At 71.6% G+C, this 45,449-nt stretch carries 39 protein-coding genes and 1 pseudogene (1 of these 40 cut by a window edge); 19 read left to right on the top strand and 21 right to left on the bottom strand.

Annotated elements, in window-relative coordinates; translation table 11 throughout:
- Nucleotides 1-327: 327 nt before the first annotated feature.
- Entirely contained in the window at nt 328-1,335 is a 1,008-nt protein-coding gene (locus AB0I68_RS28550; RefSeq protein ID WP_363180220.1) for a stage II sporulation protein M, read from the bottom strand.
- A gap of 110 nt (nt 1,336-1,445) precedes the next feature.
- Between AB0I68_RS28550 and AB0I68_RS28545 the strand changes: the two genes are divergently transcribed.
- Nucleotides 1,446-2,351, top strand: coding sequence for an RDD family protein (locus AB0I68_RS28545; RefSeq protein ID WP_363180219.1), 906 nt, complete (start codon nt 1,446-1,448; stop codon nt 2,349-2,351).
- Between the two features lie 41 nt (nt 2,352-2,392).
- Here the strand turns inward: AB0I68_RS28545 and AB0I68_RS28540 are convergent, their stop codons facing one another.
- From AB0I68_RS28540 to ahcY, 3 genes are all read right to left on the bottom strand, one after another.
- Nucleotides 2,393-2,983, bottom strand: a complete 591-nt coding sequence (locus AB0I68_RS28540; RefSeq protein WP_363180218.1) for a hypothetical protein — start codon at nt 2,981-2,983, stop codon at nt 2,393-2,395.
- 118 nt (nt 2,984-3,101) lie between these two features.
- Nucleotides 3,102-3,719: a hypothetical protein gene (locus AB0I68_RS28535; protein ID WP_363180217.1), complete on the bottom strand. Its 618-nt coding sequence runs from the start codon at nt 3,717-3,719 to the stop codon at nt 3,102-3,104.
- Nucleotides 3,720-3,814: 95 nt separating this feature from the next.
- The gene (gene ahcY / locus AB0I68_RS28530) at nt 3,815-5,251 is read right to left on the bottom strand and encodes an adenosylhomocysteinase (RefSeq protein ID WP_363180216.1); all 1,437 of its coding nucleotides are present in this window, start codon (nt 5,249-5,251) and stop codon (nt 3,815-3,817) included.
- Between the two features lie 341 nt (nt 5,252-5,592).
- Here ahcY and lepB point away from each other — a divergent pair, with 341 nt between their 5' ends.
- Nucleotides 5,593-6,264, top strand: coding sequence for a signal peptidase I (gene lepB / locus AB0I68_RS28525; RefSeq protein WP_363180215.1), 672 nt, complete (start codon nt 5,593-5,595; stop codon nt 6,262-6,264).
- Nucleotides 6,265-6,361: 97 nt separating this feature from the next.
- Here lepB and AB0I68_RS28520 read toward each other — a convergent pair whose 3' ends face one another.
- The 6 genes from AB0I68_RS28520 to AB0I68_RS28495 form a co-directional block, all read right to left on the bottom strand.
- Nucleotides 6,362-7,291, bottom strand: coding sequence for a cation diffusion facilitator family transporter (locus AB0I68_RS28520; protein ID WP_363180214.1), 930 nt, complete (start codon nt 7,289-7,291; stop codon nt 6,362-6,364).
- 93 nt (nt 7,292-7,384) lie between these two features.
- The gene (gene manA / locus AB0I68_RS28515) at nt 7,385-8,542 is read right to left on the bottom strand and encodes a mannose-6-phosphate isomerase, class I (RefSeq protein ID WP_363180213.1); all 1,158 of its coding nucleotides are present in this window, start codon (nt 8,540-8,542) and stop codon (nt 7,385-7,387) included.
- Nucleotides 8,543-8,585: 43 nt separating this feature from the next.
- Nucleotides 8,586-9,719 carry an SIS domain-containing protein gene (locus tag AB0I68_RS28510; RefSeq protein WP_363180212.1) on the bottom strand — a complete coding sequence of 378 codons (1,134 nt, stop codon included), beginning with the start codon at nt 9,717-9,719 and terminating at the stop codon, nt 8,586-8,588.
- Between the two features lie 186 nt (nt 9,720-9,905).
- Nucleotides 9,906-10,091, bottom strand: coding sequence for a Trm112 family protein (locus tag AB0I68_RS28505; protein WP_030296876.1), 186 nt, complete (start codon nt 10,089-10,091; stop codon nt 9,906-9,908).
- Between the two features lie 86 nt (nt 10,092-10,177).
- Nucleotides 10,178-11,548: a phosphomannomutase/phosphoglucomutase gene (locus AB0I68_RS28500; protein ID WP_363180211.1), complete on the bottom strand. Its 1,371-nt coding sequence runs from the start codon at nt 11,546-11,548 to the stop codon at nt 10,178-10,180.
- 77 nt (nt 11,549-11,625) lie between these two features.
- Nucleotides 11,626-12,057, bottom strand: coding sequence for a DUF3499 domain-containing protein (locus tag AB0I68_RS28495; RefSeq protein WP_363180230.1), 432 nt, complete (start codon nt 12,055-12,057; stop codon nt 11,626-11,628).
- Nucleotides 12,058-12,159: 102 nt separating this feature from the next.
- On the opposite strand from AB0I68_RS28495, the gene AB0I68_RS28490 reads away from it, so the two are divergent.
- Nucleotides 12,160-12,624 (top strand): metallopeptidase family protein, encoded by a 465-nt coding sequence (locus tag AB0I68_RS28490; RefSeq protein WP_363180229.1) that lies wholly within the window; start codon nt 12,160-12,162, stop codon nt 12,622-12,624.
- Nucleotides 12,625-12,850: 226 nt separating this feature from the next.
- Here the strand turns inward: AB0I68_RS28490 and AB0I68_RS28485 are convergent, their stop codons facing one another.
- From AB0I68_RS28485 to AB0I68_RS28475, 3 genes are all read right to left on the bottom strand, one after another.
- Complete coding sequence (locus tag AB0I68_RS28485) at nt 12,851-14,332, bottom strand: DUF5719 family protein (protein WP_363180210.1); 1,482 nt, start codon at nt 14,330-14,332, stop codon at nt 12,851-12,853.
- Nucleotides 14,329-17,967 (bottom strand): glycosyltransferase family 2 protein, encoded by a 3,639-nt coding sequence (locus AB0I68_RS28480; RefSeq protein WP_363180209.1) that lies wholly within the window; start codon nt 17,965-17,967, stop codon nt 14,329-14,331. Before AB0I68_RS28480 ends, AB0I68_RS28485 begins: the two co-directional genes overlap by 4 nt.
- Nucleotides 17,968-18,225: 258 nt before the next feature.
- Nucleotides 18,226-18,489, bottom strand: coding sequence for a WhiB family transcriptional regulator (locus AB0I68_RS28475; RefSeq protein ID WP_003983763.1), 264 nt, complete (start codon nt 18,487-18,489; stop codon nt 18,226-18,228).
- Nucleotides 18,490-19,129: 640 nt separating this feature from the next.
- Between AB0I68_RS28475 and AB0I68_RS28470 the strand changes: the two genes are divergently transcribed.
- Genes AB0I68_RS28470 through AB0I68_RS28460 form a run of 3 tightly spaced genes read left to right on the top strand, consistent with a single transcriptional unit; the run spans nt 19,130 to nt 21,939 of the window.
- Nucleotides 19,130-19,639: a cysteine dioxygenase family protein gene (locus AB0I68_RS28470; protein ID WP_363180208.1), complete on the top strand. Its 510-nt coding sequence runs from the start codon at nt 19,130-19,132 to the stop codon at nt 19,637-19,639.
- 48 nt (nt 19,640-19,687) lie between these two features.
- Nucleotides 19,688-20,647: a 2-phospho-L-lactate transferase gene (cofD, locus tag AB0I68_RS28465; RefSeq protein WP_363180207.1), complete on the top strand. Its 960-nt coding sequence runs from the start codon at nt 19,688-19,690 to the stop codon at nt 20,645-20,647.
- The gene (locus AB0I68_RS28460; protein ID WP_363180206.1) at nt 20,644-21,939 is read left to right on the top strand and encodes a coenzyme F420-0:L-glutamate ligase; all 1,296 of its coding nucleotides are present in this window, start codon (nt 20,644-20,646) and stop codon (nt 21,937-21,939) included. The genes cofD and AB0I68_RS28460 overlap by 4 nt, the downstream gene beginning before the upstream one ends.
- 74 nt (nt 21,940-22,013) lie before the next feature.
- Here AB0I68_RS28460 and AB0I68_RS28455 read toward each other — a convergent pair whose 3' ends face one another.
- On the bottom strand, nt 22,014-23,216 hold the full coding sequence (locus AB0I68_RS28455) for a DNA-3-methyladenine glycosylase 2 family protein (RefSeq protein WP_363180205.1): 1,203 nt from the start codon (nt 23,214-23,216) through the stop codon (nt 22,014-22,016).
- 553 nt (nt 23,217-23,769) lie between these two features.
- Nucleotides 23,770-25,212 (bottom strand): peptidoglycan recognition protein, encoded by a 1,443-nt coding sequence (locus AB0I68_RS28450; protein ID WP_363180204.1) that lies wholly within the window; start codon nt 25,210-25,212, stop codon nt 23,770-23,772.
- 140 nt (nt 25,213-25,352) lie between these two features.
- On the opposite strand from AB0I68_RS28450, the gene AB0I68_RS28445 reads away from it, so the two are divergent.
- The 4 genes from AB0I68_RS28445 (at nt 25,353) to AB0I68_RS28430 (ending at nt 31,311) form a co-directional block, all read left to right on the top strand.
- Nucleotides 25,353-26,105 carry a TIGR03089 family protein gene (locus tag AB0I68_RS28445; protein WP_363180203.1) on the top strand — a complete coding sequence of 251 codons (753 nt, stop codon included), beginning with the start codon at nt 25,353-25,355 and terminating at the stop codon, nt 26,103-26,105.
- Nucleotides 26,106-26,298: 193 nt separating this feature from the next.
- Nucleotides 26,299-27,507 (top strand): LCP family protein, encoded by a 1,209-nt coding sequence (locus AB0I68_RS28440; RefSeq protein WP_363180202.1) that lies wholly within the window; start codon nt 26,299-26,301, stop codon nt 27,505-27,507.
- A 227-nt stretch (nt 27,508-27,734) separates the two neighbouring features.
- Nucleotides 27,735-29,474 (top strand): LCP family protein, encoded by a 1,740-nt coding sequence (locus AB0I68_RS28435; protein WP_363180201.1) that lies wholly within the window; start codon nt 27,735-27,737, stop codon nt 29,472-29,474.
- A gap of 319 nt (nt 29,475-29,793) precedes the next feature.
- Nucleotides 29,794-31,311, top strand: coding sequence for an LCP family protein (locus AB0I68_RS28430; RefSeq protein ID WP_363180200.1), 1,518 nt, complete (start codon nt 29,794-29,796; stop codon nt 31,309-31,311).
- 87 nt (nt 31,312-31,398) lie between these two features.
- Here the strand turns inward: AB0I68_RS28430 and AB0I68_RS28425 are convergent, their stop codons facing one another.
- On the bottom strand, nt 31,399-32,427 hold the full coding sequence (locus AB0I68_RS28425; protein WP_363180199.1) for a glycosyltransferase family 2 protein: 1,029 nt from the start codon (nt 32,425-32,427) through the stop codon (nt 31,399-31,401).
- Nucleotides 32,428-32,710: 283 nt separating this feature from the next.
- Here AB0I68_RS28425 and AB0I68_RS28420 point away from each other — a divergent pair, with 283 nt between their 5' ends.
- On the top strand, nt 32,711-34,099 hold the full coding sequence (locus AB0I68_RS28420; protein ID WP_363180228.1) for an LCP family protein: 1,389 nt from the start codon (nt 32,711-32,713) through the stop codon (nt 34,097-34,099).
- A gap of 54 nt (nt 34,100-34,153) precedes the next feature.
- Here AB0I68_RS28420 and AB0I68_RS28415 read toward each other — a convergent pair whose 3' ends face one another.
- Nucleotides 34,154-34,702: an acyl-CoA thioesterase gene (locus tag AB0I68_RS28415; protein WP_363180198.1), complete on the bottom strand. Its 549-nt coding sequence runs from the start codon at nt 34,700-34,702 to the stop codon at nt 34,154-34,156.
- 151 nt (nt 34,703-34,853) lie between these two features.
- On the opposite strand from AB0I68_RS28415, the gene AB0I68_RS28410 reads away from it, so the two are divergent.
- The gene (locus AB0I68_RS28410) at nt 34,854-36,233 is read left to right on the top strand and encodes an LCP family protein (protein ID WP_363180197.1); all 1,380 of its coding nucleotides are present in this window, start codon (nt 34,854-34,856) and stop codon (nt 36,231-36,233) included.
- Nucleotides 36,234-36,294: 61 nt separating this feature from the next.
- On the opposite strand, the gene AB0I68_RS28405 is transcribed toward AB0I68_RS28410, so the two are convergent.
- Nucleotides 36,295-37,377, bottom strand: a complete 1,083-nt coding sequence (locus tag AB0I68_RS28405; RefSeq protein WP_363180227.1) for an NDP-sugar synthase — start codon at nt 37,375-37,377, stop codon at nt 36,295-36,297.
- A 391-nt stretch (nt 37,378-37,768) separates the two neighbouring features.
- Between AB0I68_RS28405 and AB0I68_RS28400 the strand changes: the two genes are divergently transcribed.
- The 5 genes from AB0I68_RS28400 (at nt 37,769) to AB0I68_RS28380 (ending at nt 41,027) form a co-directional block, all read left to right on the top strand.
- A complete protein-coding gene (locus AB0I68_RS28400; RefSeq protein ID WP_045324259.1) occupies nt 37,769-38,026 on the top strand; it encodes a hypothetical protein in 258 nt (85 codons plus the stop codon).
- The gene (locus tag AB0I68_RS28395; protein WP_363180196.1) at nt 38,001-38,531 is read left to right on the top strand and encodes a DUF6879 family protein; all 531 of its coding nucleotides are present in this window, start codon (nt 38,001-38,003) and stop codon (nt 38,529-38,531) included. Before AB0I68_RS28400 ends, AB0I68_RS28395 begins: the two co-directional genes overlap by 26 nt.
- Before the next feature lie 26 nt (nt 38,532-38,557).
- Entirely contained in the window at nt 38,558-39,406 is an 849-nt protein-coding gene (locus AB0I68_RS28390; RefSeq protein ID WP_363180195.1) for a helix-turn-helix transcriptional regulator, read from the top strand.
- 675 nt (nt 39,407-40,081) lie between these two features.
- Complete coding sequence (locus tag AB0I68_RS28385; RefSeq protein ID WP_363180194.1) at nt 40,082-40,522, top strand: hypothetical protein; 441 nt, start codon at nt 40,082-40,084, stop codon at nt 40,520-40,522.
- A 73-nt stretch (nt 40,523-40,595) separates the two neighbouring features.
- A complete protein-coding gene (locus AB0I68_RS28380) occupies nt 40,596-41,027 on the top strand; it encodes a hypothetical protein (RefSeq protein ID WP_363180193.1) in 432 nt (143 codons plus the stop codon).
- A gap of 118 nt (nt 41,028-41,145) precedes the next feature.
- Here the strand turns inward: AB0I68_RS28380 and AB0I68_RS28375 are convergent, their stop codons facing one another.
- Nucleotides 41,146-42,561, bottom strand: a complete 1,416-nt coding sequence (locus tag AB0I68_RS28375) for a DUF3987 domain-containing protein (RefSeq protein ID WP_363180192.1) — start codon at nt 42,559-42,561, stop codon at nt 41,146-41,148.
- A 156-nt stretch (nt 42,562-42,717) separates the two neighbouring features.
- Between AB0I68_RS28375 and AB0I68_RS28370 the strand changes: the two are divergent.
- Nucleotides 42,718-43,719 (top strand): annotated as a pseudogene (locus AB0I68_RS28370) (transposase); the annotation flags it as partial.
- Nucleotides 43,720-44,234: 515 nt separating this feature from the next.
- Here AB0I68_RS28370 and AB0I68_RS28365 read toward each other — a convergent pair.
- Both AB0I68_RS28365 and AB0I68_RS28360 read right to left on the bottom strand, forming a co-directional pair.
- Nucleotides 44,235-44,396 carry a helix-turn-helix domain-containing protein gene (locus AB0I68_RS28365; protein WP_363180226.1) on the bottom strand — a complete coding sequence of 54 codons (162 nt, stop codon included), beginning with the start codon at nt 44,394-44,396 and terminating at the stop codon, nt 44,235-44,237.
- Nucleotides 44,397-44,486: 90 nt separating this feature from the next.
- A complete protein-coding gene (locus AB0I68_RS28360) occupies nt 44,487-45,023 on the bottom strand; it encodes a hypothetical protein (protein ID WP_363180191.1) in 537 nt (178 codons plus the stop codon).
- A gap of 125 nt (nt 45,024-45,148) precedes the next feature.
- On the opposite strand from AB0I68_RS28360, the gene AB0I68_RS28355 reads away from it, so the two are divergent.
- Nucleotides 45,149-45,449, top strand: partial view of a site-specific integrase gene (locus tag AB0I68_RS28355; protein ID WP_363180190.1) — the 5' portion only. Its footprint extends 875 nt past the window's final position; the window shows 301 of its 1,176 coding nt (coding positions 1-301); it begins with the start codon at nt 45,149-45,151; the stop codon falls past the right edge of the window.

Raw genomic sequence — 45,449 nt, 5'->3', positions numbered from 1 at the left:
CCTCCGGGCTTTCGTTCTTGCGTTTCCGACTCTATCAGAGTCAGTCTCGCTTGCTTTCCAGGTCCTTCGCTTTCGCGTTTTCCCTTTCCGGCGATGCCGACTCTATCAGAAGATTTCCACCGGATTTCCCGGCTTCGGTTCCTGGATGAGGAGTCGACTGTGCCCCATTGGAATTCAATTCCTTGGGGGCGAGAAAGATCTTAAACCATCACTGCCGAACTTGTCCAGTTCGAGGCAACCGTTAGAATCTACCTCCCCACGCCGACCGTGTCAACAGTCGCTGTGGGACGACGAGGAGACTAGCAGCTCAGCGGGCTCGTACGCACATCAGGCCGCGGTCGGCAGCGTGGCTGTCTGGTCGGCGGCCTCCACGTCGCCCACGTCGCCGGCGCGCGCGGCCCGGCCGCCCAGGACGTAGACGTACGAAAGGAACGCGGCCTCGGCGGCGACGCCGATCGTGATGCGGGCCCAGGTCGGGAGGCCGGAAGGGGTTACGAAGCCCTCGATCAGGCCGGATACGAACAGCACGACCGCCAGGCCGATCGCCATGCCCAACGCGGCACGGCCCTGTTCGGCGAGGGCCAAGCGGCGGGTGCGGGGGCCCGGGTCGACGACCGTCCAGCCGAGGCGGAGGCCGGTGCCCGCGGCCACGAAGACCGCCGTCAGTTCGAGCAGGCCGTGCGGCAGGATCAGGCCGAGGAACACGTCGAGGCGGTCGGCCGAGGCCATCAGGCCGAGCCCGACGCCGAGGTTTTCCATGTTCACCCACAGGATCCCCAGCACCGGCAGACCCAGGAACGCGCCCAGGACCAGGCAGGTCGCAGCCGCCTGGGCGTTGTTCGTCCAGACCTGGGCGGCGAACGAACCCGCCGGGTTGCTCGAGTAGTACGTCTCGTACCCGCCGCCCGGCTTCGTGAGCGCCTTCAGGTCCTCGGGCGCCGCGATGGTGCTCTGGACCTCCGGGTGGGTGGCTATCCACCAGCCCAGGAGCACCGCGATCACGACGGAGACCAGGGCCGTCGGTATCCACCAGCGGCGGCTGCGGTAGACGGCGGCCGGGAAGCCTGCGGTGAAGAAGCGGGCGGCGTCGCGCCAGCCGGCGCGGCGGGCGCCGGTCACGGTGGCACGGGCGCGGGCGACGAGCTGGGTCAGGCGGCCCGTGAGCAGGGGGTCGGGGGCGCTGGACTGGATCAGGGAGAGATGGGTGGAGGCCCGCTGGTAGAGGGCGACCAGCTCGTCCGCCTCGGCGCCGGTCAGCCGCCGGCCACGGCCCAGTAGCTGTTCGAGGCGGTCCCATTCCGCCCGGTGGGCCGTCACGAAGACGTCGAGATCCATCCGGTTGCCGCTCCCCTGCCCCAGGACCCTGCTTCTGCCTACTTCTACCGTGGTCAGCTTGGCAGACTGGAGGCCTGGGGGCGGGTCCGGTCACGGGAAAGGTGTGCAGGGTGAGCGATCTGGTGACGGGGGACGCGGTCGTCCTGGGTCTGCGGCCGGCGAGACTGCCGAGCCGGGCGCTGGCGGTCTTCCTCGACCTGCTCGTGTACCTGACCGGGTACCTGATCATCTCGATCGGGCTGACCTTCGCGATCGCCTCGCTGGATCCGGCCGCGCAGGCCGCGGTGTCGGTGGCGAGCTTCGTCCTGGTGCTGGTCGGCGTACCGATCGCGGTGGAGACCCTGTCCCACGGGCGGTCGCTCGGCAAGCTCGCCTGCGGGCTGCGGGTGGTGCGCGACGACGGCGGGCCGATCCGCTTCCGCCATGCGCTGGTGCGCGGGGCGATGGGGGTCGTGGAACTGCTGGGGACCTTCGGCGCCGTGGCCTGCATCGCGTCGCTGGTGTCGGCACGGGGCCGGCGGCTCGGGGACGTGTTCGCGGGAGCGCTGGTCGTCCGGGAGCGGGTGCCGGGTACGCCGGTGATGCCGGTGCCTCCGCCCCCGCCGTGGCTGGCCGGGCGGTTCTCCGGGCTGGATCTGTCGGCCGTGCCGGACGGGCTCTGGCTGGCGATACGGCAGTACCTGACGCGGATGAACCAGCTGGACCCGCACGTGGGCGCCGCGATGGCGGCGAAGCTCGCGGACGATCTGGTGGCGCGTACGGGGACGCCGCCGCCGGCGGGAGTACCGGCTGCCGCGTTCCTGATGGCGGTGGTGCACGAGCGGCAGGCGCGGGATGCCGCCCGCGCCTTCGGCCCCGGCCCGGCAGGTCCTGTCATCGGCCCGGTCGCCCCGGCTCCCGTGATGCCGGTGATGCCGGTGATGCCGACCGGTGTTCCGGCCGTGGCCCCGGCCCCGGTGACGCCCGTCGTTCCCGCAGAGCCGGTGCGCCGGACCGGTTTCGCCCCGCCGGCCTGAGCCGACCGGCGGGGCCGGACACCGAGGTGCCCGCGCCGGGGTCAGACCGACCAGCGCTCGCGCATCGTCATGACCTCGCCCTTGGCGTTGAGCGTGATCTCGTAGACGTTGCCGTAGCAGGAGAAGGGCTGCTTCACCACGTTGTAGTCACTGCGCAGGCAGCCGTCGATGTGCTTCGACAGCTCCTCCCGGGTCACCGGCTTGTACTGGCCGGGGCCGGCGCTCAGGGCCAGCTCGCCCTTGATGTCCGCGGGGAGCTTGTAGCTCTTGGGCTCTCCCTCGCCGTGGTAGATCCAGTCGTTGGGCGTGCACTTCGGCTTGGCGTCCATGGCTTCGATGACGCCCATGTCGCGGTGGAGGCCCACCTCGATCATCTTGACGCCCGCGGGCAGCGTCGGCGGCTTGCCGCAGTCGTTCTCGCCGCCCCGCCCGTCGCCGCCCGTGGAGCCCTTCGAGGGCTTCGCCGCCGCGGAGGCGCCCGGCGCGGAGGCACCCGCCGAGGGGGCGTGCGACGACGGGGCCTGCGAGGACGGGGCGGCCGCCCCGTCCTCCTGCGGACCGCAGGCGGTGATACCGGCACCCATCGCGGCGAAGAGCGCGATGGTGCCCATGACATTCCTGGTTGAGCGCATGTGGAATTCCCCCGTGTCAAGAATTTGTCGTGATCATGTTCGATCGACGACGTGTTCTACACCAGGAGCGGACGAAAGATCCAATCGGGGGAGAGACCCTTGCACCGGGGCCGGTACGTCAGTCCTCGAACGTCGAGGGCGGGGTCTCCAGGTGTTCTAGCTCGATGCCCGGGGCCGCGAGGACGACGTCCCCGGCCAGGTGGATCGTGTGGACCTCGCCGGTGTCCAGGGCGCTGACCCGGTACTCGTCCACCACGAGGGGGCCGCTGTCCGTCGCGTGCTCGGCGCGCCCCAGCAGGGCCCAGGCCTGGTCGACCGTACGGGGGGCCAGCACCGGGTCGGTGAGCGCGACGAGCCGGACCCGGGTGGCGGGGGCGCCGGGGGTCAGGCGCAGCAGGCGGGCCGTGGCGACGAGGAAGGCCGGGGAGGTGCCGGTGAAGCCCGCGGCGTGGACGTTGCCCTCGGTGGCCTCCGTGCCGGTGGGATCGGAGCGCACCCAGGTGACTCCGTCGATGGCGGCGCCGCGGACCTGCCAGCTGGAGGCGTTGACTTCGAGGCGGATGGGGCGGCCGAGCTCGTCGATCGCCAGGTCGACCGAGCCTCGGTGGTCGCCGTCCGGACCGGTGAGCTGGGAGACGTAGCGCCAGCCGGAGGGGCCGGGCGCGCAGTGGAAGTGCTCCTCGCCGAGGGGGGTGTGGTCGTGCGGGTCGTGGAGCGAGTAGCGGCCGCGGGGCATGGGCTGGGGTCCTTGCTGGCGTGCGTACGTACGTATGGGGCAGGCCCCCGGCACGGGTGCCGGGGGCCTGGTTCAGTGCTGCGGATCCGCGGGGATCAGTAGCGGTAGTGGTCCGGCTTGAACGGGCCCTCGACCTTGACGCCGATGTAGGCGGCCTGCTCCGGGCGCAGGGTGGTGAGCTTGACGCCGAGGGCGTCGAGGTGGAGGCGGGCCACCTTCTCGTCGAGGTGCTTGGGGAGCACGTAGACGTCGGTGGGGTACTCCTGCGGCTTGGTGAAGAGCTCGATCTGGGCCAGGGTCTGGTCCGCGAAGGAGTTCGACATCACGAAGGACGGGTGGCCGGTCGCGTTGCCGAGGTTCAGCAGGCGGCCCTCCGACAGCACGATCAGGACCTTGCCGTCGGGGAACTTCCAGGTGTGGACCTGCGGCTTGACCTCGTCCTTGACGATGCCCTCGATCTTGGCCAGGCCGGCCATGTCGATCTCGTTGTCGAAGTGGCCGATGTTGCCCACGATCGCCTGGTGCTTCATCTTGGCCATGTCCGAGGCCATGATGATGTCCTTGTTGCCGGTGGTCGTGATGAAGATGTCGGCCGTCTCCACCACGTCGTCCAGCGTCGCGACCTGGAAACCGTCCATCGCGGCCTGGAGGGCGCAGATCGGGTCGATCTCGGTGACGATGACGCGCGCGCCCTGGCCGCGCAGCGACTCCGCGCAGCCCTTGCCGACGTCGCCGTAGCCGAACACGACCGCGACCTTGCCGCCGATCAGGACGTCGGTGGCACGGTTGATGCCGTCGATCAGCGAGTGGCGGCAGCCGTACTTGTTGTCGAACTTCGACTTCGTCACCGCGTCGTTCACGTTGATCGCCGGGAACAGCAGGGAGCCTTCGTCCATCATCTCGTACAGACGGTGCACACCCGTGGTGGTCTCCTCGGTGACACCGCGGATCTCGGACGCGAGCTGCGTCCACTTCTGCGGGGCCTCGCCGAGCGTGCGGTTCAGCAGGGTGAGGATGTGGCCGTACTCCTCGGAGTCCGCCGTGGACGGGTCCGGGGCGGAGCCGACCTTCTCGAACTCGACGCCCTTGTGGACGAGGAGGGTGGCGTCACCACCGTCGTCGAGGATCATGTTCGGGCCGCCGGTGGGGGTGTTCGGCCAGGTCAGCGCCTGCTCCGTGCACCACCAGTACTCCTCCAGCGTCTCGCCCTTCCAGGCGAAGACGGGGACGCCCTGCGGGTTCTCCGGGGTGCCGTTCGGGCCCACCGCGATGGCGGCGGCCGCGTGGTCCTGGGTGGAGAAGATGTTGCAGGAGGCCCAGCGGACGTCGGCGCCGAGGGCGACCAGGGTCTCGATCAGGACGGCCGTCTGCACGGTCATGTGCAGGGAGCCGGTGATGCGGGCGCCGGCCAGCGGCTGGGCCTCGGCATACTCGCGGCGGATCGACATCAGGCCGGGCATCTCGTGCTCGGCCAGGGTGATCTCCTTGCGGCCGAAGGCGGCGAGGGAAAGGTCTGCGACCTTGAAGTCCATGGGTGCTGCTCCTCATGGTTCGAGAGGGTGGGTACGGCTGAGCCGCGCATCGCCTGCGGGGACGGTGCACGAGCACTCAGTCCGTCGGGGGCCCTCTCTCCCCTCGGCCGGTCGCGAGGACCGCCCGACCGCCATCAGCAGCGACGCCTGACACTGATGACGAATCTACACCGATCGGCCGAGCGTGCCCCAGTGGGCCGCGGAAAAGATCGCCGCCGAGCAAGGGCCAATGCGGCGGACCGGGTTCGGGTACGCGGCGACGATTGCGGACGTGCTCCGCGAGATCCGGCAGCCCGTACGATCTCCCGCGCACGTACTGCAGTTCGGGAGGAGACGCGTACATGGAACGCAGGCCGGGGCGGAGACTCGGGATCTGGGCGATCGCGCTGCTGGTTCTCGGCGGGGTGCTGGCCCTCGGCGTGACGGTGGCGACCGCCGTCGTCGTCGAGGACGGGTACACGTCCCGTTCCGTCCCGAGCGAGTCGATGGACCCGACGTACCGGCGCGGCGACATGGCCTACTTCACGCTCGGCGGCGGGAACGGCATCCGGCGCGGGGACATCGCCCTGATCTCGGCTCCGGCCTGGGTCCGGGAGGGGGACATCCTCAAGCGCGTGGTGGCCCTCGGCGGCGACCGGATCTCGTACAGGGCGGGCGATCCCACGCTGATGCTCAACGGCGTGCCGCTCGACGAGCCGTACCTGAAGGACCGGGCCACCCCGGCGACGGCCCCCTTCGATGTGACCGTGCCCGAGGGGCGGATGTTCGTGATGGGCGACAACCGCGGCAACTCGTTCGACTCGCACCTGCGGATCTCCGACCACAACGGGACGCTGCCGGTCTCCGCGGTACGGGGCAAGGCCGTCGCGGCGCCCGTGGGCTTCCTGGCGGCCGGCGCGGCGAGCCTCCTCGGGATCGTCCTGTTCCTCGTCGGCGGCGGGCTGGGCATCGCGGCCCTCGTGGTGCGCAAGCGGGCGCTGCGGGTGCAGCGGGTGCCGGCGGTCGCCTGGTAGCACCGGCCCGGCCGTCCGTACCAAGGCCCCGCCGTCCGTACGAAGGCCCCCGCGGCGCATCTGCGCTGCGGGGGCCTTCGTCCGTACCGGGGCTGCCTCAGCCCTTCGCGGCCGCTTCCGCGTGGTAGATGTCCGGCTCGAGGTAGATCACGCGGGCGATCGGGACCGCCTCGCGGATCCGGGCTTCGGCGGCGTTGATGGCGTTGGCCACCTCGGCCGCCGTGTCGTCGTGCCGGACGGCGATCTTGGCGGCGACCAGGAGCTCCTCCGGGCCGAGGTGGAGGGTGCGCATGTGGATCACGCGGGTGACGGCGTCGCCGTCCACGAGCGCGGCCTTGATCTTCTCGACGTCCTCCGCGCCCGCGGCCTCGCCGAGCAGCAGGGACTTGGTCTCGGCGGCCAGCACGACAGCGATGACGATCAGGAGGGTGCCGATGCAGAGGGTGCCGATGCCGTCCCAGACGCCGTTGCCGGTCGCGAGCGCGATGCCGACGCCGCCGAGGGCCAGGACCAGGCCGACGAGTGCGCCGAAGTCCTCCAGCAGGACCACCGGCAGCTCGGGGGCCTTGGCGCGCCTGATGAACTGGCTCCACGACAGGGTGCCGCGGATCTCGTTCGACTCCTTGATGGCCGTACGGAAGGAGAACCCCTCGGCGATGACCGCGAAGACGAGCACGCCGATCGGCCAGTACCAGGCCTCGATGGGGTGCGGGTGCTGGATCTTCTCGACGCCCTCGTAGATGGCGAACATGCCGCCGACGGTGAAGAGCACGATGGAGACGAGGAAGGCGTAGATGTACCGTTCGCGCCCGTATCCGAAGGGGTGTTGCGGCGTCGCCTCGCGCTGGGCCTTCTTTCCGCCGAGGAGCAGCAGCCCCTGGTTCCCGGAGTCGGCCAGCGAGTGGACGCTTTCCGCGAGCATCGACGACGAGCCGCTGAAGACGAACGCCACGAACTTGGCTACAGCGATGGCGAGATTGGCGGCGAGTGCCGCCACGATCGCCTTGGTACCGCCCGACGCGCTCATGGGTTTCCGGAGTCCCTTCCTCGGTACGGCGCCCCTGCCCGGGGCACCGCGCTACGGCGGCACATTGTTGCAGCCGTGGCCGCGGACGCCATGTCAGAGGACGACGGTGGCACGGAAGATGGTGCCGATTCCGGACAATTCGACCTTTTCGCCTGCCGGGATGAAGACCGACTCTCCCGGGGACAGGGTCACTTCGCCGGCCTTCGGGCGGCCTGCCGCGCAGAGCAGGATCTGCGGGGCGGCATCCGGGAGGGTGTGGGGCGCGGCGCCCGGGGCGAGGGCGAAGCGGGAGAGCCGGAATTCGTCGATGGGGGTCTCGTAGACCTCCTCGCCGTTGCCCTCGGGGCGCTGCAGGGCCGGGTCGCCGGGCTCGAACCGCACGATCTTCAGGAGTTCGGGCACGTCCACGTGTTTGGGGGTGAGTCCGGCGCGCAGCACGTTGTCGGAGTTGGCCAGCAGTTCCACGCCGAGGCCGTCGAGGTAGGCGTGCGGGACGCCGGCGCCGAGGAACATGGCCTCGCCGGGCTGGAGTCGGACGTGGTTGAGGAGCATGGCCGCGATCACGCCCGGGTCGCCCGGGAAGTGGTGGACGAGCGAGGCGTACGGCGTGTACCGGCCCCCGAGGCGTTCGACGGCGGCGCCGGCCTCGGCCACCGTACGGGCCATCTCGGCGCGGTCCGCGGTCAGTACGGCGGTGAGCATCTCGCGCAGGGCCGCCTCCTCCGGATGGGCCCGGAGGAGGTCGACGTACGGCTCGAGGGAGTTCACCCCGAGGCCCGCGAGCAGATCGGCGACCTCCAGCGGCGGGCGGAAGCCGCACAGGCCGTCGAAGGGGGTGAGCGCGCAGATCATCTCGGGCTTGTGGTTGGGGTCCTTGTAGTTGCGGTGGGCCGCGTCGACCGGGATCCCGCGGCGCTCCTCCTCGGCGTAGCCCGCCTTGGCCTGCTCGAGGTCGGGGTGGACCTGGAGGGAGAGCGGGGCGCCGGCCGCGAGGATTTTGAGGAGGAACGGCAGTCGGGGCCCGAACTTGGCGACGGTGGCCGCGCCGAGCTCGCGCTCGGGGTCGGCGGCGATGACGTCCGCGAGGGTGGTCTCGCCGGCGCCGCGGTCGAGGCGGGACGGGGCGCTCGGGTGCGCGCCCATCCACAACTCGGCCTGGGGCTCCCCGGTGGGTTCGACGCCGAGGAGCCCGGGGAGCGCGGTGGTCGATCCCCATGCGTAGGGGCGGATCGTGTTCGTCAGGCGGTCCATCTTCGTCCGTCTTCCTGGATGAAGGGCCGGCACGGTGGTGTGCTCAGCCGTGTCCCCTGGTCGCCAGCGCCAGGTATGCGGTGGCGAAATCCGTGACGGCGAGGAGTTCGGCGAGCTGTTCCAGTTCGCTGCCTTCCTCGGGTTCGAGCTCGCTGACGGCCGTGTCGTGGCTGAGGGCGAGCTCGCGCGCGGCCGGGGCGGCGGAGAGGCCGCCCGTGGGCCGGTCGCGCAGCAGGACGACGCGCGCACGGAGGGCCTGGGGCTCCTCCACCCGGTCACGGAAGAAGTCTTCGGGATCGGCGCCGGCGGCGAAGGACCCGGCGAGCAGGACCCCGTGGGCGGGCAGCGCCTCGGGGAGGTCGGCGGCCAGCGCGGGGCGGCCGGCGAGTTCGGCGAGGGTGGCGGCGAAGCGGCGGCCGGCCGGGCCCGCGCCGGCGCCCTCGCTCCAGATGAGCGGGAGGGAGTCGGCGAGCTCGGCGGCGAGGGTCTTGGCCGGGTTGGAGTACGTGGCGATGGCCGGTCCGCAGCGCTCGGCGGTGCGGTCGAGCCGGTCGGCGACGCGCTGGAGGGTCTCCGGGGCGGCGGTGATCAGCCCGACCTTGTCGAGGAGCAGCAGCAGCGGGGTCAGCAGGGCCCACAGGGCGCCGGGTCCGGCCGCGGCGGACTCGTCGTACTCCTGGTACGGGGCCTTGGCCATCGGTACGAGGAGCCCGTGCGCGCCGTCCACGGCCTCGCTCAGCGGGGAGCGCTCGGGCGCGACGGCGACGACGGTGCAGCCGCGCCGGTAGGCCTGCTCGGCGAGGACGGCGAGCCCGGGTTCGGTGCCGTCGGTGGTGGCGAGGAGCAGCAGGTCGACGGAGCCGGCCCAGCCGGGCAGTGCCCAGCGCAGGGCGCCGGCGGCGTGTGCGACGCCGGTGGGGTGCAGGCGGGTGACGGGTGCGGAGGCTCCGGCGAGGGCGCTGAGCAGGTCGGCGACGCCGGTGGCGGCGGTTCCGGGGCCTGCGATGAGGACGGCGCGGGGCCGGCCGTCGGGGCGCAGGTCGGCGAGGCCTGCCTCGGTCGCGTGCCGGGCTGCGGTACGGACTCTGGCCCCGGCCTCGGCAGCGCCGCGGAGCAGGCCGCGGCGGTCTGCGCGGGCAAGATCGTCCGGTGCGTCGAGGAGCGACTCGTCGAGCATTGCGGCCTCCGGCTGACAGCTGGTTCAGAAGGGCGGGCGACTCGGTTGCTCGGGCGCCCGGCGCTGCGACGGGCGCCCTGTGATGCCTGTGGCCTGGCCGGCCCGCTGTCCGGGGCAGGGCCGGTGGTCAGGCCGGTGCGGCCCGGACGGGGGCCGTGGTGGCCCGGGTTCGGGTGGGGCGGCGGCTCAGGCGGGGCGGCGGGCCTCGTCGACGAGGAGGACCGGGATGCCGTCGCGGACCGGGTAGGCGAGGCCGCAGTCCCGGCCGGTGCAGATCAGCTCGGGAGCCGCTTCGTCGGCCGACTTGTCCTCGAGGGGCGAGTGGCAGGCGGGGCAGGCGAGGATCTCCAGAAGGCCGGCTTCGAGCGGCATGGGGCGGTTCCCTTCGAACATGCGGATTGGGCGAGGTCAGCGTACCGCCGGGCCGCACGTCGCGCGGCCCGGCGGTGACACGGCACTTATGCGCGGACGAGTGCGAGGACCTCGTCGCGGATCTTGGCGAGGGTCACGGAGTCGCGGGCTTCGACGTTGAGGCGCAGCAGCGGCTCGGTGTTGGAGGCGCGCAGGTTGAACCACCAGTCGGCGGAGCTGGCGGTCAGGCCGTCGAGCTCGTCGAGGGTGATGCCCTCGGCGGAGCCGTACGCGGCCTTGACGGCGGCGAGGCGGTCGGCCTGGTCGGCCACGGTGGAGTTGATCTCGCCGGAGCCTTCGTAGCGGTCGTAGGAGGCGACCAGGTCGGAGAGGGGGCCGTCCTGGCCGCCGAGGGCGGCGAGGACGTGGAGCGCGGCGAGCATGCCGGTGTCCGCGTTCCAGAAGTCCTTGAAGTAGTAGTGCGCCGAGTGCTCGCCGCCGAAGATGGCGCCGGACTTGGCCATCTCCTCCTTGATGAAGGAGTGGCCGACGCGGGTGCGGACGGGGGTGCCGCCGTGCTCGCGGACGACCTCCGGGACGGACCACGAGGTGATCAGGTTGTGGATCACGGTGCCGGCGCCGCCGTTGCGGGCCAGTTCGCGGGCCGCGACCAGGGCGGTGACGGCGGACGGGGAGACGCCCTCGCCGCGCTCGTCGACCACGAAGCAGCGGTCGGCGTCGCCGTCGAAGGCGAGGCCGAGGTCGGCGCCCTCGGCCTTCACACGGGCCTGGAGGTCGACGATGTTCTTGGGGTCGAGGGGGTTGGCCTCGTGGTTGGGGAAGGTGCCGTCCAGCTCGAAGTACATCGGGACGAGGTCGAGGGGCAGGCCCTCGAAGACGGTCGGGACGGTGTGGCCGCCCATGCCGTTGCCCGCGTCCACGACCACCTTCAGCGGGCGGACGGCGCTCAGGTCGACGAGGGACTTGAGGTGCTCGGCGTAGCCCGCGAGGGTGTCCTGCTCGGTGATCGTGCCGGGGACGGTGGCTGCCAGGGCGGCCGGGGCGCCCTCGTCGGACCACTTCTCGACGAGCTCGCGGATCGCGGACAGGCCGGTGTCCTGGCCGACCGGGGCGGCTCCGGCGCGGCAGAGCTTGATGCCGTTGTACCGGGCCGGGTTGTGCGAGGCCGTGAACATCGCGCCGGGCAGGTCCAGCGTGCCGGAGGCGTAGTACAGCTGGTCGGTGGAGCACAGCCCGATCAGGGTGACGTCCACGCCGCGGGCGGCGGCGCCGCGCGCGAAGGCGCCGGACAGGGCGGGCGAGGAGGGCCGCATGTCGTGGCCGACGACGATCGCCGTGGCGCCGGTGACCTCCACGAAAGCAGCACCGAACAGCTCGGCCAGCGACTCGTCCCACTCGTCCGGTACGACACCACGTACGTCGTACGCCTTGACGATGTTCGAAAGATCTGCGGCCACTGCCTGCCCTCCTGAGGTCCTGTGCGGTGGAGCAAACCTACCCTGCACGGAGAGCGACTTTTCAGACGATGTGCATGTCAGGAGTCGGGCGAACGCAGGACGCGCAGATGTCCTCGGCGGGTCTCCCCGGTGTTGCCGCTGCCGCCGCTCGGGCGGGTTCCGCCCGCCTCGGCGGCGCGGTCGTGGGGGCGGGCCGCTTCGCGGACGGCGTTGGCCAGGGCTTCGAGGTCGTCGCCGCTCGGGCGGGACGGCGCGGAGCCGTCGGTGAGGCGCACGACGTCCCAGCCGCGCGGGGCGGTCAGGCGCTCGGAGTGCTCGGCACACAGGTCGTAGCAGTGGGGTTCCGCGTAGGTGGCGAGCGGGCCGAGAACTGCGGTCGAATCGGCGTAGACGTACGTCAGTGTCGCGACGGCAGGGCGGCCGCACGCAGTGCGCGAACAGCGACGTACAAGGCTCACGACGTTGGACGGTACCGCACTCTTGACCGGGCCGCGACGACTCTCCCGCAGGCCGCTCCCCCGTGTCGTGCCCCCGGCGGGGCGCGGCGGGTCCGGAAAGGCCCGGGTGGGAGGGGCTGTGAGGGCTACGCTGCGGGGGTGACGGACAGCCCCCTGCCCCCCGGCCCGCCCCGCCCCGCCGAGCCTCCCGCCGAGCCGCGCCCCCGCCGTCGCGACCGGCACGGGCGGGGGATGCGGGGGCCGCTGGCGCCTCCGCAGGTGCCGCTGTCGGCGAGCCGGGCGGAGCTGTTCGGGGACCTCGTACGGGACTCGGTCGAGCGGCTGGAGCGGCGCTGGCCGCAGCTGGCGGAGGTGGAGTTCGTGGTCGCGGACGTCCCGGGGCCGCCGGGCGGTCCGGACGCCGGCTGGAACGACGAGGCGGTGCCGCTCGGGGCGCTGTCGGAGGCGGCGGGGCCGGCGCGGCCGGCGCGGGTCGTGGTGTTCCGGCGGCCGGTGGAGATCCGCACGAAGAGCCGGGACGAGCGGGCGCTGCTCGTGCACGAGATCGTGGTGGAGCAGGTGGCGGAGCTGCTGGGGCTGTCGCCGGAGACGGTGGACCCGCGGTACGGCCAGGACTGAGCGGGCCGACCGGACTGACCGGGCCGACCATGCCGATCGGGCGGAGTGACCGGGCCGACCGGGCCGGAGTGACCGGGCCGGACCAGCGGGCACGGCTGGGCGGGGCCCTGGCCCGGCCAGGACCGCCCTGGCGGTTTTGGCCCGGGCCAAAACCGCCTGGACCGGCCGGGACCCGGCCGGACCGGTCAGGCCCGACCCGGGCTGACCGGGGCGACGGGGCGGTCTGTCAGCCGGTCAGGACCGTGAGGTCCTGGGTGGCCTTGGGGACCGAGACCATCGCGTGGTCGTCCGACAGCGGCTGGATCGTGAACATCGGGATGCCCTCGTGGGGCAGGGTCAGGGTGCGGGCCGCGTAGACGGGGCCGCCGGAGACGGTCTCGACCGTCAGCGCGTAGGCGCCCTTGGCTCCCGCCGGGGCCAGCGACACCGTCTGCGTCGTGCCCGCCTTGACCGTGACCTCCTTCGAGGCCGGCTCCCCGCCCTCCGTGCCCCCCGAGGCCGTCACCTTGACCTTCGCGTCGGGGCCGCCCGCCACCGTCAGCGAGAGCACGGTCGCGTTCTCGTCGGCCCGGTTGTCGGCCACCGTGGCCCGCCTCCCGACCGGCCCGGCCGCCGGGACGAAGCCCAGCTCCTGCTTGGCGCCGCTGCCGCGGACCACGTGGACGGCCGCCACCACCGGCACGGCCTTCTTGCCGTTGGCCGGGACCAGCAGCAGCGAGCCCGCCTCGCCGCGGGTCACGTCCTTGAGGTCGACGCTCGCCGTCATGCCGCCCTTGAGGTGCAGCTGCTCGTTGCCCGCCGGGCTGATCGAGCCGTTCGGCCCGGCCAGCCGGACGGTCAGGTCCGCGTCCTCCTCGCCCGGCGCGAAGGCCACCAGCCGTACGGAGGCGGCGTCCGCCGGGATCCCGGGCAGCACCAGCGAGCCCGCCGGGTCGGTGGAGGCCGCCAGCCAGTCGGCGCCCACCCCCTCCTCGCCGACCTGTACGGAGGCGCCGACGCGGCCCGCCCGGGTCGTCACATGGGCGGTGACGTCCGCGAGCTGGGCCCCGGGGGCGAGGGAGGCCAGCGAGACGGCCTTGGTGGACTTGGGGTCGATCCGGATGTTCTCGCCGGTGCCGCCCTCGGTCTTGACCGCCCCGTCCGGGCCGAACATCTTGATGTCGATCACGGCCGCGGTGTCGTCCGGATTGGTGAGGTGCACGTAGTCCTCGCGCCCCTTGGCCGTACTCGCGCCGGGGAACCAGAAGTCGGTACCGGGCGTGGTGCAGCCGACGCCGAGGACACCGCGCGCCCGGCCGACCGCGACCTTCGTGGTCTGCTGCGCGGTCCAGCCGGGGGCCAGGATCCCGTCGGCGACGCCCACCAGTGCGGGCGCCTCCGCGCCGGAGGCGGTGGCCCCGGCCGGCTTCCCGCGCTCCTTGACCTCCAGCACCGGCTTGGCCTCCTTGGTCGCGCCGAGGAGGCGGGCCGTGCCCTTCCCGCCCCCGCCGGCCGCGCCGGGAGTGATCGCCGTGTACGTGGTCTCCGCGATGTCCGAGGAGCTGGGCGCCGGGCACACCAGCGCGGACCGCTCCACCGGCATCCGGGCCGCGGCCGCCGTCTTGGCGTCGGCGGCCGGAGCGGCGGGGGCGGTGAGGTGGGCGACGCCGGTGACGGCCGCCAGGGCCGCGGCCACCGCCGCCAGCGTCAGGGGTGCGCGCTGCTTCACTGCTGGGGGCTCCCGTCCGGACGCGGCTCGTGCTGTCCGTAGGTGTCGTACGGCTGCTCGTACGGCGGGTAGGGGTACGGCTGCTGCTGCGGCTGCTGCGGGTACCCCTGCTGGGCGTCGTAGCCCTGCTGCGGGTACGGGTACTGCTCGTACTCCGGGGCCTGCGCGGGCGCCGGCACGTAGGGCTGCTGGGGCTGCTGGGGCTGCTGGGGCTGCTGCTCGTACGTGTAGCCCTGGTCGCCGTACGCCTGGTACGCGTACGCCTCCTCCCCGTACACCGGCTGCGCCGGGATCCCCGCGTACGGATCGGCGACCGCGCCCGCGGGCTCCCCGGCGGCGGTCGCGGCGGCAGCGGACTCCGCCTCCGCGCGCAGCCGGCGGGCCCGGCGGCCCTCTCCGGCCTCGCCCCCGGCGGACCGGTCGGCGGCTTCCGCCTCCTCCTCCGGCAGGTCGTCGTCGAGGCGCGCCCGGCGGCCGGGCAGGGCCATCACGAGGAGCACCAGCGCGAGGAGGCCCTGGGCCCAGTGCCACGCGGTCCGGGTCAGCGCGTCCTTGTGGACGAGGTCGAGGCGGCCGCCGGCGGCGGGCAGTTCGAAGCCCTGCGCCCAGCCGTCGAGGGTCTTGGGCTTGAGGGGCTTGCCGTCGAGGGTGGCCTGCCATCCGGGGGCGGCCCGGTCCGCGATGCGCAGCGCGCGGCCCGCCTCGCCGGCCGGGATCTTGGTGTGGGCCTCGACGGGGCCGGAGGCGACCGGGATGGGGGCCTCGCCCGGCTTGCCGGAGACGATGACGGCGCGGGCGACCTGGCGGTCCACGCGCCACAGGGCGCTGCCGTCGAGCTGGCTGAGGCGGCTGAGGCCCGGGGTGGCGTCGAGGACCTTGCGCATCTGCTGCGGGGCGCCGTCGCGGACCAGGATGTACCGGATGGCGAACCCGCTGAGCTGGTCGGTCTGGTCGGCACCGGAGCCGGCGACGAGGCTGGAGACGACCTTGTCGAGCTGCGGGCTGCTGCCGGCCGCGGCGGCGAGTTCCGCGTCGCCGAGGCGGCCGCCGGAGCCGCGGACCAGGGTGTAGGAGACGGCGGCGGGCGAGGTGCCGCCGAGGACGAGGGTGCGGGCCTGGTCGCGGGTGCCGCTCTCCTCGGCGACGAAGGCGGGGACCTGGACCGGGTCGCGCCGCTCCAGCGGGCCGTCGGCGCCGCTGATCATCCAGCCGGCCGCGCCGAGCAGCGGGCCGGCGGCGGCGGCGAGCGCGATCAGCGCGGCCAGTGGCTGGCGCCAGCCGAAGCTGCTGGCGGCGACGCGCTCCTTGGCTCCCTCGGCGCCGACGGCGGCGGCCGCGAGGAGGGCCAGTCCGTAGACGAGGGTGGCGGGTCCGGCCCAGCCGGTGTGGTTGACGACGACGGCCAGGAGCAGCCCGGCGAGGGCGGCGGCCCAGGCGGCGCGGACGGCGAACTGCCGCTCGGCGCGCAGCAGGCCGGCCATGGCGGCGAGGACGATGCCGATGAGCAGCAGGCCGCCGGCGGTCCGGGGGCCGCCGGGGCTGATGCCGAGCAGGTCCAGGGCGGTGGCCGAGCCGGATCCGTACGGCAGGCCGGCCTCGTGCAGGAGCCGGCCGGGGTGCGCGAGCAGGCTCAGCGACCAGGGGGCGAGCACGAGGAGCGGAACGGCGAGGGTGGCGAGCAGCCGCAGGCCGTACGACTTCCACTCGGCGCGGCGCAGTCCGAGGGCGGCGGTGCCGAGGACGGCGGCCAGCGGCCATACGACGGGGGTGAAGGCGGTGGCCAGGGTCAGCAGGAGGGTGTACGTCCACACCGGGCGCCAGCTGCCCCGGTCGCCTTCGGCTGCCCCGAACCCGAAGGCGGCGACGGCCGATCGGGCGATGAGCGGGAGCAGGACGGCAAGGACGGCGGTGCCGAGGCGGCCGCCGGCGAGGGCGCCGGTGACGGCGGGCAGGAAGGCGTAGGCGACGGCGGCCCAGGCGCGCAGCAGCCGGGACTCGACGAGCGGGCGGGAGGCGAAGTAGGCGGTGAGCCCGGCGAGCGGGACCGAGCAGACCAGCAGCAGGGTCAGCGCCGCGCTGGTGGAGCCGAACAGCACGGTGGCGAAGGCGCCGAGGACGGCGAGGTAGGGGGGCGCTCCGGCGGTGGAGCCGGCGGCGACGGGCTGCCAGTCGTCGGTGTAGCTGCGCCAGAGGGCGAGTCCGCTGCCGGGGGCGGGCAGCAGGGCGCCGCCCATGAGGGAGCCGCCGCCGAGCAGGGCGCGGCAGGCGATGACGGAGACGAGCAGGAGGAGGGCGAAAAGGACGGGCGCGGGGTTGCGGGCGATCCGCTTGAGGCGCGCGAACTGTTCGATCTCGAGGTAGTCGGCGTCGTCGCCGCCGGGGCCGGACTCGACGGCTCCGCCGTGCCGGCCGATGGCGGCCGCGTCGGTGTCGCGGTCGCCGCCGAAGTACCCGGCGAGCTGTTCGGCGTTGGCCCGCAGGCCGGCGCCGGGCGGCGGGAACAGGGGGCGCAGTTCCTTGGCGGGGACGGCGGGGCGGCCCCGTCTGCGGCGGGCGCCGAGGATCCGGCCGGGGCGCAGCAGGGTGGCGAGGAGGCCGGTGATCTCGTCGACCGCCTGGCCGGGGGCCTTGCCGACGAGGTAGGCGAGGGTGCGGAGCACGGTGCCGACGAGGAGGCGCAGCAGGACGTACGGCAGGGCGCGGCCGGAGCTGTTGACGAGCACCGTGTAGACGGCGCCGGCCTTGTCCACGCGGTGCGGGCTGGCGCTCGTACGTCCGGCGCAGTCGACGGTGCGGCGCTCGCGGGCGGAGGCCTCGGCGTGCCGCATGACCGCGTCGGGGGCGACGAGGACGGTGTGGCCCGCGCTCTGGGCGCGCCAGCAGAGGTCGACGTCGTCGCGCATGAGGGGCAGGCGGCGGTCGAAGCCGCCGAGGGCCTCGTACACGTCGCGGCGCACGAGCATGCCGGCGGTGGAGACGGAGAGGACGGGGCGGATCTGGTCGTGCTGGCCCTGGTCCTGTTCGCGGCGGTCGAGGCCGGTCCAGCGGCGGCCGCTGCGGGCGATGGTGACGCCGGCTTCGAGGAGCTGCTTCTTGTCGTACCAGCCGCGCAGCTTGGGGCCGATGACGGCGGCGTCGGGGTTCTCCTCGGCCACGCGCAGCAGTTCGGTGAGGGCGTCGGGCTCGGGGGCGCAGTCGTCGTGGAGCAGCCAGAGCCACTGGACGGGTTCGCCGTGGGGGAGTTCGGGGAGGTCGTGGGCGTCGTCGCGCCAGGTGCGGCTGACGGGGTCCCAGCCGCTGGGGCGCTTGAGGTACGGGAGGTCCTCGGGGCTCGGGGTGCCCGCGGTGCGGGCGGCTTCGTCGACGGCGGTGCCGAAGCCGGTGCGGCGGGCGAGGTGGAGCACACGGTCCTCGCCGAGGGCCTCGCCGAGGAGGCGCGCGGATTCGTCGGCGCTGCCGGTGTCGGCGGCGAAGTGGCTCTGCGCGGGGCGTTCCTGGCCGAGGAGGCCGGCGAGCGTCTTGGGCAGCCAGCGGGCGCCGTCGTGGGCGACGAGGACCGCGGTGACGACGTGCCGGGGGAACTCGGGTGTGGCGGCAGCCTGGTAGGAGGCCGTCGACTGGCTGTGCAGGGACATCGCTCTACTGGCCCTCCGGCCTGGGGGTCCCCCCGGACGCGGTCCGGGGAGTGGGTCCGGGGGTGGTGTGCTCCCGGAGGCTGCTGGACAGCGCCCCACACTAACGGCTGGGAACACAGCGGTCCGCCTCCTGCGGGGAAGGTGCAGGAGGCGGACCGTTTGCTCTGCTCATTGCTTTGTTCCGCGTACCGCGGGTGGTGCGGGTCGATATGTCATGCGATGTGCCGTGGGCGCCCGTCGGGGGGCGCTTCGGCCGTTTCAGACCGCGGCCTTTTTCAGCCGTCGGCGTTCACGCTCGGACAGGCCGCCCCAGATGCCGAATCGCTCGTCGTTGGCGAGGGCGTACTCGAGGCATTCGGAGCGGACTTCGCAGGCGAGGCAGACCTTCTTGGCCTCGCGGGTGGAGCCGCCCTTCTCGGGAAAGAAGGACTCGGGGTCGGTCTGGGCGCACAGAGCGCGCTCCTGCCATCCGAGCTCTTCGTCCGCCTCCTCGACCAGCAGTTCCTGAAACAGCTCGGTCATGTGCGCCCCTCGCTCTGTCTGTGCGTCCCCGTGGCCGTGCCGTCACTGATCGCTACGTAACGACACGAGTGAAATTACAAGTGGGGGGCTCCAGCGCAGTCAAGCCGAGATCTGCTATTGGGCCCCTTATTCACTCTGCGGAACCAAGCGTATGCAGAAAGTGTTCATATCGCCAAAAATCGTGACACATGCAACTGCCGCCCCACTGTGCCCCTGTTCACCCGCAATCGACGTGTCGCTCCGCGGTGCGGTTGCGATCAAGCCAAAGAAAGCGGCGCAGATCACATTCCGGTCACGGAACGGCGCGTCGGGTTTGGTTGGGGGCCACAGCGTGGCGTGGAGCGCCACCTCCCCCACATCGGACTGCACAAACCTCTCTCCGAGCACGGCAACCGGATCAGATGAAACTTTTGCGACATACGAGGCATTGGGTTGACAGTCGACCCTCCGACCCGGTCTCCTTGTCCCCATGTCAGTGACCTCTGCAGCCACCCGGACCCCCATTCGTGGGTTCCTGTGCGCTGCCCAGGTTCGCTGTTGCTGTTGCTGCTGTTGATGCCTTCGGAGCCTCGGCTCCCCTGAGCTCCGGCCACCCCCACAGCGACCGCCAGCACGACTGACATCCATCGAGGACTCCCCGATGAACAGCACTTCCCCCACCGTCGAGAGCGACCTCCAGATCGCCGGCGACATCCTCTCCGTCCAGCACCTCCTGCAGCCCGCCCGGGAGCACCCGGCCACCGTCTCCGAGTTCGTCGGCCTCGCACGCTCCATCGCCGCGAACCGCGCCGAGTGGGAGCACCTGGTCGAGTACGACGCCACCACCCGCTGGTACCACCGGCTGCGCACCGGCCCCGGCTACGAGGTCTGGCTGCTCAGCTGGGTCCCCGGCCAGGGCAGCGGCCTGCACGACCACGGCGCCTCCTCCGGCGTCCTGACCGTCCTCGACGGCGAGCTCACCGAGCACGGCCCGCGCGGACCGCTCGCCCTCGGCGCCGGCGCCCAGCGCGTCTTCGCCCCCGGCTACGCCCACGAGATGGTCAACGACACCCTCGACGGAGCGGTCAGCCTGCACGTCTACTTCCCCGGTCTCACCGAGATGCCGATGCACAACTGCTCCCCGGCCCGGCCCGAGACGCTCCCGGTCTGACCGGGCCGCATCCGCCCGGACCCGGCCGGGCCTGACAGACTGCGCTGCATGCGCATTGTTGTTCTGGCCGGCGGCATCGGCGGCGCCCGTTTCCTCCGCGGACTCAAGTCGGCGGTTCCCGACGCGGACATCACGGTCATCGGCAACACCGGTGACGACATTCACCTGTTCGGGCTGAAGGTGTGCCCCGATCTGGACACGGTGATGTACACCCTCGGCGGTGGCATCAACGAGGACCAGGGCTGGGGCCGCACCGACGAGTCCTTCACCGTCAAGGAGGAACTCGCGGCGTACGGGGTCGGACCCACCTGGTTCGGCCTCGGCGACCGCGACTTCGCCACCCACATCGTCCGTACGCAGATGCTCGGCGCGGGCTACCCGCTGAGCGCCGTCACCGAGGCGCTCTGCGACCGCTGGCAGCCCGGGGTCCGGCTGCTGCCCATGTCCGACGACCGCGTGGAGACCCACGTCGCCGTCAACGACCCCGAAACCGGCGAGCGCCGCGTCATCCACTTCCAGGAGTACTGGGTCCGGCTGCGCGCCTCACTCGACGCCGAGGCCGTCGTACCCGTCGGCGCCGAGCAGGCCAAGCCCGCTCCCGGCGTGCTCGAGGCCATCGCGGCCGCCGACCTGATCGTCCTCCCGCCGTCCAACCCGGTCGTCTCGGTCGGCACCATCCTGGCCGTGCCCGGCATCCGCGAGGCCGTGGCCGCCGCCGAGGCGAGCGTCGTCGGCCTCTCCCCCATCGTCGGGGGCGCGCCCGTGCGCGGGATGGCCGACAAGGTGCTGGCCGCCGTCGGCGTCGAGTCCACCGCCGCGGCCGTCGCCCGGCACTACGGGAACGAACTGCTCGACGGCTGGCTCGTGGACACCGCCGACGCGGACGCCGTCGCCGAGGTGGAGGCCGCCGGGATCGCCTGCCGCGCCGTGCCGCTGATGATGACCGACCTGGCGGCCACCGCCGAGATGGCCCGTGCCGCGCTGGCGCTCGCGGAGGCCTCCCGGTGAGCGTTCCCTCGTACGAGGTGCGCGCCGTCGCCGGGATCCCGGAGGTCCGCCCCGGCGACGACCTCGCGCGGCTGATCGCGGCGACCGGGCCGGAGCTGCGGGACGGGGACGTCCTGCTGGTCACCTCGAAGATCGTCTCCAAGGCGGAGGGCCGGATCGTCCGCGCCGGTTCCCGCGAGGACGCCATAGACGCGGAGACCGTACGGGTCGTCGCGCGCCGGGGCCCGCTGCGGATCGTCGAGAACCGGCAGGGACTGGTCATGGCGGCGGCCGGAGTCGACGCCTCGAACACCGAGCCGGGCACGGTGCTGCTGCTGCCCGCGGACCCCGACGCCTCGGCCGCCGCGATCCGCGTCGGCCTGCGCGAGCTGCTGTCCGTCGACGTCGGCGTCATCGTGACCGACACGTTCGGACGGCCGTGGCGCACCGGGCTCACGGACGTGGCGATCGGCTCGGCCGGAGTGCGGGTCCTGGACGACCTGCGCGGCGGAACGGACGCCCACGGCAACCCGCTGAGCGCGACGATAGTGGCCACGGCGGACGAGCTGGCCGCGGCCGGAGACCTGGTCAAGGGCAAGGCGGCCGGGCTGCCGGTGGCGGTCGTACGCGGGCTGGGACACGTACTCGGCGAGGGTTCCTCGGCGGCCGACCTGGTGCGCCCGCCGGCCGACGACATGTTCCGGCTGGGCACCTCGGAGGCCGTACGGGAAGCCGTGACGCAGCGCCGCACCGTGCGGGCCTTCACGGCGGACCCGGTGGACCCGGGCGCGGTCCGCCGCGCGGTGGCGGCGGCGGTGACGGCCCCGGCGCCGCACCACACGACGCCGTGGCGGTTCGTGCTGCTGGAGTCCGCGGCGGCGCGGCTCGAACTGCTCGACGCGATGCGGGACGCCTGGGTCGAGGACCTGCGACGGGACGGCAAGTCCGAGGAGTCCATCGCCAGGCGGGTCCGGCGCGGGGACGTCCTGCGCAGCGCCCCGTACCTGGTGGTGCCGTGCATGGTGACGGACGGCGCGCACGACTACGGGCACGCCCGGCGCGATGTGGCGGAGCGGGAGATGTTCGTGGTCGCGATGGGCGCGGGCGTGCAGAACTTCCTGGTCGCGCTGGCCGGGGAGCGGCTGGGCTCGGCGTGGGTGTCCTCGACGATGTTCTGCCGGGACGTGGTGCGCAAGGTGCTCGGGCTGCCGCAGGACTGGGACCCGATGGGCGCGGTGGCCGTGGGCCATGCCGCGTCGGCTCCGGCGGAGCGGCCCGCCCGGTCGGCGGAGGACTTCATCGAGGTCCGGTAGGCGGCGCGGGCTGCCGGTTCCGGCGGCCCGCCCGTTCCGTCGGCCTGCCCGGGCCGCCGGACCGCGGACCGCGGTCAGAGCTTTCCGATGTCCGTCTTCCGCATCTTCGGGGCGCGGCGGGGCGGTGCCTGGCCCGCCAGGAGGATGAGGCGGGCCGCGCGGTGGCGCTGGCCCGCGTACGGGGCGAGCAGCTCCAGCATGGCGGCGTCGTCGGCGTCCCGGTTCCCGGCGAGGGCGTAGCCGATGATGCCGGGCAGGTGCAGGTCGCCGGTGGTGACCGCGTCGGCGGCGCCGTTGCTGCGCTGGAGGGTCTCGGCGGAGGTCCAGGGGCCGATGCCGGGTACGGCCTCCAGCCGGGCGGTGGCCTGCGGGAGCTCCATGGCGGCGGCCTCCTCCAGCCGGTTCGCCACGCGGGCACACCGGACGATCGCGGCGGACCGCTTGGCGTCGACCCCGGCCTTGTGCCAGTCCCAGGACGGGATCAGCGCCCAGGTCCGGGCGTCCGGCATGACGTACAGGCCCTGCGGGCCCCCCTCCTGCGGGCCGGGCGCGGGCTCCCCGTACCGGCACACCAGGCGCCGCCAGGCGCGGTACGCCTCGTCGGTGGTGACCTTCTGCTCCAGGACGGTGGGGATCAGGGATTCCAGGACCAGTCCGGTACGGGTGAGGCGGAGCCCGGGGCGGCGGCGGTGGCTGGCGTGCAGGAGGCGGTGGCGCGGGACGAAGGCGGCCGGGTCGTCGCCGGAGCCGAGGAGCGCCGGGAGGCTGTCGAGCATCCACTCGGCGCCGGGGCCCCAGGCTTCGGCGTGGACGGTCCCGGTGCTGTGGCGGAGGGCCACGCGGAGGGTGGCCGGGCCCTCGGGGGTGCGGCTGGCCTTCCAGAGGGAGCCGTCGGGGGTGGTGCGGAAGGTGGGGTCGGCGGGGCCGCGTCGGAGCGGGCCGAGGGTGAGCCCGAGATCGACGGCCCCCTCGGGCTCCCACTCCCGGACCCGGCCCCCGGCGCCCGGCCTCGCGGTCGGCCCGGTTTCGGCCGCGGCGCCGAGCCTTGGCGTGGGCCCGGTTTCGGCCGCGGCGCCGGCCCCGAGCCTCGGCGTCGGCCCGGGTTCGGCCGCGGCGTCGGCCCCGAGCCTCGGCGTGGGCCCGGTTTCGGCCGCGGCGTCGGCCCCGGCGCCGGTCGGGGTGCGGACGTCTTCCGGCTGCTGGGCGGTGCCGGTGGGCACGGTGGTGCGGCCGCCGCGGACGGCGGTGCGGGTGAGGGGGTCGAAGCGGCCGGCCATGCCATTGAGCGTAGCCCGGCAGGGCCCGTCCCCCACCTGCCCTTCCCCCGTCCTCCCCCGGCTACCGCTGGGAGGCGCCCCCAGGGACCCGCCCCGGACCCCGCCGAGGTGCGGCGGCGCTGCCGAGGGCTCTGCCCCCAGACTCCGTCCGGGGGACCCCCAGGGCCTCAAACGCCGACGGGGCCGGGACGGCGCGGCGGCGCGCCGTCCCGATACGGCCACCGGCCCGCGGCGCAGGTACGGATCCGGCGGGTGGTTGTGACCTGCATCACCCTCTCCGTTCGGGGTGCGGCGACGGTTTTTCCTCCGGCGGCTGGTCTTGGCGTACGGCGTGCAGGTCCTGACCGTGACCGGGGACCCGATTGCCCGCATCACCTCGTTCAACGACCCGAGCCTGGTGCCGGCGTTCGGTCTCGCGCCCGCCCTCGCGGTCTGAACCGGCCGCGGCACGGGTTCACCCGCCGCCGGGGCCGACGTCGTTGTCCGCCTGCGCCTGAACCCCGCCGCCCCTGGGCGGCCGGGCCCCGGGGCGGCGGGGCGAGAGGCGGCAGGGCTAGGGGCGGCCTTGGAGTTTGGCCGAGGAGACGCGGGTCGGGGGGAGCTGGCCGTAGAGGAGCTTGCCGGGGCATTCCGTTGCGAAGCCGTCCCGGTGGCCCGAGATCACGTTCAGCTTCACGTTCGTGCCCTTCGCGAACAGGTTGCCGCCGCCCGACTTCAGCGTCGTCTTCGCCCGCGGGTCCCTGTTGAACAGCCCCAGCTTCCATGCCGTGAGCTGGGCCACCGCCTTCACCGCGGCCGCGGGCGGGGCGGTGGTCGTGTACGTGCCGATCACCGCGACGCCCATGCTGTCCGTGTTGAAGCCCATGGTGTGCGCGCCTTGCACCGCCTTGGCGACGCCGCCCGCCCGGCCCTCGTACACCGTGCCGCACTTGTCGACGGCGAAGTTGTAGCCGATGTCGCGCCAGCCGCTGCTGACCACGTGGTAGCGGTACAGGCTGCGCAGCACCGCCGGGGCGTCCGCGCAGGCGTAGTTGTTGCCGGAAGCGGTGTGGTGGACGAAGGCCGCCTTGACCGTGCTCGTGTAGACGAAACCCGCCTCGCGCAGGGACTCGTCCGCGCCCCAGCCCAGCCGCGTGACGATCCTCGGCCGCGGGCCGATGTACGGGCGGGCCGCCGTGCTGAGGGTGCCTTCGCCGGCGAGGGCCGCGTCGGCGGTGGAGTCCGCCTTGTTGAGCGCGGTGATCTCCGTCGCCCCGAGCGGGGCCAGCGGGACGTTGGCGGAGGAGGACTCCGCCGTCTCCATGGTCATGCCGGGCAGGGCCACCACGTCGCCCTTGTCGTTGCCCTCGGGATCGTCGGCCCGGCCGGACCCGTCGGAGGTGCCCGATCCGCCGTTCTTGGGGTCGACCACCGTCACCGGGTCCGTCGCGCCCGGGTCGACGAGTTCGATCCGCATGCCCGACGGGAGCCGGGTCGCCCCGCGGGTGGCCGGGGCTGCGGGTTCCGCCTGGACGCGGACCTCGACCCCGTCGGAGTCGCCGACCCACAGCGGGGCGGTGCTGCCGCGGGCCCGGCCGGAGCCGCTCTCCGCGGTGCCCGGGTCGGGGGCGTGTTCGCTGTTGTGGGTGTCGACGTCCTGCCAGTCGGACCAGGTCCTGCTCCGCACCGAGCGGGTGCGGACCTGGACCCGGCCGGACAGCTGCGTGGTCGCGTCGTCCCAGACGACGCCGACCAGCGAGAACCTCTTGACCTCGCGCTGCGGCAGGCCCTGGGTCTCGGGCAGCCGCGGGGAGGCGCTCATGCCGGGGACGCCGGGGGACCGGTCGGCCGCGGGGCCCAGGGGGGCGAGCGGCAGCGACTGGGTGGACCCGGCTGGGGCCACGGGGGCGGCCGCGCCCAGGGAAGGCGCGGCCAGGGCCGGAGTGGAGAGCGCGAGCGGCAGGGCCAGGGCGGCAGCCGTCGCGACACCGATCGAGGAAGCAAGGAATCCACGCATGAAAGCGATGCTGAACACACACACCACGAACCGCCATCGGAAAACTGACGGCCCGTCCGGTCCGGGGCGCGCGTCCCTCGCCCGTACGGAGGAGCCGGTGCCCGCCGTACGGGCGAGGGCCCGCGCGTAGGCTGGGGCGGGTGAATGCCACTGACCGCACCCCTGCCGACCTGCTGCGATCCGCGCTCGCCGCCGATCCGGGCCGCCCCCTCGTCACCTTCTACGACGACGCCACGGGCGAGCGCGTCGAATTGTCCGTCGCCACCTTCGCCAATTGGGTGGCCAAGACCGCGAATCTGCTCCAGGGCGACCTGGGCGCCGAGCCCGGAGACCGGCTCTCGCTGCTGCTCCCCGCGCACTGGCAGAGCGCCGTGTGGCTGCTCGCCTGTGCCTCGGTCGGGGTCGTCGCCGAGGTGGGCGGGGATCCGGCCGACGCCGATCTGGTGGTGAGCGGGCCCGACACCCTGGACGAGGCATCGGCCTGCTCCGGCGAGCGGGTCGCCCTCGCGCTGCGGCCGCTGGGCGGGCGGTTCCCGCAGCCGCCCGCCGGCTTCGCGGACTACGCGGTGGAGGTGCCGGGGCAGGGCGACCGGTTCGCCCCGTTCGCCCCCGTGGACGCGAACGGGCCGGGGCTGGTGGCCGGCGGCGAGGAGCTCTCGTACGCACGGATCGTCGACCGCGCCCGCGAGGACGCGGCGAAGCTCGGCCTCGGTGCGGGTTCCCGACTGCTGTCGGGGCTCGGCTACGACAGCTGGGACGGGTTGTCGGCGGGGCTGTTCGCCGCGCTGGCGGCGGGCGGGTCCGTGGTGCTGTGCCGGAACCTGGACCGGCTGTCGGCGGACGGCCTGGCGCAGCGGATCGAGAGCGAGCGCGTCACCCACACCGCCGTATAGCGCGGGGCTGCGCCGTCACCCACTCTGCCCAACCCCACGGCCAAGCGATTTGTCACCCGCATGGCCCTAGACAGGGCCCTGCCCCCGGGCCGCCCCGACGGGCCGGGGGCACGATCGGCAGGGGCCGTGCATCCACCCGTACGGCCCGCACGTGTCACCGACACAGCCGGTGCGGCGAGGGGACGGAACGCGAGTGAGGGACAGCGCAGGCATACCGGGCGCCGCCGGGGCGGCCGGAGGCTCCTCGAAGCCTCCGCGCGGTCGCCGGCGCCGCCTGCTGCGCTGGATCGGGCTCGGGCTGGCCCTGCTGGTCCTGGCCGGGGCGGCCACCGGCTGGTGGCTCTACCGCAAGCTCGACGCGAACATCACCGCGGACACGTCCGCGGCGGCCGAGCTGGAGCGGTACGAGCGGGAGCGCCCCACGCACCTCGTGGGCGGCGCGCAGAACATCCTGCTGATCGGCTCGGACTCGCGCTCCGGCGAGGAGAACGCCCGGTACGGGCCGGACCGGGGCACCGAGCGTTCGGACACCGCGATCCTGCTGCACCTGCCGGCGGGCCGCAGGAGCGCGACCGCGGTCTCGATACCCCGGGACCTGATGACGGAGATCCCCGCCTGCCTGACGGCGGACGGGAGCCGGACCACCCAGCGGCTCGCGCAGTTCAACTGGGCGTTCCAGTGGGGCGGGGCCGCCTGCACGATCCGTACGGTGGAGAAGCTCACCGGAATCCGGATCGACCACCACATGGTGGTGGATTTCGGCGGGTTCAAGAAGATGGTCGACGCGATCGGCGGGGTGGAGGTCTGCCTCAGGCAGCCGATGAACGACCCCGAGGCGAAGCTGAAGCTCCCGGCCGGCCGGCAGAACCTGCGGGGGGAACAGGCCCTCGGCTTCGTCCGCGCCCGCTACAGCCTGGGCAACGGCAGCGACACCGAGCGGATGGAGCGCCAGCAGCAGTTCCTCGGCTCGCTGGTCAAGAAGGTGCAGAGCAACGGGGTGCTGCTCAACCCCGGCCGGCTGTACCCGCTGCTGGATGCGGCGACCTCCTCGGTGACGACGGACCCGGGGCTGGCCTCACTGCACGACCTGTACGAACTGGTCCGGGGCATCCGGGACATACCGACCGAGCAGGTGAAGTTCCTGACGGTGCCCCGCCGCCCGTACGCCGCCGACCCGAACCGGGACGAGCTGGTACAGCCGGACGCGACCCAGCTGTTCGAGCACCTGCGGGCGGACAGGCCGGTGACGGTGACCCCGCCGACGGCCGGAACCGAACAGGTCCCGGGGACCGCCCGCGCCACCGCACCGGACGCCTCCGCACCCCCGTCGGGAACCACCTCCACCCCGGCCCCCGTCCCCACCTTCACGGGAACCACGGCGGGCACGGCCGATTGCCGGTAAAGCAATCCCAAAAGGCGGCGTCCGAACCGAAGGGCTTGGGCGGTTTGCCCCGCTATAAGGGGAGTGGAATGTGTCACCACCATGGTTTGCGGTTGACCAGGGCGGATAAGGTGAGCGACCCGGTGCCCCGGCCAGAAAAGAGGGCGCCGTGCACCAGCAGCCGGATCGTTGAACGGGCGTCTTGGGGGAGGCGCGTCGCGAGGCACCGACGGAGGATTCGAGCAACCGTGGATGCGCAAAGCCGTGGGCGGGCAGACGAGATCGACCCCGCAGACCAGTGGGTGCTCAATCCCCGCACAGGCAACTACGAACTGCGACTGGACCGCTCCGCTGCGCAGCAGCAGCGCTCCGTCGCCGCCCCCCGCAGACGGTCCTCGGCCCGTCCCGGAGCGCCGGCAGCCCCCAAGACCCCGTCCCCGGCAGTACCCGGGCCGCGGCGCGGCGAGGGTCCGCCCGGGCGGCGCGGCGGGAGTCCGCGCAAGGGCGGAGGAGGCGGAGGCGGCCGGCGCAAGAAGATCCTGGTCATCACCGGAGGCACCCTCGCCTTCCTGCTGGTCGGCGGCTCGCTGGGCGCGTACCTCTACTACAACCACCTGAACGGCAACCTCAAGGTCACCGACGTCGGCGACGCGGGCACGGGCGGTTTCAAGAAGGACCAGCCCATCAACATCCTGGTCATCGGCACCGACAAGCGCAGCGGCGCGGGCAACGAGGGCTACGGGGACGCGGAGAGCGTCGGTCACGCCGACACCACGATCCTCTTCCACGTCTCCAAGGACCGCAGCAACGCGACCGCGCTGTCCATCCCGCGCGACCTGATCACGAACATCCCGGCCTGCCCGACGAAGCAGCCCGACGGCTCGACGAAGACCATCCCCGGCGAGAAGGGGACGCGGTTCAACATCAGCCTCGGCCAGGAGGGCCGCGACCCGGGCTGCACGATGCGCACGGTCAAGGAGATCACCGGGGTCACGGTCGACCACTTCATGATGGTCGACTTCAACGCGGTGAAGGTGCTGAGCACGGCGGTCGGCGGCGTCCCGGTCTGCGTGGAGAAGGCCGTCGACGACAAGGACTCCAAGCTGAAGCTGGACGCGGGCGAGCACCGGCTGCAGGGCGAGCAGGCCCTGGCCTTCGTACGGACCCGGCACGCCTTCGCCAACGGGAGCGACCTCGACCGGATCAAGACCCAGCAGCAGTTCCTGGGTTCGATGATGCGCGAGATGAAGTCGAAGGAGACGCTGACCAGTCCGAAGAAGTTCTTCTCCCTCGCGGAGGCGGCCACCAAGTCGCTGAACGTGGACTCGGGGATAGGATCCATCGACAAACTCACCGATCTCGCCGGTGAGTTGAAGGACATGAATCTGAAGAACATCACCTTCACCACGCTCCCGGTGCTCGACAACCCGGCCGAGCCCGAGGGCAAGAAGGCGACCGTCGTCATCGAGCACAAGTCGGCCGATCCGCTGCTGAAGATGATCCAGGGGGACGTCTCCCTGACGGAGGTCGAGCAGAAGGAGCAGGCGGCGAAGGACGCGGCCGACGCGGAGGCCAAGAGCAAGGCGGACGCCCTGCTCCAGGGCAACCGCGCGCCGGCCGGCGACGTACGGGTGGACGTCTACAACGGCGGCGGCCCCGGCGGCTCCGCCTCCACCACCCTGACCTGGCTGCAGAACAGCAAGGGCGTGAACAAGGCCAGCAATCGCGGCAACGCGCCCGCCAAGGTCGACACGACCCAGCTGGAGTACGCGCCCAACCAGGCCGACCAGGCCCGGGCGCTGGCCGACATGATGGGCCTGCCGGCCACGGCACTGAAGATGGGCTCGGCGGACGCCGCGCCCAAGACCCCGATGAAGCTGACGCTCGGCGCCGACTTCAAGGGGGCGGGGGTCTCGATGACGGCGCCGCAGAAGGCGCCGGAGGACATTCAGCGGGTCGAGGCCGACAAGGCGGTCTGCGCCAAGTAGGCCGAGCAGGGCAAGCGGACCGGGCGCGGCGCCGAGCGAGCAAGGCAAGCGGGCCGGGCAAGGCCGGCGGACGGGACATCCGGTCGACGGCCGGCCCGTGCCGGTGCGACCGGCACACCACGACACGAAGTGATCTTGAGGGGGACGTGTGAGGCACAGCAGCGTGCGAGGGGAGGGGGCGCCCGCCCAGCCCGGCGGTGACATATCCGGCGGCGGATCCGGCGCGTCCGGCGAGGTCCCTCCACCACGGAGCGGGTCCGGAACCGGCTCCGGCAGCGGACCCGCCGGCGGCGGCCCGACGCGGCGGGGCCGCCGGCGCGTGCTGCGCTGGGTGTCCTCCGTGCTGTCGTTCCTCATACTCGCGACGGCGGCGGGCGGCTACCTCTACTACCGCCACCTCAACGGCAGCATCAAGACGGACGTCCTGAACCTCGGCGAGAACAAGCTGGGTGGCTCCAGGCCCAACGCCTTCGGGCAGACCCCGCTGAACATCCTCCTCATCGGCTCCGACGCCCGTGACGACGCGGCCAACCAGGCCCTCGGCGGGGCCAAGGACACCTTCGGCGGCCCGCCCCTCGCGGACGTGCAGATGCTGCTGCACCTGTCGGCGGACCGCAGCAACATGTCGGTCGTGTCGATGCCGCGCGACACGATGCTGATGATGCCGAAGTGCACCGAGCCGGGCGGCAAGGTCCACCAGGCCAGCAAGGGCCTCATGCAGACGAACGAGTCCCTCGGCCGGGGCGGGCCGGGCTGCACGGTCGCCGCCTGGCAGGAGCTCACGCACATCCCGATCGACCACTTCATGATGATCGACTTCAAGGGCGTGGTGACGATGGCGGACGCCATTGGCGGCGTCCCGGTCTGCGTCCAGCAGAACGTGGAGTCGCGCACCAAGGACGGCAAGGGCTCCGGCCTGAAACTGCCCAAGGGCGAGAACGTCATCCAGGGCGAGCAGGCCCTGCAGTGGCTGCGCACCCGCTACGGCTTCGAGGACGGCACCGACCTCGGCCGCACCCACGCCCAGCACATGTACATGAACTCGATGGCCCGCGAGTTCCGCAAGAACGCCAAGCTCAGCAACCCGGTGAAGCTCAACAGCCTGGCGCAGGCGGCCATCAAGGCCATGGTCGTGGACCCCGGCCTGAACAAGATCGACAAGCTGTACGACCTCAGCGTGGAGCTCAAGAAGATCCCCACCGGGCGTATCACCATGACCACCATGCCGTGGGTGTACAGCACCCGCGAGGAGGGCCGGGTCGAGCCCAAGCCGGGCGAGGCCGAGGACGTGTTCCGGATGGTCCGCGAGGACATCGCGCTCGACGGCAAGGGCTCCGGGAACCCGGCCGCCGCTCCGTCGGGGCCGGCCGCCTCCGGCTCCCCCGCGGCACCCTCCCAGCCGGCCGCCGACCCGGCCGCGCCCCCGGCGAAGATCCCGGTCACCGTGCGCAACGCGACCGGCGGCAAGGACGGCGCCCAGGCCAGGGTCAAGGGCCGGGCCGACGATGTCGTCGCCATCCTGGCCGGCAAGGGCTTCACCAAGGCCGTCGCCAACACGCAGACCGCGGGCGAGGACACCACCGTGATCCGCTTCTCGAGCCCGGACCAGGCGGGTGACGCGGCGGCCGTGGCCACCGCCCTCGGCCTGCCGGCGAACGCGGTGGAGAAGTCCGACGACGTCTCCGGGATCGTCCTGTTCGTCGGCAAGGACTGGCGGACCGGCAACGCGCCGACCCCGCCGCCTCCGGCCCCGACCAAGGCCCCGGACTCGGCCCGCCCGCTCAACGGCGACGACGACAAGGAGTGCATGGCGATCCAGCCGGGCTTCACCTGGTAGCGCGTGCACGCGAAAGGGCCCGGTGGCGCTGTCGGACGACAGCGCCACCGGGCCCTTTCGTGAGTCCGCCGCCGCGCGACGGCCTGCTCAGACCTCGCTGGCGAGGTCGCGGCGCACGGCCGGGCGGCGGCTCGCGATGACCTTGGCCGCGAGCGAGCGCGGGCTGGTCAGGAAGCCCAAGCCCCAGGACATGTGCATGGTGGCCATGGCCACCGGGATCTGCGCCCGCGCCTTGAGGGAGAGGCCCTTGCCGGCCGGGACCGAGCCGACGGCGATCGCCGCGAGGTAGCCGGCCGGAACCACGAAGCCCCACGGGCTGACGACCGCGCCGGCCACCACGCCTGCCGCGATCGCGCACAGGGCGGTCGGCGAGGCGAGGTAGCGCAGGTTGATCGATCCCGAGTGGTAGCGGGCCACCACGTGCCGCCAGCGGCCGTAGTCCTTGTACTGCTTGGCGAGCGCCCGTACGGACGGCCGCGGGCGGTACTGGACCTTCAGCTCGGGCGAGAACCAGATGAGCCCGCCGGCCTCGCGGATGCGGAAGTTCAGCTCCCAGTCCTGGGCGCGGATGAACTCCTCGTTGTAGCCGCCGGCCTGCTCCAGCGCCTCGCGCCGGAAGACACCCAGGTAGACCGTGTCGGCCGGGCCGGCCTTGCCTCCGGTGTGGAAGGCCGCGTTGCCGACGCCGAGCCGGGAGGTCATCGCGGCGGCGACGGCGTCCTCCCAGGCGTTCTCGCCCTCGGCGTGCATGATGCCGCCGACGTTCTGCGCACCGGTCTCCTCCAGGAGGCGGACCGCGGTGGCGATGTAGTTCGGCGAGAGCATGCCGTGGCCGTCGACGCGCACCACGATCGGGTGACGCGAGGCCTTGATGGCGGCGTTGAGGGCGGCCGGGGTGCGGCCGGAGGGGTTCGGAACGGTGACGACGCGGGGGTCCTCGCGTACGAGCTCGGCGGCGATCTCGTCGGTGCGGTCCTTGGACGGCCCCAGCGCGATCACCACCTCCATCTCACCTGCGTACTCCTGTCCGAGGATGTGGCGGACGGAGTCACGCAGATGGCGCTCCTCGTTGAGCACCGGCATGATCACCGAGACTGCGGGCTGCTGGGCGGGCATGTGGTCCTTCAAGGTCGGGTATCGGTGTCACGTTACCGCGTACGGGGGAAACGGGTGCGCGCCGCATGATCGATAGGGACAGAGGCTGATCGTATGGGCCTACTGTTCTGACGATCTGCCTGATATGCCTGGTTCGTTCCTGCCGGCCCCTGCTGCCCCCGCGGAGGTGTCCCCCGTGCCCCAGCCGCACCGTCCCATCCGACCCGCCCGGCCCCCGCAGCCGCAGCGCGCGCGGCGCGGCGGTACTCCGGCCCGGCACCGGGGAGGCCGGCCCCGGTGGGGGGTGCGGCTGGCGGCCGGGCTGGCCGTGGCGGTACTGGGCTCCGGGGCGATCGGGCACGCGGTGATGACCGGCCTGGACACCGGGATCGAGCGCGTGGACCCGTTCAAGGACATGAAGAACCGGCCGCAGGCGGGCCACGGCCTGAACTTCCTGCTGGTCGGCACCGACGCCCGGGACAAGATCACCCCGCAGGACAAGCGCGAGTACCGCCTCGGCGGCGCCCCCTGCCACTGCACCGACACCGTCATGCTGGTGCACCTCTCCGCGAACCGGGAGCGGGCCAGCGTGGTCAGCCTGCCCCGCGACAGCTACGCCGAGCTGCCCGCGCACCGGGACGAGTCCAGCGGGAACCAGCACGGACCGCACCCCGTGAAGCTCAACGCGGCGTACGCGGAGGGCGGGCCGCAGCTGACCGTGCAGACCGTCGAGAGCATGACCCGGGTGAAGATCGACCACTATCTGGAGGTCGACTTCACCAGCTTCATGAAGACCGTCGACGCGATGGGCGGTGTGGAGATCTGCACCGCCAAGGCCCTGCACGACCAGAACACCGGTCTGGACCTGCTGCCCGGCACCCACCGGCTCGGCGGCGGACAGGCCCTGCAGTACGTGCGCTCGCGCCATGTGGACGGGGCCGCCGACCTCGGCCGGATGCAGCGCCAGCAGCGGTTCGTCGCCGCCCTGGTCAAACAGGCGACCGGCAGCGGAATGCTGCTGAACCCGGTGAAGTTCAAGGAGGTCAGCTCCACGCTGCTGAGCTCGGTCCGGGCCGACCGGGGCTTCGGGTCGGAGCAGATGCTCGCCCTGGGCCAGGCCCTGCGCGATTTCACCCCGTCCTCGTCGGAGTTCGCCTCGGTGCCGATCGGGAACCCCTCGTTCCCCGTCAAGGGCATCGGCTCGACGGTGAAATGGGACGAGCCGAAGGCCGCCAAGCTCTTCGAGGCACTGCGCCAGGACCGGCCGCTGGCCCCCGCCGCGCCGGGGCGGCCCGGGCGCGGGCCGCAGCGGCAGCCGGCGGTGCCCGTGGACGTGCCGCCGCAGCAGATCCGGGTGCAGGTGGAGAACGGGACCCGGATCGACGGGCTGGGCGGGCGGGTGGACACGGCGCTGCGCGCCACCGGCTTCGACACCACCCAGGCCCCGGGCAACGGCGCGAGCCGCGACGTCAAGCGCACGGTGGTCGCGTACGACCCGCGCTGGGACCGCTCGGCCCGTACGGTGTCGACCGCGCTGCCCGGGAGCGAACTGCGGGCGGTGGCGGGCCAGGGCCGGACGGTCCTGGTGATCGCCGGCGCGGACTACCGGAGGGTGGTCCCGGTCCGGCCGGAGGACCCGCACCAGGGCCAGTTCGGGGTGGTCACGGGCGACCAGGTGGTCTGCGGCGCGTAGCCCGCCGGCCCCGGGCCGGGACGGAGACCGGGTGCCGGAGACCGGATACCGGGCTCAGTCGTCGAAGCCCTGGGACGCGCGCTCCTCGCGCAGCGCCATGATCGCGCGCCGCCGGGCGAGCCGGTGCGTGCGGCGGATCTGGGCCTCCTGGTTGCGGCGCCGGTCCTGGTCGGTCTCGGGGAGCACCGGCGGGACCGTGCGGGGCTTGCCCTCGGCGTCCACGGCGGTGAAGACGAGGTAGGCGCTGCCGACCTGGGTGGCGGGGGTCGACTCGTTCCACCGCTCGGCCAGGACCCGTACGCCGATCTCCATGGAGGAGCGGCCGGTCCAGTTGCACTGTGCCTTCACGTGGACCAGGTCGCCCACGCGGACCGGTGCGAGGAAGGCCATCTCGTCCATGGACGCGGTGACGGCGGGGCCGCCCGAGTGGCGCCCGGCGACGGCGCCGGCCGCGTCGTCCACCAGTTTCATGATCACACCGCCGTGCACCGTGCCGAGGAGGTTGGTGTCGTTGGCCGTCATGATGTGGCTGAGGGTGGTCCGCGAGGCCGAGATCGGCTTCCCCCGCAGGTCGTCAGCCGTCGCGCCCGGTATCTCTGTCATACCGCCACCCTAGGGGGTGCCCGGCGGATCAGGGCCGGGCCCGCCGGACACCCCCCAAAGCCGACGCGGAGGCATCAGGTGTGCAACAGCACCGGAACGAAGCCCCGCCCGGACTGTCGGGCACCGTATCCGGCCAGGCATCCTAAGCGGCATGAGTGAGTGGCCCGAAGGACGCAACGACAGCGGCGACGACCGGTACGGACACGGCAGCGCACAGGCGCAGCCGGAGGGTGCCCGGCGCATGCCGCAGGTCCAGCGCCGGCAGCAGCGGCCGGTGCCGCCGCAGCAGCAACCGCAGCGACCGGCGCAGCCGCCGGCCCGGCCCGGGCAGCCGCCCGCGTACGGGGTACCGCCGCAGCAGGGCCCGGGCCACGACACGTACGGCGGCTACGACAGCGGCTACAACACCGGTCAGGTCTACGGGCGCCCGCAGAGCAGCCCGGCCGGTCCCGGCGGCCCGGGTCGGCCGGGCGGACCCGGTGGGCCGGGCGGTCCGGAAGGCCCGGACGGTCCGGGCTCCAGCAGGAACCCGCTCCACGTCGTGCCGCATGTCGACTGGCGCAAGCGCATCAAGATCGGCTCCATCGTGCTGGTCACGGCGCTACTCGCGACCACCATCGGCACCTATTTCTGGGCCGACTCCAAGGTGCGCCGCGAGGTCGACCTCGCCAAGGTCATCGAGCGCCCGAAGGGAGGCGACTGCACGACGTACCTGATCGTGGGCTCCGACAGCCGCGAGGGCCTGTCCGACGAGGACAAGAAGAAGCTCCACACGGGCTCGGCCGAGGGCAAGCGCACCGACTCGATGATGATCCTGGCGGCCTGCTCCAGCGGCAACACGATGATCTCGCTGCCGCGCGACTCGGACGTGGAGATCCCGTCCTTCATCGGCTCCGAGTCCGGGAAGAAGTTCCCGGGCACGGGCAAGCACACCAAACTGAACGCCGCGTACGCGGACGACGGCCCCGAGCTGCTGGTGCGCACCGTGGAGTACAACACGGGCCTGCGGATCGACCACTACGCGGAGATCGGCTTCGCCGGGTTCGCGAACATCGTGGACGCGCTCGGCGGTGTCGACATGAACATCGAGAAGGGCTTCAAGGACGAGAAGTCGGGCGCCGACTTCAAGGCCGGCGAGCAGACCCTCAACGGCAGCCAGGCGCTGGCCTTCGTCCGGACCCGGTACGCGTTCGCCGAGTCGGACCTGGCGCGTACGAAGAACCAGCAGAAGTTCCTGGCGACGCTGGCCAACCAGGCGGCCACGCCGGGCACGGTCCTCAACCCGTTCAAGCTGTACCCGGTGCTGGGCGCGGGCCTGGACACGCTGATCGTGGACAAGGACATGTCCCTGTGGGACATGGCGGACATGTTCTTCGCGATGAAGGGCATCAGCGGCGGCGAGGGCGTGTCGATGAACCTGCCGATCGCGGGCGAGCGGGGCGGCAACCTGCTCTGGGACAAGCCGAAGGTGCAGCAGCTCGTCAAGCAGATCCAGAACGACGAGAAGGTCACCGTCACCGGCAACCGGTGACCCGGACCGGAGAGCGGGAATGCCGCCGGCCTCGTGGCCGGCGGCATCGTCGTGTGCGGTGTCAGCGGTCGGAGGAGAAGCGGACCGCGGCGGAGGGCAGTTCGGCCCCGCACCACACCCGTGCGCCCGCGCGCAGTTCGTTGTCCGCGCCGACGACGGCCCCGTCGCCGAGGACCGCGCCGTCCAGTACGGTGCGCGTTCCCACCGAGGCGCCGACGCCGATCAGGCTGGCACGCACCCGGGTGTCCGGGCCGATGACCGCGCCGTCGAGCACGATGGAGCCCTCGACGACCGCGCCCGCCCCTACACGGGCTCCGGCGCCCACGACGGTGCCTCCGGAGAGCTTGGCTCCGGTCGCCACCTCGGCGCCCGGGAGTATCAGGGACTCGCCGCGCGGGCCGGGGACGGCCGGGGAGGAGACGACTCCGCGTACGAGGTCGGCAGAGGCCTGGACGAAGGACTCGGGCTTGCCGAGGTCCAGCCAGTACGTGTTCTCGGTGACCCCGTGCAGCCTGGCCCCGGAGGCGAGCAGGCCGGGGAAGGTCTCGCGTTCGACGGAGACGGGGCGTCCGGCCGGGATGGAGTCGATCACGCTGCGGCGGAAGACGTAGCAGCCGGCGTTGATCTGGTCGGTGATGATCTCCTCGGGGGTCTGCGGCTTCTCGGTGAAGGCCAGCACCCGCCCCTCGGAGTCGGTGGGGACCAGGCCGAAGGCGCGCGGGTCCTCCACCTGCACCAGGTGCAGGGAGACGTCGGCGGCGGCCGCCCGGTGGGAGTCGACGAGCCCGGCGATGTCCAGGCCGGTGAGGATGTCGCCGTTGAAGACGAGGACGGAGGTGTCCGGTCCGCCGGTCAGCCGCTGCGCCGCGTTGCGGATGGCTCCGCCGGTGCCGAGCGGCTCGTCCTCGACGACGTACTCGAGCGAGACGCCGAAGGCGGAGCCGTCGCCGAAGTACGGCTCGAAGACCTCGGCGAGATAGCAGGTGGCCATCACGATGTGCGTGACACCGGCGGCAGCGGCCCTGGCGATCTGGTGGGCGAGGAACGGAACACCGGCCGCGCGCACCATGGGCTTGGGGGTGTTCACCGTGACGGGGCGCAGACGCGTCCCCTGCCCCCCGACCAGCAGGATGGCTTCCAAAATTGTTTCTCCCCACCCGGTTCGGGAGTCCGAAGGTCCAAAGTTAGCCCATCCGGGGGGCGGCGCAGGCCGGAGGCGGCGCAATAGTGCCGCCGCCCCCGGCCGACGGGGTCCGCTACGGCAGGTTGCGCGCCATGACGATGCGCTGGACCTGGTTCGTTCCCTCGTAGATCTGCGTGCTTCACGGTGCACCTGACGCTGACCTGCACGGACACCCCCTATGTAGGGGACCTCCCCAGCATTCGCCCATGATCACGTGTCTGTCTTCCCTGGTCAGGGGGCTGTGGCGCCTGCCACCCCTCCTACGGTGCTCCGGCCGCCCCCTTGACGCCCCAGCGGTGCAGGGATGACGCTCGTGCAAGTTGGCGTAAGCCACTCGACACCGGAGGCAGTCATGGCACTACGGTTCATCGGGATTGATCCAGACACCGGGCAGCAGGGCTCCCCCACCGTATGGGTGGACGAGGAAAAGGGAGAGCTGGTGCTCCAGGGCTGGAAGCCAGACGAGAAGCTAGAGGCGGAGTGCGCGGCGTTCGAGGTTCCCGGGCACGCTCCGGGCATCCCTCCGCACGAAGCCGTGATTCGGATTCCGGCCCGTATGGTGCCGATGCTCAGGAAGGCGTGCGATGTCGCAGAACGAGCCGGGCTTTAACGAGCTGCTGGCCGCAGCCAAGCACTCGGCTGTGCACCTGGAGCTGCGCGACTCGTACGGCGTCGGGGATGAGGCCGAGGACTTCGAGACCTGGAAGCGTACCGGCCAGCGCGACATCGACCCGGCGTCCTCCTACTGGACGCCGTGGGTTGATTTGATTCGCAGCACCGTGGCCCGAGGGGTGACCGTCCGCCGCGCCCGCGTCGTATCGGAACCGGTAACGGATTACATCCGGTACGAGCACGCCGGCACTGTGGTCAACCTTCACGCCGGGGAGCAGGTTCGCTGGCTGCCCAGGCGGCAGGCTTCGGACATCGCGCTTCCCGGAAACGACTGCTGGGTGTTCGACGGAGAGATCGTGCTCTTCAACCATTTCTCCGGTGATGGGAACTGGTCCGAGCCTGGCTGGGAGGTTCGCTCCGAGCCCGCTGTGGCACGGCTGGCCTCGGCTGCGTTCGAGGCGGTCTGGGAGCGCGGCATCCCGCACGAGAAGTTCACGGTCTGACCTGACGGAAAACGAAGAGCCCACTCATGTCTGCGTCCCCCTCGTCCAGCGCCCAGGCCGCCCGTGAAGCCATCGCCGCCCGTCTCGGGGGCCTACGCAAAGACGCGGAGCTAACCGGGCATGAGTTGGCTCTTCGGTGTGGCTGGAGTCCCGCGAAGTCGTCCCGCATTGAGCGGGCCAAGACCCCAGCATCGGCCGCCGACATCCGCGCCTGGTGCAAAGTGTGCGGAGCAGAGGACCAGACAGACGACCTGATCGCGGCGAACCGCCAAGCCGACCAGATGTACGTCCACTGGCAAAAGCTTCACCGGCACGGCATGCGCCGGGCACAGGAAGAGGTTGTCCCTCTCTACGAGCAGACCCGCCACTTCCGCGTGTACTGCTCGAACGTAGTGCCGGGCATGCTCCAGACCGAGGCGTACGCGGCAGCTCTGCTGTCGACCATTGCCGCCTTTCAAAGCACCCCCGACGACTCACAGACGGCGGCAGCATCCCGAATCGAGCGCTCACGCGTGCTCCATGACGGCAACCACCGCTTCGCTCTCCTGTTGGAAGAAACGGTGCTCCGCTATCGCATTGGCGATGCTCCCGCCATGGCTGGACAGCTCGGCTACCTACTGGCGGTCATGGCGCTACCAAACGTGAGCCTCGGGGTCATCCCTTTCACGGCCCAGCGGCTTGTCTGGCCCTTGGAAGCCTTCTATCTCTTCGACGGCCGCCAAGCGAGCGTGGAGCTGCTCACGGCCGCAGTGAACGTCACGGCGCCCAGCGAGGTTGCCACGTACGCCAAGGCGTTCTCCGAGCTGTCCAAGCTCGCTGTCTACGGTGCACCCGCCCGGGCTCTGATCTCGGACGCGATTACGTCCCTCGGTTAGTTCGCGTGCAAGCTCGTGCAAGACCGTGGCCCACTCCCTTCCCCGCTTTCTAGGGTCATTCCATCGACCTCGGAAGCGATCGGGAGGGCGCGGCGTAATGACGACGGAACCGAATCGGTGGCACGAACCAACGGTGACGCTGCCTACGCGGAAGGAACGCCCCTCGCCCCGGCCGGTGGCCGGTTGCCCCGAGTGCGCGCGGCTGGGACAGCTCCGGAAGGCCGCTGCGATGGAGCGGGACAGCAGCACGATCGCTGACTGCAACATCCTGCTGCGGATGCACGGGACGGGCCACTGATGGAAATGCAGACGTGGCGGGATTCCTGGGGTCGGGCCGACAACGCTTCAGAGTCCATACGCACGGCCTTGGCCGCCCTCGGCGTTCCCGAGACCGTGTGGAACAGCCTTCGGCCCACGGTGACCCACAACGGAGGGGCCTACGTGGACTTCGGCAAGCTCCCGGCCGATGTCGTTGAGCAGATCGCCGAAGCTCTTCGCCTGCCCGCAGCTCCCTTCTGACTCCCGCGCCTTGTGGGGGCGGGCCCTCGGCCGGCACACGCACGGAGAGGAGGTGCAGAGATGACCGACCCCGGAGAGAAGGACGGCGGAGAGAAGTTCCCGCCCCCGCCCGCCGCGTAACCAGTCCCCAACCGTCAAGAGAGAGGGAATCTCACTATGACGACCATGCTGGAAACCCCCGTTGCCTTACGGCACGGGCGGGACCTCGTCAGTCCCGAGCTGTTCGAGAAGGTCTCTGAGTTCTGCGCGGAGGAGTACGGACACGAACCGTCCACCGCCCGCCGGATCGTGGACCAGGCCCTTGCCTTCCTCAAGGTCATGGGCGACGCCCGCGCGTTCGACATGACCCCGTCCGACGCCGTGGACCCCGGATGGCACTCGTTCGTGCTTCACACCCAGGCATACGCCGCGTGGTGCGACGAACAGTTCGGCTTCTTCCTCGGACACGAGCCCAAGGCCACCGTCCGCACCCGCCCGCTGATCGGTTCCGTGGTGGACCGGGTCAAGGCCGCTGGCTTCTACGTAGACGAGCGGCTGTGGGGCGCGGCGAAGGAGTGCAACCCGCCTGCCTGCTGCGGTGACGGCGACGGCTGCTGATCCACTCTCACTGAACGGAAGCCGTCCGGGCGTGGCTAAGGCGCCCGGACGGCCACAGTCAAGGGTTCCAAAGATGAGCAGCAATGACGAGGGCTTGACCGGACGAAGTCGGGTCACGGTGTTCGCGATGTTCGGTGCGGTCTTCGGCTACGGCACCCACCACCTTGACGACCGGCAGATCGGAGAGGTGGCCGTCATCGGCCCCCTGAGCCCCGGCGTCGAATGGCCCCGACTCTGGCAGATGGCCCGCACCTGCGGCAGGCCCGCCGCCAAGGACGCCGAACTCGCACAGTGGATTCTGATCCAGGCAACCCGCTCGTTCGTCTGCGGCAGCGACCGCATCGCCCAGTTCCAAGACCAGGGCTGGAAGTTGGAGCCCGGCGGAAAGCGCGTCAGCTTCGAGTCCACCTACGCCCACCGAGACCACCTGTGGACCGGCAACCTGACCGTGGACGGTCTCAGCCCTGATCAGGTAGCCGAGCGCCCTTCGCTCTACCGAGCGTAGCTCGGTTGCCTTGCTCCCCGAATGGACCATTCCCGAACTGCCCTGCCCACCCGCATAGTCGAAGCAACGAATGAAGCCCCGGCCGGTTGGTCGGGGCTTCATTGGTTTGGTTGATGGTTCAGAGCAGGGCGCGGAACGGGTTGTCGGCCAGAGCGGGAACGGGAGCGGGTGACCGCTTCACGGGGGCCGGGGCCGGGGTCGGAATGGGGGCGGGACGGTAGGCGTCGAGCCGGACGACCTTGGCGCGGTTCTCCTCACGCTCCGCGCTGGCCGGCTGCGGCTCAGCGTGACGGGAAGCGTCCCGGTTCTGGCCACTGTCTGCGCTCGCCGGCTGGTGCTCTGTGTGAACGGGAGTGTCACCGCGGAGCGTGAAAACCGTCGCCGGTCGGCCCGTCTTCCCTGACCGTTCCACGGTGACGACGATTCCGGGCAGTGCCTTGACCTCTTCGGCGCTCGCCCCCACGTACGGGAGGACCTGGGAGGAGGTGGCCCGTCCGCCGTTCAGTTCGATCCGGGCCCGTACCTTGTCCGCCAGGCTGAGGGGCTGACGCTTCACCTTGGGAGCCTCGGCCCCTTTGGTGATCCGTACCGCGTCCTGGACGGAGCGGCGTACGAGGGTGAAGGCGGCCGACAGGGTCTCTTCCGTGATGGTCTCGGAGCACTCGGAGGCCGCGAGGCATGCCGCTACCCGAAGGGTCTGTTCCGCCGTCCGTTCGATGAATACCGCCTGCCCTTCGGGGAGCGTCTCCCCAAGGATTCGGGCGTAGCGCCTTACGGTCCGCCACAAGGGCCGGGCGTCCTCGGAGAGGGTGATCACGCGAGGTCGGGCGGTGGCCCATCCGTAAGCGTCGAACAGTTCCCGCCCGTCCACCTTGGGCAGACTCACGCGGTCGTCGTCCAGCATCGGGACCGCGCCGAGCAGGAAGGGCAGGATGCGGTTGTAGGAGCCTCCGGCCGCTTCCGACTCGCCTACGTACTTGGCCCAGTCGGACGGAGTGATGTGGGAGTGGAGGACCATGGCGGGATCGCGGATTTCCTGGGCCTCTTCCTTGGTGGTGTTGCGCAGAGTTGCGCCGTCCCAGGCAGCGCGGAGCTTGGTAGTGAAGGACGGGTCACGCTTGACTCGCTTCAAGACTTCCGTCCCTTCCTCTTCCACCACCAAGGCCCGGACATCCCGACCCCGTTCGGTTTCAGTGGTCGCTTCATGCTGCTCCCACAGGTGATGGACGAGGCTGGCCCCGGAGGTGATCCCGGATGTGGTGTGCGTGGCGAGGAACCGCCCCAAGGAAGGGTCCAGGACGTGAAGCGCTGCCCGCAGTGCGGTCCCTTTCCCGCGCCCGGTACCGGCCACCAGAGCGGACCACAGCAGAACGGGGCGAGCGGAGCCACGGGAGGAGACCTTGACGGTTCCGCCGATGGCGGCCGACCACATCGACAGGGCGGCCACGTACACCCCGAGCGCGTCGGCTTCGAGGAACGGGGCGATCTTGCGGACGGCTCGGCCGATCGGACCGTACAGAACGGGGGTGCTCATGCTGCTGTCGCTTCCTGAGCTTGTTCTTTATCTTCCGGCCTCGAACGACGTCTCGAACTGAGTCGCTCACCTCGGGATTCGCGGGACGTGGGGGCGGCCTTCGTCTGATCATGTGCTCCGACCAAGGTGCACGTGACCACGACGAAGGCCGTGAGGGTGAGTCTGCTGCCAGATGCTGTCCGGCGGGAAGCGTTCGCGGAAGCGTCACGCTTCCGGGGAGAGTTCTACGAGTGTCTGACCGCCCGGCGCGACGAGTTGTTCGAGCTGGTGGACGCGGTGCTGTGTGCGGACGGTGCGGTGAAGTCCCCGGTGGACTTGACGCTGTTGCCCGAGCATCGTCGTGGGCACGGAGCGATGTACGGCGGCCTGAACCACGGCCGGATCGACGTCGGCCGGCTGCGGACCGTGCTGGCCGGGCTGTCGCTGCCGCGTTTCGACGGCGGGCGCCTGGTGCTGGCGGTCGATGTGTCGCCGTGGCTTCGCTCGGATGCGCCGTGCTCGGCCGATCGGCTGTTCTGCCACGTCTACGGCCGTGCGAAGACGGCGTCCCAGTTCATCCCGGGCTGGCCCTACTCCTTCGTGGCCGTGCTCGAGCCGGGTGCCACGTCCTGGACCGCGATCCTGGACGCGGTCCGGCTCGGCCCGGCGGACGACGCGACCGCGATCACCGCAGCCCAGCTGCGGGGTGTCGTCGAGCGGCTCATCACCGCGGGCCAATGGCAGACCGGGGACCCGGCCATCGTGATCGTCAGCGACGCTGGCTACGACGTCACCCGCCTGGCCTGGGTCTTGCGTGACCTGCCGGTCGAGCTGGTCGGCAGGGTCCGCTCCGACCGCGTCATGCGTCTGCCGAAACCACCCAGGACGCACGGCGTCAACGGCCGGCCGCCCAAGCACGGCCTGGAATTCCGCTTCACCAAGCCGGAGACCTGGCCCGAGCCCGCGATCACCACGGTCACCGGCACCACCAATTACGGCAAGGCCGAGACCCAGGCGTGGGACCGGGTCCACCCAAGACTCACCCACCGCTCCTCCTGGCTCGACCACGACGGTGAACTTCCCTTGGTCGAGGGAACTTTGATGCGGTTGAAGGTCGAGCATCTGTCGAAGGACCGGGATGCGCCGCCGGTGTGGTTATGGTCCTCCAAGACCGGCGCCACCCCAAAGCGGTCAGTTTTCACCCGTCGCCGAGAGGTGCGCCCAGTTTCCGGGCCGACCTTCGGTTCCCTGGTGTCGGCAAACCACAGCGCCACCGCGCGGCGGTCCTCACGGGTCGAATAGGCAATTTCCGGATGAACGCGCTTCTCCGCCTCCTGCCTGGTGTCGTACATCTCCGGCGGGCTCCGAAACCGTAGGACCTCCTCCACATAGGCCCCGCCCCGCCATGCGATATCGAGAGCGTCAGCCCTCTCTGGTTGCCTCTTTGGGGGCAGCCCCTTTCGCTCGCGATCCCGCGACATGGCGCGCCCCTGGTTCTCCCGATTCTGCTTGCACTCCGGGTGGTTCGGGTTCGTCGCCGGGTTCCTACCTGGACCCCCTGGGCGTTCGTACGTGTAGGGCTCGCGGCAGGTAGCGCAAACGAGATCAACAAGCTTCACAGCGAGTGCAGTCAAGTACGACTCCAGGCAAAGAAAAGCCCCCGGTTGCCTCGGGGGCGTCGTTGGTCACTCGGTTCAGTTCTGGCGGTCTAGCCAATTTTCTAGGTCCTTTGGTCGGCACCGAAGAGACTGACCCACCCTGCGGAACGGGATCTCCTCCCGCCTCCAGTTGTCATATACCCAACTTCGCGGCTTGCTCAAGAAATTGGCCACCTCTGCAACCGTCAAGAGCCTCATCAACATGACCTCCGAGAAAAGAAAAGCCCCCGAGGTGAATCGGGGGCCGTCGAAAATTTGAAGTTCACGAACTACGGTATTGACCCAGTTTCACTGCTGGCTATCAAGCCCCAGTACCGCCTTGGCCTTTTCTGTCACCTCTCCCCCCGCTTTGCCCGCGAGGGTGCCCAAGAAGCCGTCTCGCCGCGCCTTCTTGAGATGGTCTTTGATCGTCTCCGGGCGACGCTCGATTAGGCGAGCGAGCCAGGGAACCGGCGCCGGGGCTCCGCTCTCAGCCATGGAGGAGTACGCCAGCGTCAACGTCGCTAGGTACCGCTCGGAGACGCCTTCAGAGGCCAGGAGCCGCCCGGCGGCCTCGCCTGTGGATTCCACCAGCCGCGACAACTCTTCAAGCGTTCGCTGGGCCTCTGGAGCCCTCTTGGCCAGGTTGAACGCGGCTGCGATGTCCAGCCTTCTGAGAACGGTCGTGGAGATGCCACGCACGACCTCGCGGGGTTCGGCGTTGTCGACCGGCTCCACTGTCATGCGCTGCGGGCCTCCCGTGATCGGGCCCACCGGCCACCACATTCGAATCACCCAACTGCCCTGCTGCTGGGTGATCTCGAATCCACTCTCATCTGCCTTCATACCCCCACCCTACACCACCTGGGGTGCTCCACCCTGTGTTGACAACCCAGGGTGGACCATGTGCAGACTCGGCCGGGCAGCCCAGCAGAGGCGGCCCGTTCACCGAGGGGAAGGCCGGCACCGCTGTGGCAAGGGCATGGGTAGCGCGCTCGAAAGACGACGCGAAGAAGTGGACGACGTTCTGGTACGACCCGGATGGCAAGCAGCGCCAGAAGTCGTTCGAGACCAAGAAGCGGGCCGACGACCACCGGAAGCGGAAGGAGCAGGAGCTAGACGCAGGCACCTACCTGGACGACAAGCTGGGGAAGCAGCCCGTGACGGCGGTCTGGCAGCAGTGGACCAATCAAAGGAAGCTGGAGAACAGCACCAAGAAGCAGTACCGATCGATCCAGAACACGACCCTGGAACCGTTCTTCAAGGCTCGCT

The organism is Streptomyces sp. NPDC050448, from assembly GCF_040655295.1.
Classification (GTDB): domain Bacteria; phylum Actinomycetota; class Actinomycetes; order Streptomycetales; family Streptomycetaceae; genus Streptomyces.
This window is presented reverse-complemented; position numbering and strand designations above follow the sequence as displayed.

What these genes read in the sequence shown, in the direction of transcription:
- AB0I68_RS28390 (WP_363180195.1), top strand. Translation starts at nt 38,558, where the DNA reads ATGTCTGCGTCCCCCTCGTCCAGCGCCCAGGCCGCCCGTGAAGCCATC.
- lepB (WP_363180215.1), top strand. Translation starts at nt 5,593, where the DNA reads ATGGAACGCAGGCCGGGGCGGAGACTCGGGATCTGGGCGATCGCGCTG.
- AB0I68_RS28365 (WP_363180226.1), bottom strand. Translation starts at nt 44,396, where the DNA reads ATGAGGCTCTTGACGGTTGCAGAGGTGGCCAATTTCTTGAGCAAGCCG.
- AB0I68_RS28455 (WP_363180205.1), bottom strand. Translation starts at nt 23,216, where the DNA reads ATGGCCGGCCGCTTCGACCCCCTCACCCGCACCGCCGTCCGCGGCGGC.
- AB0I68_RS28410 (WP_363180197.1), top strand. Translation starts at nt 34,854, where the DNA reads ATGAGTGAGTGGCCCGAAGGACGCAACGACAGCGGCGACGACCGGTAC.
- AB0I68_RS28480 (WP_363180209.1), bottom strand. Translation starts at nt 17,967, where the DNA reads ATGTCCCTGCACAGCCAGTCGACGGCCTCCTACCAGGCTGCCGCCACA.
- cofD (WP_363180207.1), top strand. Translation starts at nt 19,688, where the DNA reads ATGCGCATTGTTGTTCTGGCCGGCGGCATCGGCGGCGCCCGTTTCCTC.
- AB0I68_RS28450 (WP_363180204.1), bottom strand. Translation starts at nt 25,212, where the DNA reads ATGCGTGGATTCCTTGCTTCCTCGATCGGTGTCGCGACGGCTGCCGCC.
- AB0I68_RS28395 (WP_363180196.1), top strand. Translation starts at nt 38,001, where the DNA reads ATGTCGCAGAACGAGCCGGGCTTTAACGAGCTGCTGGCCGCAGCCAAG.
- AB0I68_RS28375 (WP_363180192.1), bottom strand. Translation starts at nt 42,561, where the DNA reads ATGAGCACCCCCGTTCTGTACGGTCCGATCGGCCGAGCCGTCCGCAAG.
- AB0I68_RS28520 (WP_363180214.1), bottom strand. Translation starts at nt 7,291, where the DNA reads ATGAGCGCGTCGGGCGGTACCAAGGCGATCGTGGCGGCACTCGCCGCC.
- AB0I68_RS28550 (WP_363180220.1), bottom strand. Translation starts at nt 1,335, where the DNA reads ATGGATCTCGACGTCTTCGTGACGGCCCACCGGGCGGAATGGGACCGC.
- AB0I68_RS28535 (WP_363180217.1), bottom strand. Translation starts at nt 3,719, where the DNA reads ATGCCCCGCGGCCGCTACTCGCTCCACGACCCGCACGACCACACCCCC.
- manA (WP_363180213.1), bottom strand. Translation starts at nt 8,542, where the DNA reads ATGGACCGCCTGACGAACACGATCCGCCCCTACGCATGGGGATCGACC.
- AB0I68_RS28475 (WP_003983763.1), bottom strand. Translation starts at nt 18,489, where the DNA reads ATGACCGAGCTGTTTCAGGAACTGCTGGTCGAGGAGGCGGACGAAGAG.
- AB0I68_RS28425 (WP_363180199.1), bottom strand. Translation starts at nt 32,427, where the DNA reads ATGCCCGCCCAGCAGCCCGCAGTCTCGGTGATCATGCCGGTGCTCAAC.
- ahcY (WP_363180216.1), bottom strand. Translation starts at nt 5,251, where the DNA reads ATGGACTTCAAGGTCGCAGACCTTTCCCTCGCCGCCTTCGGCCGCAAG.
- AB0I68_RS28510 (WP_363180212.1), bottom strand. Translation starts at nt 9,719, where the DNA reads ATGCTCGACGAGTCGCTCCTCGACGCACCGGACGATCTTGCCCGCGCA.
- AB0I68_RS28470 (WP_363180208.1), top strand. Translation starts at nt 19,130, where the DNA reads ATGAACAGCACTTCCCCCACCGTCGAGAGCGACCTCCAGATCGCCGGC.
- AB0I68_RS28540 (WP_363180218.1), bottom strand. Translation starts at nt 2,983, where the DNA reads ATGCGCTCAACCAGGAATGTCATGGGCACCATCGCGCTCTTCGCCGCG.
- AB0I68_RS28505 (WP_030296876.1), bottom strand. Translation starts at nt 10,091, where the DNA reads ATGCCGCTCGAAGCCGGCCTTCTGGAGATCCTCGCCTGCCCCGCCTGC.
- AB0I68_RS28380 (WP_363180193.1), top strand. Translation starts at nt 40,596, where the DNA reads ATGAGCAGCAATGACGAGGGCTTGACCGGACGAAGTCGGGTCACGGTG.
- AB0I68_RS28360 (WP_363180191.1), bottom strand. Translation starts at nt 45,023, where the DNA reads ATGAAGGCAGATGAGAGTGGATTCGAGATCACCCAGCAGCAGGGCAGT.
- AB0I68_RS28415 (WP_363180198.1), bottom strand. Translation starts at nt 34,702, where the DNA reads ATGACAGAGATACCGGGCGCGACGGCTGACGACCTGCGGGGGAAGCCG.
- AB0I68_RS28385 (WP_363180194.1), top strand. Translation starts at nt 40,082, where the DNA reads ATGACGACCATGCTGGAAACCCCCGTTGCCTTACGGCACGGGCGGGAC.
- AB0I68_RS28400 (WP_045324259.1), top strand. Translation starts at nt 37,769, where the DNA reads ATGGCACTACGGTTCATCGGGATTGATCCAGACACCGGGCAGCAGGGC.